Raw genomic sequence first — 45,256 nt, 5'->3', positions numbered from 1 at the left:
GCTCGGCCGAGACGATGGTGATCCGCTCGGCCATCGCCGTCATCGCGGCGACCACCTCGGGTGCCGGGTCGAAGTCCAGCTGGGCGGCGAAGCGGCCCCGCTGCCGGTGCCCCGCTGCCGGTGCCCCGCTGCCGGGGGCCGGCGGACGCCGGGACACCAGGGGTACCGGGGCGCCAGGGGCACGGGGCATCAGGGACGCCGGGGCGTCAGGGCGCGGGGTATCGGGGCACCGGGGTGCCGGGGAATCAGGGCATCAGCCAGGGCTGCTGCGGCAGCGGGTGGCCGGTCTCCAGGTAGGTCTTGAGGTTGGACAGCACCGCCGACCAGCCCTGTTCGGCGTCCGCCCGCTCCGTCTCGTCCGCGAGGTCCTCGTGGGTGACGGTGAGCCGGGTGAGGTCCTGCCAGCGCTGGATGACGAAGCTGACCCTGGAGGGGCCGCCCGGGCGCTGCTCCTGCGGTCCCGCCCAGCTGGTGACCAGGTGGTACGGGCGCACGGCGACCTCGACGACGCCGATCACGTCGGCGATGCCGGAGCCGTCGGCCCGCTGGTGCTCCCAGGGGGCGCCGGGCAGCCAGGTCGAGACGTTGCGGTGGCCCCAGTAGACGCCGGACTCGTCGGCGTTGGTGAGCGCGTGCCAGACGCGTTCGGGGTCGGCGCGCAGGTAGAGGATGCTGCGGTGCGTGAAGGCGGTCACCGTGTCAGCCCCCGGCCGCGTCGAGCAGCGGCTGGATCTCGATCTTCCCCATCCGCAGCATGGTCGCCATCACGCGGTCGGCCTTGGCCCGGTCGGTGTCGGCGATCAGGTCGAGCAGGATGCGCGGAGTGATCTGCCAGGAGAGCCCGTAGCGGTCCTTGAGCCAGCCGCACGGGCCCTCCTGACCGCCGTCGGCGGTGAGCCCGGCCCAGAGTTCGTCGATCTCCTGCTGGTCCTCGCACTCCACCTGGAGCGAGACGGCCTCGGTGAACCTGAACTCGGGGCCGCCGTTGAGGGCGGTGTACTCCCGGCCGGCGAGCCGGAAGTCGACGGTCATCACCGAACCGGCCGCGCCGGGGCCGGCCTCGCCGTAGCGGGTGACCCTGGTGATCCCGGAGTCGGGGAACAGCGAGGTGTAGAAGCCGGCGGCCTCTTCGGCCTGGTCGTCGAACCAGAGGAAGGTGGTGATCTTCTGCATGCGCCCGACGGTAACGGCGGGCTCCGCCACGGCGGGCCAGCCACGGCCGGGGGTCACCGGATCGGCGCCCCCGGCCGGGCCGACCGGCCGGGCCGACCGGCCGGCCGCGTACCGCGTCCCGCGTCAGTGCACCCAGCCCGCGTAGCGCTGCACGAAGCGCCGGCCGGTGTGGGCGGTGACGACGACGTCGTAGCGGCCCTGGGCGTCCAGCGGCCAGGCGAGGTCGACCTGCTGGCCGGGCCTGACCCAGACCGTCCGCGCGGTGCCCGCGAAGTCGTTGGGCGCGGCGGTGAAGCCCACGTCGGTCATGCCGTCGTTGGCCACCTGGAGGGTCAGCTTCAGGTTGCCGTGCAGGTCGGCGGTGACGATCGGGACGCCGACGTCGTTCTGCCCGTCCTGCCCGTCCCGCACCACCGTGCCGGCGAAGCGGCGCACGAAGCCGTCCGGGCCGTGCACGGTGAAGTCGTACCGGCCGTTGGTGGCGGCCGCGTCCCAGACGTACGTGGCGCTCGCACCGGGGGCGACGGTGTAGGGGGTGCCCGCGAACGGGAGCAGGATGTTCGGGTAGACGGTGTACGGGAACGCCACCGAGCCGTCGTTGCTCATCACGCAGGTGACCTTGCCGCTCACGCGGTCCACCGAGACGTCGGCCCACGGCTGGTACGGCAGCGGGCGGTGCGGGCGCTCGCCGCGCTCCTGGACGGGCATCGACTGGGTGCCGACCGCCGGGAGGGCGACGCCGGGCAGCTTGGCGCCCGCGTCGGCCTTGGCCATCAGGGCGTTGGTGTCCGGCAGCTTCGGCAGCGAGTGGTCCGGGGCGGCGAAGTCGAAGCAACTGGTGAGGTCGCCGCAGACCGCCCGCCGCCAGGGCGAGATGTTGGGCTCGGCGACGCCGGTGACCAGCTCCATGAAGCGCAGCACCGAGGTGTGGTCGAACACCTGGGAGTTGACCCAGCCGCCGCGCGACCAGGGCGAGACCACCCAGAGCGGCACGCGGTTGCCGAGGCCGATGGCGCGCCCCTGGGCGAACTCCTCGGGGGTGCCCGGCTCGGGGGTGGGCGGGACCATGTGGTCGAAGTAGCCGTCGTTCTCGTCGTACATGACCAGGAAGACGGTGTGCCGCCAGACGTCCGGGTTGGACATCAGCGACTGCAGCGCCTGGTCGACCCAGTGCGCGCCGTAGGCCGGGCCGGCCTCCGGGTGCTCGGAGAACAGGTACGGCGCGACCAGCCACGAGATGGTCGGCAGGGTGCCGTCCTTGCAGTGCCGGTCGAAGTCGCTCGGGTCGAACTTGGTCATCGCGTTGACGTACCGCGGGTCGTCGTGCGGGAAGGCGTGGAACTGCTTGAAGTAGGAGAGGGCGTTGTCGTCGTAGTCGCCGGTCCGGTCGTCCTTGCTCGGGTTGTGGTAGACCCGCCAGCTGACGCCGGCCGCCTCCAGCCGCTCGGCGTAGGTCGTCCAGTCGGCGACGGGGTTGTCGGTGACCGGGGTGTTGTCGATCCAGGGGCCGGTGGTGCCGTCGCGGCCGGGGCCGGCGGTGCCGGTCCACAGGTAGAGCCTGTTGGGGTCGGTGGGGCCGGCCAGCGACGTGAAGTAGGCGTCGCAGAGGGTGAACGCGTCGGCCAGGGCGTACTGGTAGGGGATGTCGTCCCGGGTGAAGTAGCCCATGGTGCGCTCGCCCTTGGCGGCGATCCACTTGTTCATCGCGCCGTTGTTGATGGCCTGGTGGCCGGTCGCCCAGTCGTGGGCGAGGCCGCCGGCGTTCTGCGCGTTGTACTTGGCGGTGTCCATCCGGTACGGCAGCATCACCCCGCCGTCGCTGCGGCGGCTGTCGGGCTGGCGGAACACGTCGGTCCCGTCCGGGAACTGGAGCGCCTGCTTGTCCCCGAAGCCCCGCACGCCGCTCAGCGTGCCGAAGTAGTGGTCGAAGCTGCGGTTCTCCTGCATCAGGACGACGACGTGCTTGACGTCCTTGATCGTCCCGGTGAGGGCGGTGCCGCCGGCGGGGGCGGCTGCGGCCTGGGTGGCGGACAGACCGGTCAGGGCGGTGGCGCCGACGGCCGCGGTGGCGCCGACGAAGGTGCGGCGGGAGAGCTCGGGCATCACGGACTGGCCTCTCAGAGCTGGAAGGTGGCGACGGCGGCGGCGGTGTCCGAGGGCCACTCGTTGACCGCGGAGTTCGGTTCGGGCTGCGGCCAGTCGGCGACCAGGGTGTGCGCCTCGACCAGCTTCAGGGGGCCGGCGTACTGGACGTAGTCGATGCGGTCCTGCGGCTCCGGCCGGTCACCGCGCCGCTTGCGGGTGGGTGACCAGGTGGTGCCCGGGTGCTTGACCGGGTCGCGGTTCTCCTCGCGGAAGCTGTCGGTCAGCCCGGCGGCCTGCAGGGCCGCGGTGACCGGCCAGTTGACGGCCCCGACGCCGTTGTGGGCGGCGGTGGCGGCCGTCCAGTCCAGGTGGGAGGGCGAGGAGAGCGCGCCACCGAGGACCACCGGGAGGTGCCGGGCCAGGTCCGCGCGCACCGCGTCGGCGAGCGCCTCAGCCTGCTTCAGCCGGGTCGAGGTGTTCTCGGCGGCGGTGACCCGGTCGGCGCTGCTGCCGTCCTGCACGGCGTACGGGCCGTAGCCCGTCTCGTCGAGGTGCGCGGCCCAGAAGCGGACGCTGCGTCCCCCGGGGAGTTGGACGGTGGCGGCGACGGCGGGCAGCTCGGCGGTGGCCGGGGTGAGGTCGGTCAGCGGGTGGCGGCTGAGGATGCCGACACTGCCCGCGCTCTGGTGGGCGTACCAGCCGAGCGCGTTGGCCAGCGTCCTGGCCCGCTCGCCGGCCGTCTCCTGGAGCGCGACCACGTCCAGCCCCTGGGCGAGCACGACGCGCAGCTGCTTCTCCAGCGCGTCGCCGTAGGCGGCGCCCGCGTCGTGCAGGTTCCAGCTGGCGGCCTTGAGCCGGGGCGGGGCCGCCGGATCCGTGACCGGGACGAGGACGGTGAGGGTGTCGGTGGCGCCGGTGCTGTCCTTGACGCCGACCACGACCACCTCGGGGTTCCGGCCCGGGGTGGCGGGGGCGGTGCCGGTGAGCGTGCCGGCGGCGTCGACGGACGCCCAGGCCGCGCCGCCGATCTTGCGGTAGCTCGCGGAGCCGGCGGCGTTCCCGGCCGGGCGGCACCAGAGGCCGCCCAGCTTGATCCGCACGGCCGCGCCCGGGGCGACGGGGGTGGCGGTGAAGGAGTCGACGGCGGCGTGCGGGCGGACGACCGCGGGCTTGGGGCGGAAGCTGAACGGGGCCGACTGGGCCAGGACGCCGTAGCCGTCCTTGGCGAGCAGGTAGGCGGTGTACGGGCCGCCGGTCAGCGCGGAGGTGTCGAGCTGGACGTCGCCGGAGGTGCCGGGGGTGTACTTCCACAGCAGTGAGGAACCGGTGCCGGGCCGGCGGCTGCCGTCGTAGATGCCGACCCAGTTCTTGGCGTCGGGGGTGTCGGTGGTCCAGTGGAAGCTGAGCCGGTCGCCTTCGGCGGGGCTGCTGGACGAGGTCAGGGTCAGGGCGCTGCCTGCGGCCACGGTAGTCCTGTCCGCCGCCGGGGCACGGTCCGCCGGGGGACGGGTACCGGGGCCACGCGCGGCTGGTCACGGAGGCTGGGAGGGGAGAGTGCCCATAGTTGGCTGTACAACTGTGGGCGCCCCTCATTCATCCGAAGACCAGCGACCGGGACGTGAACGCCGCGTGACGGAGCATCGGGCGGTTCGGGAACACCGTGGCGGAAGCGCCGTCAGACCACCGGGGCAGGCCGAAGGGCCGCGACGGACGATCCGTCGCGGCCCCGCCCGCCGCGAATCAGCGCCGGGCCAGCCGGCGCTCTCCCGAGGCACCGGGCGCGTAGGGCAGTTCGTAGTAGGCGAAGACCTCGGGTTCGTCGGTGGCCGGCAGGATGTCGTCGGTGCCGATCGCAGGGGCCTTGCTGACCTTGCTCTTCGGGTACGCCACCCGCACGTAGTCCGGGCCGACCACCGCTCCCTCCAACGGGACGAAGGCCAGGCGACGTCGGCCCATCACCCCGACCGTCACGGTGGCGAAGAACGGCTCGTCGGTGGACGTCTCGACGTAGACCGACTCCAGCGTGCCGATGCGGTGGCCCTTCTCGTCGACCACATGGTGGCCGCGCCACTCTCGGATGTCTGCCATAGCGATCCCCACGGCCTCGAACCTCCCGTGTCGCGTCTGCCGCGGCTGCACAGCCCGGAGCTTCCATCCTGCTCCGGTACGGGCCCGGTGGCGCGACGAACGGGACATCCGGGGCCACCCCGGCCTCGGCGGCCGGGACTCCCCGGGCCGACGGAAGGCAGCGGATTGGGGGGTTATTACCACCGACCGGGCCGGTGCCTCCCGGCTACCGTCGTGGGGACGGCTCGGGACAGGGCCGGTCATACGGGGCCATCACGCGACGAACGCGCATGACATGGGGGGAACACCATGCTCCACTTCCGCCGCTACGCCGGGGCCGTCGTGGTCGCCGGGCTCGCCGCCGGGGCGCTCACCGCCTGCAACCCGGTGGGCACCAAGTTCAGCGACGACGCGACCGTCACCGACAGGATCACCGCCGTGAAGCTCGACAACTCCTCCGGGGACGTGACCGTCCGCGGCAAGCCGGGCGCCGGCGGCGTTTCCGTGCACCGCAGCATCGAGTACCGCAGCGACAAGCCGGGCGCGACCACCCGGGTCGAGGGCGGGGTGCTGGTGCTCGGCGGCTGCGGGCGCAACTGCTCGGTGGACTACACCGTCGAGGTGCCGCCGGGCCTGCCGGTCAGCGGCGGCACCTCCTCCGGCGGGGTCCACCTCTCCCAGGTCGGCGAGGTGTCGGTACACACCGACTCCGGTGACATCTCGGTCGACCAGGCCTCCGGGGGCGTCGACGTGCGCACCAACAACGGCGAGATCAAGGGCACTTCGCTCAAGGGCGACCGGATCCAGGCCAAGACCGACAACGGCGGGATCACCCTCACCCCGGGCAAGGCCCAGGACGTCAAGGCCAGGACCTCCAACGGCGAGATCCACCTCACCGTGCCGGCCGGCTCCTACCACGTCAGCGCCGGGACGGACATCGGCGAGAAGCACATCGGCGTGCAGAACGACCCCAACGGCGCTTACAAGCTGGACCTGGGAACGGACATCGGCGACATCACCGTGAAGGCCGGCTGACCGAGCCCTCGCCAACGGCCTGGCCCGGCCTGGCCCGCGCCGCCGACCGCCTCGCCTTGCCTCGCCGGGCGGGCGGAGCGGCCGGGCGGGCGGCCGGGACGGACCGGGCCGGGCCGGTTCGGCGGGACAGCCGGCTCACAGGCCGGTCTGGATCTCCGCGCGGTGGCGGAGGTACTCGTCCGGGTGCGACCGGGCGATCGAGACGGCCACCTCGACCAGGGGGTGCAGCTCCGCCGGGTAGGCGCGCGGCACCAGCGGGAGCCCGGGAAGGATGCAGCGGCGGACGTCGAGGTCCTCGTTGGCGACGAACTCCCGCAGCGCGGCCGCGTTCCAGCTGTCCCGGACCGCCGCGCCCTCGTCGGCGGTCGCGTTGCGGCCGCCGGCGACCGACAGGGCCGTCCAGTACCAGGCCCGAGCGGCGCCGGCGCGCTCCGGATCGGTGCCCGTCCGCAGGCGCTCGAGCAGGGCCTGGCGGACCCGGCGCTGGCCGAAGGCGATCAGGGCGGGTTCGACGAAGCGGCGGTTGAAGCTCGGATTGGGGTCGTGGACCGCGGCTTCGATGAGCGCCTCGAAGTACTCCTCGGGCAGCTCGGAACGCCCGGCGAGCGCCTTGTGGACCTCCCACCGGGCCGCGCCCTGGTAGTCCGCGCCCGGTGCCACCTCGACCCCCAGCAGGAGGAGCAGTCGCGCGAGCCGCAGCTCGAAGGCCTGCGACCCGTCCTCCGTACGCCCGGGCAACGGCTGGAGAACCCGCACCTCGCCGGCCGTGTCCTTGGTTTCCACGAACACCCTCCTCATTCTGAGTCACCGGCAGACTACTGGCTGACACATCAGTTCGGAGGTCGTTTCGGGCAGGCCGGTCCCCAGAGCGGTCGGCCCGCCGGCGATGTGACGGACGCTCAGCGCGCCCGGTCTGTCGCGGGCTTCGGACTGCGGGCTTCGGGCTGCGGGCTGTGGGCGCGATCGCGCTCAGGCCGGACGGCCGGGCGGCACCAGCCCGGACTGGTAGGCGATGGCGACCAGTTGGGCCCGGTCGCGGGCGTCGAGCTTGGCCATCGCGCGGTGCACATGGGTGCGGACGGTGAACGGGCTGACGAACATCCGCTCGGCGATCTCCTCGTTGGTGAGCCCGGTGGCGGCCATCGACATCACCTCGCGCTCGCGGGCGGTCAGCACGGCGAGCCGTGCGGAGGCCTCGGCGGCGGCCGGCCCGGGCTGGGCGAGGAACCGGTCGATCACCGCGCGGGTCGCGGCGGGCGAGAGCAGGGCGTCGCCCGCCGCGACGGTCCGCACGGCGGCGAGCAGTTCCGTGGGGTCGGCGCCCTTGCCGAGGAAGCCCCCGGCGCCCGCGCGCAACGCCTGGGCCACGTACTCGTCGATCTCGAAGGTGGTGAGGATCAGGACCCGGGTGCCGGACAGCTCCGCGTCGCCGCAGATCTCGGCGGTCGCGCCGAGGCCGTCGGCGCCGGGCATCCGGATGTCCATCAGGACGATGTCCGGCTTGGTGGCCCGGGCGAGTTCCACCGCCTCGCGGCCGTCGGCGGCCTCACCGACCACCTCCATGTCCTCCTCCGCGTCGATGAGCATGCGGAAGGCTCCGCGCAGCAGGGCCTGGTCGTCGGCGAGCAACACGCGGATGGTCATGCGGGGTCCTGGTTCTTCGGGGCGGTGCGGTCGGGCGGAAGGGGGAGGTCGGTCCCGGTGGAGCGCGTCGAGCCGGCGGTGTGGTCGGCGCGATCGCTCCGGGCAACGCGATCGGCCTGGGCGGCGCGGTCAGTCCGGGCGGCGCCGCGGTCGGGCCGCAGCGGGCAGTCCCGCCGGGTGGCGCGGGCGGGGCGCGCCGGGCCGCCGGGCTCGGGCCGAGGCCCGGGACGGGTGGCCCGGTCGGGTTGCCCGGCGGTGCCATCCGCACCGGCGCCGTCGTCACGAGCGCCGTCGTCACGGGCGCCGGTGCGCAGCGGCAGTTCGGCCAGGACGAGGAAGCTGCCGTCGGGGCGCCGGTCGACGGTGAGCCGGCCGCCGACCGCGGCGGCCCGCTCACGCATGCCGATCAGGCCGAAGCCGCTCTCACCGGGGGCGGGCCGGGGCAGCAGGACGGTGCGGACGCGGTCGGCGGCGGGCGGGCGGCCGTTGGCGACGCTGACGGCGACCCGGCTCCCGCTGTAGGAGAGGGCGACCTCGGCGTCGGCGCCGTGGGCGTGCTTGGCGACGTTGGTCAGCGACTCCTGGAGGATCCGGAAGGCGGTGAGGTCGACGCCGGGCGACAGCGGGCGGGGCTCGCCCTCCACGGTGAGCCGGACCCGCAGGCCGGCCCGCTCGAAGGTGTTGACCAGCTCGGGCAGCCGGTCCAGCCCGGGGGTGGGCTCCAGCGGGGCCGGCTCCTCGGCCCGGCGCAGCAGGCCGACGGTGGCCCGCAGCTCCTGGAGGGCGGAGCCGGTGGCGTCGGTGATGTGGCTGAGCACCTCGCGGGCCTGGACGGGGTGGCTGTCCATGAGGTGGACGGCGATGCCGGCCTGGGCGTTGGCGAGGGCGATGTGGTGGGCGACGACGTCGTGGAGGTCCCGGGCGATCCGGATGCGCTCGTCGGCGACCCGGCGGCGTGCCTCCTCCTCGCGGGTGCGCTCGGCGTGTTCGGCGCGCTGCCGGATCTCGGCGAGCTGGGCGCGGCGGTTACGGATGGAGTCCCCGAGTGCGCCGGGCAGCAGGGCCCAGGCGAGGACGCCGATCCGCTCGCCGATCGCGCCGCCGTGGCCGAAGAGCAGCGTCGTCCCGGTGAGCAGGACGGCGGTGACGATCGAGGCGCGCAGGGCAGTGGCGCGGTCGGTGCGGACGGCGAGGAAGTAGAGCGCGAGCAGGAGGGGGGTGGCCAGCATCGGGGTGAGCCGGGGGCTGCTCAGGGTGAGCAGCATGGTGCAGAGCAGCGTGACGGCGACCACCGCGCGGGGGTGGCGGCGGTGGAGGAAGACGGCGCCGGCGGCGATCAGCGCGAGGGCGCCGGTGGCCGGGTCGAGTCGGGTGAGGTGCCCACCGGTCTGGTCGACCGTGGCGCCGAGGGCGGTCACCGCGATCAGCGCCGCGCCGCCGACGGCGTCGAGCAGCCGGGGGTGGTCGCGGCGCAGGCGCTGCCAGGTGTCGCTCATGGTCGTGCTCTCCGGTCGGGGGCCTCCGGTCGGGGCCCTGGCCGCACCCTCGGCCGAGCTCCGCCAGTTCTCGTGCCGCGCCGCGCCCGGGCGGGGCGCGGCGGGCCGCTGGGGGCCGCCGCCGAGCGGCGGCCCGAACAGCAACGGTAACGGTTGGGGTCGAACCGGTGTCCGGGCCGGCCGCCGCCGGGCCGCTCCCCTAGCGGGGGCAGGGCCCGGCCCGAACGGCTTCGGGCAGCGGCCCGCAGAGCCGCGTCGCCGCCCGCTCCGCCCGGCGGCCGGGCGAGCCGGACGGAGCGGGCGATCCGGCGGAGCTGGCGATCCGGCGGAGCTGGCGGAGCCGGAGGCGCCGGGCTGCAACCGGGATCAGACGGTCACGGCCTCCCGGACCGGAGCAGGTTCAGCGGCGACGGTGTGCAGCTTGCTGCCCTCGACGTCGACGTCCGGTATCAGGCGGTCGAGCCGGCGCGGCAGCCACCAGGTGCGGCGGCCGAGCAGGGCGAGGACAGCCGGGACGAGGGTCATCCGGACCACGAAGGCGTCGAAGGCGACGGCCGCCGCGAGCCCGAGGCCCATCATCTTGATCATCGGCTCGCTCATCCCGATGAACCCCGCGAAGACGGCGATCATGATGAAGGCGGCGGCCGTGACCACCCGGGCGTTGTGCCGGAAGCCGGTGACGATGGCCTCACCGGGCTGCTCGCCGTGCACGAAGGCCTCCCGGATGCGGGTGACCAGGAACACCTCGTAGTCCATGGCGAGCCCGAAGACCACACCGATCATGAAGATCGGCATCATGCTCATCACCGGACCGGTCTGTTCCACGCCGATGAGGTCGGCCAGCCAGCCCCACTGGAACACCGCGACCACGGCACCGAGCGCGGCTGCCACCGAGAGCAGGAAGCCCAGCGCGGCCTTGAGCGGCACGAGGACGGAGCGGAAGACCACCAGCAGCAGCAGGACGGCGAGGCCGACGACCACCGCGAGGTAGGGCAGCAGAGCGTCGGTGAGCTTCTGCGAGACGTCGATGTTCATCGCCGTCGTACCGCTGACCAGCACGGTCGCCCCGGTGGAGGCCTTCAGACCGGCCGCGTGGCCGCGGATGGCGTGGACCAGGTCCTTGGTCGCGGCCTCGGCCGGGCCGGTGGCCGGTACGGCGTTCACCAGGGCGGTGTCCCCCGCCTTGTCGAACATCGGCGGCGTCACCGCGACCACGCCGGGCAGCCCGGAGACGGCCCTGGCGACCTCGGCCGCGGCGGCCTTGGGATCGGCGGTGCCCTTGGCGTCCACCAGCACGGTCAGCGGGCCGTTGAAGCCGGGGCCGAAGCCCTCGGAGAGCCGGTCGTAGGCACGGCGCTGGGTGGTGGAGGTCGGCTTGGCCTCGTCGCCGGGCAGGCCGAGCCGCAGGTCGAGCGCGGGAGCGGCGAGCGCGCCGAGGCCGATCACGCCGAGCACCAGCACGGCGAGCGGGCGGCGGAGCACGAAACGGGCCCAGCGGGCGCCGCCGTTCTCCTTGGCCCCGGCCAACCGGAGCCTGCCCTCGGCCTTGCGGACCTTGCGGGGCAGCACTCTGCGGCCGATGAAGCCGAGCAGCGCCGGCACCAGGGTCAGCGCGACCAGCACGGCGATGACGACGGTGCCGGCGGCGGCCATGCCCATCTTGGCGAGGATAGGGATGCCGACCACGGAGAGCCCGGCGAGGGCGATCACCACGGTGAGCCCGGCGAACACCACCGCGGAGCCGGCGGTGCCGACGGCCCGCCCGGCCGCCTCCTGCGGGCTGCGGCCCTCGGCGAGCTCGGCCCGGTAGCGGGAGACGATGAAGACCGCGTAGTCGATGCCGACCGCAAGGCCGAGCATCATCGCCAGGGTGCCCGTGGTCGAGGAGAGGCCGAGCGTGCTGCCGAGCGCGGTGATCAGGGCCATCCCGAGGCCGACGCCGATCACGGCGGTGAGCAGCGGCAGGCCGGCGGCGACCAGCGAACCGAAGGTGATCACCAGCACGACGGCGGACAGCGCCATGCCGATCGCCTCGCTGCTGCCGCCCGTCTCGGGCTTGGCCATCAGGGCGTTGCCGCCGACCTCGACCGTGAGCCCGGCCGCCCGCCCGTGCTGGGCGGCCTGCTGGAGCGCGTCGGTGGCGCCCTCGGACAGATGGCCCGCCTTGACGGCGTAGTTGACCGTCGCGTAGGCGGTGGTGCCGTCCTTGGAGACGGCGCCCTGGGTCCTGAACGGGTCCACCGCGCCGGTGACGTGCTCGGCGTGGGCGAGCTCGGCGACCGTCTTCTCCACGGCCTGCTGGTTGCCCTGGGCGGTGATCTTCTGACCGGAGGGCGCGACGAACACCAGGCGCGCCGAGGCCCCGTCGGCGTGGCCACCGGGGAAGCGCTCGTTCATCAGGTCGAAGGCCTTCTGCGCTTCCGTGCCCGGCATCGAGAAGCCGTCGTCGGGGGCGGCGGGCGCCTTGGCCGCGAGGACTCCGCACAGCGCCAGCACGGCGACCCAGAGCAAGGTCACCAGCCGGCGCCGGACGAAGGCCCATCGGCCCAGGCGGTAGAGGAACGTGGCCACGGGAGAGCGGACTCCTTCGGTGGATCGGGGTTCGGAGACGGTTCGGAGACGGTTCGGGGACGGGTTCGGGCACGGGTTCGCGGGAGGCGGACCTGGTCCGCCCGCAGCATGGCCAATCCTTGATCGCGGCCCCCTGCTCCGTCGTCGTCCCAGCGCAGGCCGTTTGCGTACTGCGGACGCAGTACGGCGCTCCCCCGTACGGAGGAGCGCACGCCCTGCGCCGGGAGCAGTCGGCACTCCTTCCGGCGGCGGACGGGACGGGGCGGTGGTCCGCGGCGGGAGCAGCCGGGAGCGGCCGGGCATCACCCGTGCGGGGGCGACGACGGGCCGGGGCCGCCCGGGCGCAGTAGCGTGATGTGCCTGGCCCGACCGTTTCCGTACGGTTCGGGAGGATCCGTCCCGATCGGTGCTGACCCCAGCCCGCCGCCGGAGGTGCCACATGGGCGTTCCAGCCGCCCGCATCGTGTTCGACGAGAACGACCGCGCGGCCGTCGCCGACGCCGTGACCGAGATGCTCACCACCGGTGCGCTCACCCTCGGGCCGTGGACCGAGCGCTTCGAGCAGGCCTTCGCCGCCGAGCACGGCGCCTCGCACGCCGTGGCGATGAGCAGCGGAACGGCGGCGCTGGAGGTGATCCTGCGCACCGTCGACGTCCGCGGCCGCGACGTGGTCGTCCCCGCCGTCACCTTCTACGCCACCGGCGGTGCGGTGGTGCACGCGGGCGGCCGTCCGGTCTTCGCCGACGTCGACCCGGCCACCCTCGCGCTCTCCCCCGAGACGCTGGCGGCGGCCCTCACCCCGGACACCGCGGCCGTCGTCCTGGTCCACATCGGCGGGCTGGTCACCCCGCGGGTGGACGCCCTGCGCGCGCTCTGCGACCAGCGCGGCGTCCCGCTGATCGAGGACGCCGCGCACGCCCACGGCAGCAGCCACGACGGCCGCGCCGCCGGCACCTTCGGCCTGGCCGGGGCCTTCTCCTTCTACCCGACCAAGGTCACCACCAGCGGCGAGGGCGGGATGATCCTGACCGAGTCGCCGGAGCTGCGGGACGAGGCCAGGATCTACCGCGACCAGGGCAAAGGCTCCTTCGGCGCCAACCACCACGTCCGGCTCGGCTACTCCTGGCGGATGAGCGAGCCGCACGCGGCCATCGGTGCGGTGCACCTGCGCCGGCTCAAGGAGTTCATCGAGACCCGCCGCGCCGTCGCCCGCCGGTACGACGCCGCGCTGACCGCCGTGGACGGACTGGAGCCGGTGCTCGAACCGCCTGGCTGCCGCGGCAACTACTACAAGTACGTGGCGCTGCTGGCGCCCGGCGTCGACCGCGCCGCGTTCAAGCGGGCGGTGGCCGAGGAGTACGGGGTGCGGCTGTCCGGCGAGGTGTACGACCTGCCGCTGCACCTGCAGCCGGTGTTCGCCCCGTACCGGAACGGTCCCCTTCCGGTGGCCGAGGACGTGTGCGCCCGGCAGGTCTGCCTGCCGGTGCACTCCGACATGACCGAGGACGAGGCGGAGCTGGTGATCGAGGCCGTCTCGGCGGTGCACCGGCGGATGGCCGGGTAGCCGGAGCGAAGGGAGCAAGACCGTGCGGATAGCCGTCACCGGTGGCTGCGGGTTCATCGGCTCACACGTCGTGGACCACCTGATCGCGGCCGGCCACGAGGTCCTCGCCGTGGACACCACCGACCAGTACCTCAACCCGGACGCCGAACACGCCCGGATCGACGTCCTCGACCTCCCGGCGCTGACCTCCGCGCTGGCCGGCAGCGAGGTGGTCTACCACCTCGCCGCGATGGCCGACGTCGAACAGGTCAGCGCCGACCCCGTCCGGGCCGTGCGCGTCAACATCGACGGCACCGAGGCCGTCCTGGAGGCCGCCCGGCGCAGCGGCCTGAGCCGGACCGTCCTGGCGAGCACCGTGTGGGTCTACGGAGCCGCCCTCGCCGACGACCAACTCGACGGCGGGGAGCAGGAGCTGGACGAGCACGTGCCGATCGAGCTGGAGCACAGCGGGCACCTGTACGTGGCCACCAAGCTCGCCGCCGAGATGCTGGTGCACAGCTACCGCGAGCTGTACGGGCAGCACTTCACCATCCTGCGCTACGGCATCCCCTACGGGCCGAGGATGCGCGACGAGCTGGTGGTCGCCCGGTTCGTGCAGGCGGCGCTGGCCGGCCGGCCGATCACCATCGCCGGGGACGGGCGGCAGAGCCGCAACTTCGTGTACGTCGAGGACCTCGCCGACGCCCACGTCCGGGCCCTCTCCCCCGCCGCCGAGGACCAGACCTTCGCGTTGGAGGGTTCCACGGCCGTCTCGGTGCGCGACATCGCCGACACCGTCGACCGCTTGCTGGGGCCGGTCACCATCGAGCACATCGACGGCCGCAAGGCCGACTACGCCGGACGGCGGATCTCCTCGGCCCAGGCGAAGCGGCTGCTCGGCTGGTCCCCCCGGACCAACTTCGCCGACGGCGTGCGCCGGTACGCCGACTGGTACCGCGCCTGGGCCGCCACGCCCGCCGCCGGCTGACCGGGGCCGCCCCGATGCCGCACGCCCTGCTGGTCTCCGGCTCGCTCGGCCAGGGCCACGACGTGATGGCCCAGGCCTGCGCGGACACCCTGCGGGAACGCGGCTGGACCACCCGCACCGTGGACGCGATGGGCCTGCTCGGAGAACGCTCGGGCGCGGCCGGGGAGGCCGTCTTCCGCCGCCTGCTCGACCTGCCCGGTGTCTACGACGCCTTCCACTTCTCCGCGCTGCGCCCGGGGGCGCGGCTCGCCCTGCTCGCCGACGCGGCGGCCCGCGCCCGGCTCGTCCCGGCGCTGCGAGAGCTGATCACCGCTCAGCGCCCCCAGCTGGTGGTGTCGGTGTTCGCCACCGCCACCTCGGCGGTCAACCAACTGCACGACCGCGGCTTCCGGCACTTCGTGTTCTGCACGGACGTGACGCCGCACCGGCTGTGGGTGCAGGAGGGCACCGACCTGTTCCTCGTCACCTCCGAGGTCGCCGCCTGCGCGGTGCGCCGCTACCGCCCGGACGCGGAGATCCTGGTGGTGCCCGCGCCGCTGCGCCGGCCGTTCTACCGGCCGCCCGACCGGGCCGCGGCACGCGCCGAGTTGGGCGTGCCGCCGGAGGCCGACTGCGTGTTGCTGATGTCCGGCTCCTGGGGGCTCGGGCCGATCGCCCGCACCGCCGCCTCGCTCGCCGCGGCCGGGCCGCACGTGCTCGCGGTGGCGGGGCGCAACGGCGAACTGGAACGGCGGCTGCGGGCGGCCGCCCGCAACCGGCCCCGGCTGCACCCGTTCGGCTACACCGACCGGATCCCCGCGCTGATGGCGGCCGCGGACCTGGTGGTCACCAGCTCCGGCGACACCTGCAGCGAGGCCCGGGCGCTCGGGCGGCGGCTGCTGCTGCTCGACGTCGTCCAGGGCCACGGTCGGGACAACCTCCAGCACGAGCTGGAACTCGGCCACGCCGACGTCGCCACCGCCCGGCCGGCCGAGGTGGTCCGCAACGCGCTCGCCGCGCTGGGCCGGCCGGAGCCCCAGCCGTCGGCCGGGGCCTCGCCGGAGGGGTGGCGCAAGGGTTTCGGGGCGGCGCTGGAGCGGGCGGGGCTCGGCTAGCGAGCCCCGGTTCCCCGCCGCCTACCGCCCGTCCGCCCAGGTCCTGTCCGACGGATCATGTGACGATCCACGGCACTGTCACCGTGGCCCCCTCCGCCTGTGGCCCAGCCTGTGATCGGGCGGATAAAACGGTGGTCGCCTGATGGGCGTCCCTGCCACGATCTGGGTGTGACCACGTTGTTCCTGATGGTCGGCCTGCCAGGGGCCGGAAAGACCACGCGGGCTCGGCAGCTCGCCGCGGAGCACGGCGCGCTGCGTTTGACGCCCGACGACTGGATGATTCCCCTGTTCGGCGCGGCGGAGGCGGACGGGAAGCGCGACGTGCTGGAGGGGCGCATGCTCTGGCTCGCCTTGGAGGCGGTCAAACTGGGCACCAACGTCGTCGTGGACTACGGCTGCTGGTCACGGGACGAACGGTCTGCGATCTGCTGGCTGGTGGAGGCCGAGGAGGCGTGCTTCCGCATGGTCTACCTGCCGGTGGACGAGGAGACCCAACGCGCCCGTATCGCCCACCGCTGGGCGACCACCCCCGAGGAGACGTTGCCGATGTCCGAGGCCGACATTCTGCACGGGCGGGCGCATTTTGAGGAGCCCGACGCGGCGGAGCTGGAGGGCCGCAGGGTCGCCGGCCCGCCGCCCGGCTGGGTCGACTGGCGGGAGTGGGCCGCCGACCGGTGGCCGTCGTTCGCGTGACTGCTGCGGCCCACGCTCCTTAGGGCCCGTCTTCAAACCCCCGCCTGCGGGGGTTTGAAGAGCCCGCTCGCCTACTGACCGCTCGACGCGCCCGGGAGGAGGAGCGCGCCGTCGTCCGGCTCCGCGCCGGTGGTGACGTGCTTCGGGTTGTCCTGGGCGACCGCGCTCGCCCCGGCGGACGGGCTGCTCCCGTCGTGCGCGGCCGTCGCCCCGGCCAGGGCCGCGGCGGCGAGACCGGTGGCCGCGATCGCGTGGGCCAGTCCGCCGGTCCAATCAGGCATGGTCGTCTCCCCCGTCGTCGGCGCGCCCGCCCCCGCGGGGGGCGCGGCGTACCGATCGTCCCAGCCGGACCGGCCGGAGGGCAACGGGCGGGACGGCGTGGTCCCGCAGCGGGCCGAGGGTGAGGGCGTGGGCGCGGCAGTGGGCGGCGATGAGCGGGAGGGCCGCGAGGGTGGCGCGCCAGGAGCCGGGGGCGGAGGTGCAGTCGGAGTCGTGCAGCAGCAGCGTCGCCCCGCCGGTGAGTCCGGGGCGGGCGGTGGCGTAGACCGACTCGCCGGTGGCCTCGGCCGTCCAGTCGCGGCCCCAGGCCGTCCACAGCACGCTGCGCAGGCCGAGCCGGCGGGCGGCGAGGGCCGGGCCGGCGGTCAGCACGCCGTAGGGCGGGCGGTACCAGACCGGGCGGGCGCCGCAGAGAGCGGCCACCGCCTCGGTGGCGCGGCGCAGTTCGCGCAGGTCCCGGGCGGGCGCCGGGTACCACTGCTGCCGGTGGTGCCAGCCGTGCACGGCGACCTCGTGGCCGCGCAGCACCAGCTCGCGGCCGAGGGCCGGGGCGCGTTCCAGCATCGTGCCGAGCAGGAAGAAGGTGGCGCGGACGCCGAGTTCGTCCAGCGCGTCGAGGACGTACGGAGTGCTGCGCGGGTCCGGGCCGTCGTCGAAGGTCAGCGCGAGGTGGCGCGGGTCGGTGCCGTACCCGGCGGTGCGGCGGGCCAGGGTGCGGCGCACCGGGGGGAGGCGGACGGCCGCCGGGGCGAGGTGCAGGAACTGGGCGCCGGCCGCGGCGGCCAGCGCCGTGGCCGCCCGGGCGGTCATCCGAAGCGGGAGGCCATCCGCCGGAACACGCCGGGTGCGACGCCGTGGATCCGGGCCGGGAGGCCGAGCCAGTGCGGGACGTAGAGGCGGTCGCGCCCGGTGGTGATGGTGGCGAGGACGGTGTCGGCGACCCGCTCCACCGGGACGGGGCGCGGCCGGGCGCGCTGGTACGGGGTGCCGCGACGGTCGAAGAACGGGGTGTCCACCGCGCCGGGCAGTACCAGGCGCACGCCGACCCCGGTGCCGCGCAGTTCGTACCAGAGGCTTTCGGCGAACATCGCCAGCCCGCCCTTGGTGGCCGAGTAGCCCGACTCGTCGCGCACGCCGACCTGTCCGGCCATCGAGCCGAGCAGCACGATCCGGCCGTGGCGGCGCTCCAGCATGCCGGGCAGCAGGTGGCGGACCAGCCGCAGCGGGGCGGCGAGGTTGACCTCGATCATCCGGTCGAGGGTGTCGGAGGGGGTCTCGGCGAAGGGGCCGCGCCAGCCGAGGCCGGCGCTGGCGATCAGCGCGTCCACCCGCCCCGTCTCGGCGAGCGCGGCCTCGGCGAGCCGGGCGGGGCCGTCGGGTTTGCTGAGGTCCTCGGGCAGGGCGCTGCCGCCGGTGCGCTCGGCGAGTGCGTCGAGGCGGGCGCGATCGGTGCCGGAGAGCAGGGTGTGCCACCCGGCGTCGGCCAGGCGGGTGGCGGTGGCGAGTCCGATGCCGGAGGAGGCGCCGGTGATCAGCACGACGGGCCGGCCGGTCGTTCCCGGCCGTCGGGTTCCGGGCTGGGCTTCCTCCGCCATCGCGCACCTGCCGCTCCGTAGGCGATCCACCGTCCGTTTTGTCCGGCAAGTCACCTTCGCACGGCAGAGCCGTCCGGGCTACCGGGGTGGTACGACCGGCTGGGTGCGGGCGTCCGCCGGCCTGGCGGACGGCTCCGCGGACTCGCCCTCCAGTTCGCCGAACCGGGACAGCAGGAACGTTCCTCCCACCGCGACGGCGAAGCCCGTCAGCGCGCACCAGGCGTAGCCCGGACGCGCGGCGTCGCCCAGCGACAGCACTCCGACCAGGGCCGGGCCGAAGGTCTCGGCCACCGTCCCGGCGGCGGTCGCGGCCGTCACCGTGCCGCGCTGGAGGGCCAGGGCGTACGCGAGGTAGCCGCCGAGGCCGCCGACGGCCAGGGCGTAGGCGGCGGGGTCGGTGAGGACCCCGGCCAAGCCCGAGGTGTCGAGGACGCGTACCGCCAGACTGGTGATCCCGAAGCCCACGCCCGCCAGCAGCCCGAGCCCGGCCGCCGCCGCGGTGCCGTCCCGGCGGGCCAGGACGAGGGTGGCGAGCAGCATCACGGCGGTGGTGGCCAGCAGCGCCCAGTGGAAGGCCGCCGGGGCGTACTCGCGGCCCTCCTCACCGGAGCCGAGGGCCAGCAGGGAGAGGCCGGCGACCACGGCGAGGATCCCCGCGACGTCGCTGCGGCCCAGCCGGGCGCCCAGCAGCCAGACGGCGGCCAGCGCGGTGACGGCCAGGCTGGCGTTGGTGACGGCCTGGACCAGGAAGAGCGGGAGGCTGCGCAGGGCGACGATGCTCAGCACGAAGCCCAGGATGTCCAGCAGGGTGCCGAGGATGAACTGCCAGGACCGCAGCAGCGCGGCCAGCAGCCCCGCCCGCACCCGGTCCGCCCGCGGCGCCGACCGCGCTCCGCGCGCCTGGGCGACCGCCCCGAAGCCGAAGCAGACGGTGGCGACCAGGGCGGTGGTGAGTCCCAGCAGCATGCCTCTCCCAGCCTCGCCGGCAGCATCGGTCACCCACCAGTCTGAGCCCACGGGTGGCGGGGGCGCACGGGTGGCGCAGACGCGCGGGCGGCGCAGACGCGCGGTCGGCACCGGCGCACGGGCAGGGGCCCACGGGCGGCGGAAGCAGCGGGCAGCCGCCGGACGGGCCGGTGTGGCCGGTGCGGGCAGGCCGGCGGGCCCGCTCGCACCCTGATCGCGAACGCCGCCGCGCCGCTCGGCCGGGCGGCGTGGCGGCCCGCGGCCCGCGGCGCGCGGGTCAGCCGAGCGCGGCGGCCAGCAGCGCGGCGGTCCCGGCGACCAGCGGCTCGTCCATCGGGGCGGCCGGGTCGGAGGGCTTGGTGGTCAGCACCGCCAGGACCACCGGGTCGCCGGCAGGGGTCCAGGCGATCCCGACGTCGTTGGTGGTGCCGTGGCTGCCGGTGCCGGTCTTGTCGGCGAGGGCCCAGTCCTGCGGCAGGCCCTCGCGGAACCGGTGGACGCTGGTCGTGTTGCCGCGCAGCCAGGTCAGCAGGCGTGCGCGCTGCCCGGGCGGCAGGGCGTCGCCGAGGGCCAGTCGGCGGTAGGTCCGGGCGATGGCCTGCGGGGTGGTGGTGTCGGTGATGCGGTCCGGCTCGGCGGTGTTGAGTTCGGGCTCCCAGCGGTCCAGCCGGGTGGTCCGGTCGCCGATCGAACGGCAGAAGCGGGTGACGGCGGTCGGGCCGCCGAGTTCGCGCAGCAGCAGGTTCCCGGCGGTGTTGTCGCTGTGGTCGATCGCGGCCGCGCAGAGCTCTCCGACGGTCATGCCGGCGGCCAGGTTGGCGGGCAGGCCGGTGACGGGCGCGCCCTTGGCACGCTCGATGTCGGCCTGGGTGTAGTGGATGCGCTTGGCGAGGAACTCGCCGTCGCGGTCGAGGTCCCGCAGCACCGCGGCGACGGCGACGGTCTTGAACACCGAGCAGATCGGGAAGAGTTCGCCCGCCCGGTGACGGACCGTCCGGCCGGTGGCGAGGTTGCGGGCGTAGACGCCGAGCCGGGCGGAGTGGCGCTGTTCGAGCGCGGCGAGCGAGCGCTGGATGCCGTCCTCCGCTGCGGCGTGGGCCGTTCCGCCGGTCGACGCCGCGACCGCGACGGCCGCGGCGCCCACGCCGAGGGCCAGGACGGAGCGGCGGCTGCGCCCGGGCTCCGAAGGCTTCGCGTACATGGTTCCCCTCTCCGGATCGCGCGGCTTGCGGCGCCGCGTCCTTCGACGGACAGGACGCGCCGACCGTCCGGAACGGTTCGTCGGCAACTCATCGACCGGACATGAGCGGCGCGGAAGCGGAAGGGAAGCACGAGGAAGTACGAGGAAGCAGGAGGAAGCGGGAGGAAGTGGCGGGCAGGCCCGCCGGCCGGCTCAGGGCCGCAGCGCCACGGCCGCGTACGCGGAGGCGTCGGAGGCCGACACGGCTGCCTCGCCGGGCGCGGGCCGCCAGTGCGGGGTGGGGACGATGCCCGGGGCGAGCAGTGTCCAGCCGTCGAAGAACCGGGCGAACTCCGCCCGGCTGCGGGCCTGGAGGGCGGTGCCGCCCGCCTCGTAGACGCCGACCACCCGGCCGATCTCGGCCGGGGCGAACTCGTCGGTGAGGTGGGTCATCACCAGCGCGCTGCCCGGGGCGAGGACGGACTTGAGGTGCTCGACCAGCTCGTACGCGCCGCGGGCGTCGGGGACGAAGTGGAGCAGCGCGTTGAGCGAGAGCGCGACCGGACGGCCGAAGTCGATGGCCGCGCGCAGCTCCGGGGCGTTCAGCAGGCCCACGGGGTCGGTGACGTCCGCCTCGATGTACGCGGTGCGGCCCTCGGGCGTGCCGGTCAGCAGGGCCTGGGCGTGGGTCAGGACGATGGGGTCGTTGTCGGCGTAGACGACCCGGGCGCGCGGCTCGACGCCCTGGGCGACCTCGTGCAGGTTGGGCGAGGTGGGGATGCCGGTGCCGATGTCGAGGAACTGGTCGATCCCGGCCCGGGCGAGGGCGCGGGTCGAGCGGTGCATGAAGGCGCGGTTGGCGCGGGCGGCGTGGCGCAGCCACGGCGCGACGGCGAGGGCGTGCCCGGCGGCCTCGCGGTCCGCGGCGAAGTTGGTGAAGCCGCCGAGGTAGTAGTCGTACATCCGGGCCGAGTGCGGCACGTTCAGCCGCAGGTCGACCCCGTCGTAGAGGCTCATCGCGCTTCTCCTCGCCAGGACGGACACCGTCCGATTGCTGCCCCGCGGGCCCGGGGGCCAATCGCCCCTCCCGACGGCCCGAACAGCCGTGCCTGCCCCGGCCGAACCGGTGGCCGGATCACATCGGATGACAATCCGTATTCGCAGGACAGCCTCGAGTGACGGGCCCGACGCGATGAGGATGGGCGCAGACAGCCCGACCCTCGGGTGGCGCGGCGAGCAGCCGGCGGCCACGGAAAGCAGGCTCGATGACGATCGACAGGGGCGCTCCCGTGCGCACGCACCGGGGAGGGGAGGCGGTGGGCACCGACGCCGCATGGCCCGGGCAGCCGACCGCGGTGGAGGCTGGTCTGCGCCTGGACCTGACCTATGCCGCCTTCTGCGAGACGCACCAACCGGCCTGGCACGCCCTCGCGTTGACCCGGATAGGCAGTCAGGGCGACGCCGCGCTGGTGGTCGAGGCGGTCAAGGCCGACCTGGCCCGCTGCTGGCCGCAGGTGCTGCGGTTCGAGGAACCGGCCGCGTACGCCTGGCGGTTGGTCACCCGGCACGTCGCGGACTGGGTCGCCGCCGAGGAGCCGGTGGAGGTGGAGGCGGTCACCTTCGCGGCCGTGATCGGCGCGTTCAAGCAGGTCGCCAGCGGGCTGTTGCACAGCGAGGCGGACGAGGTGCGGCTGTACGCGGCGATCCTCGAACTGCCGGACCGCCAGCGGGACGTGGTGATCCTGCGGTACCTGCTGGGTCTGCACAGCAAGGTGATCGCGGCCTACCTGGGGCGGCCGGTGGCGACGGTGCACTCCAACCTCCGGCACGCCCGGGAACGACTGGCGCGCCGCCTCGGCGTGCGCGAACTGCCGGACGACGGAGACGGACTGTGACCGTCGACCGCCAGGACGGGGCATCGGGTGGGGCGTGCGCCGCCGGCGGGGGGCGCACGGCCTTCCACGTGCCCCGGCCCGAACGCGCCAACGCCGAACGGATCGCGGCCCTGCGGCAGGCCAGGCTGACGGCGGCCCCGGCGCACCTGCCCTCCGAGCACGAGCAGGCCTCCTTCGAACTCGGTCTGGTGGTCGCCCTGGTGCTCGGCGCGCCGTGCGCCTCCCGGGGCCTCGACCTGCTGGTCGACGCCCGCCGGATCCAGCCCGAGGGGGCTGAGGTGTTCGGCGCGCTGCTGTACGCCACCGGCAACGAGGAGGGCGCGGAGTTCTGGTGGCGCTTCGCGGCCGGCTCGGGCAGCGGAACGGCCGCGTACTGCCTGCACCTGCACCACCTCAGGCTCGGCGAGACCGACGACGCGGACTACTGGCGGGCCTGGTCGGAGCAACTGGCCGCGGCCGGACACCCGCCAGGGCCGCAGCCGCCGCCGGGGGCCCGGCCGCTGCTGCCGGAGGACGTGCGGCGCGACGTCCTCTCCAGGGTGCACCGGGGCCTGGCACCCCGGCTGCCGCCCGCGCTGGTCGCGGTGATCGACCGGTTGCCGGTCCAGGGCGGGGAGGACGAGGACGAGCAGGAGGTGCCGAGCCCCTGGGGGCTCACCTCGGGCGCGACCGCGGCCTGCTCCTGGGAGCCGCCGCGGGGGCTCGCCGAGGGCACGTCGGGGTGAGACCGTTGATGATCACCGGCGCTCACTCGTCCGGGTGACCCGTCCGGCATGCCGGGCGGCCGGTGCCGCCCCCTCTCAGTGGTCCAGTCCAATCCCCCGGCCCGACAAGGCCGTTCCGCCCGGGCGGCGATAGACTACGCACCATGGGAGAGCGCCCAGGCGCGCCCACCGCGCCGCCCCTCGTGCTGGTCACCGACCGCGACTCCCGGCTCATCGATCCGACCCGGGCCTACCACCTCGGCCGCGACCCGACCAGCGAGATCGTCCTGGACGACCCCCGGGTCTCCTGGCACCACGCGGTGCTGCGCGCCGACGACGGCCACTGGCTGCTCGAGGACGTCGGCAGCACCAACGGCACCTACGACCAGGGCCACCGGATCGTCCGCGAGGACGTCGGCCCCGGCACCCGGTTGCGGTTCGGCGATCCGGCCACCGGCCCGTCCGCCACCTTCGCCGGGCTTCCCGGGGCTGCCCCCGGTGCGGGGCCCGCGGCCCGCCCGGGCGAGCGCACCGTGCTGCTCGCCCCGCAGTCCTCCGCCGTCTTCCGCAGCCCGAGCGCCGTCCTCCCCCTGCCGGGCCGCACCGTGCGGATCGGCCGCGCGGAGGACAACGACCTGGTCCTGGACGACCTGGTGGTCTCCCGGCACCACGCCGAGCTGCGCGAACTCCCGGACGGCGGCCAGGAGATCGTCGACCTGGACAGCCACAACGGCACCTACCTCAACGGCACCCCGGTCAAGCGGGCGCGGGTCGGCCCGGCGGACGTCGTCGGCATCGGCCACTCGGCGCTCTGCCTGGCCGACGGCCGACTGGTCGAGTACACCGACACCGGCGAGATCTCGCTGGACGTCCAGCACCTGGTCGTCCGGGTCGGCCCGGACCACCGGGTGCTGCTGGACGACGTCAGCTTCCCGCTCGCCGAGAAGGCGCTGCTCGCGGTGGCCGGCCCGAGCGGCGCGGGCAAGTCCACCCTGCTCAACGCGCTCACCGGGCTGCGCCCCGCCGACCAGGGCACCGTGCTGTACGACGGCCGGGACCTCTACCGCGACTACGCCGAACTGCGCCGCAGGATCGGCCTCGTCCCGCAGGACGACATCCTGCACACCCAATTGACCGTGCGCCGCGCCCTGTCCTACGCCGCCGAGCTGCGCTTCCCCGGCGACACCGCCGCCCACGAGCGCGAGGCCCGGGTGCTGGAGGTGATCCGGGAACTGGGACTGGAGAGCCGGGCCGACCAGGTGATCGCCAGCCTCTCCGGCGGGCAGCGCAAGCGGGTCAGCGTGGCGCTGGAGCTGCTCACCAAGCCCTCGCTGCTGTTCCTGGACGAGCCGACCTCGGGCCTGGACCCGGGCATGGAGCGCTCGGTGATGCACATGCTGCGCGGACTGGCCGACGACGGGCGGACGGTCGTCGTGGTGACCCACAGCGTGCTGAGCCTGAGCGTGTGCGACCGCCTGCTGGTGCTCGCCCCGGGTGGCCGCACGGCGTACTACGGGCCACCGGGCGAGGCGCTCGGGTTCTTCGGCTTCGACGAGTGGCCGGAGGCCTTCGAGGCCTTCGAGAACGAGGACCACGCCGCCTGGCAGCAGCGCTTCCGGGCCTCCCCGCTGTACGCCCGCTACGTCGCCTCGGAGTCCGTGCCCGCGGCGCAGCTGCCCGCCCCCGCGCCGCCGGACCAGGGGCGGGCCGAGCCCGGGATCGGGCCGGAGAAGCCCCAGGGCTGGTTGTCCCAACTCGGCACCCTGGTGCGCCGGTACACCGCCGTGCTCGCCGCCGACCGGCTGTTCCTCACCGTGATGATCGCGCTGCCCTTCATCATCGGCCTGATGTGCCGGGTGATCGCGGGCACCCGGATCAGCCAGGACAACGCGATCAACTGCCTGCTCACCCTCTGCATCGGCGGCCTGCTGACCGGCTCGGCGAACTCGGTGCGCGAGCTGGTCAAGGAACGGGCCATCTACCGGCGGGAGCGGGTGGTGGGCCTGTCCAGATCGGCCTACCTGGTGTCCAAGGTGGTGGTGCTGGGCGCGATCACGGTCGCTCAGGCGGCGGTGCTCACCGTCGTCGGACTGGCCGGGGTGCGGATCGAACCGCGGCTGCCGCCCGGCAGCCCGCCGGCGCTGACCACCGGGGTGGTGATGCCCCGGCTGCCGGAGCTGATCATCGCGGTCGGCCTGCTCGCCTTCTCGGCGATGATGCTCGGGCTGCTGGTCTCGGCGCTGGTGGCCAAGGAGGAGGCCACCATGCCGCTGCTGGTGCTGCTCTCCGTGGTGCAGATCGTCTTCAGCGGCCTGATGCTCAAACTCCACGGTGTGCCCGGTCTGGAACAGGTCGCCTGGCTGGTGCCGTCCCGCTGGGGTCTGTCGGCGATGGCCCGCACCGTCGACCTGCGCGCGCTCTCCTTCCCGACCCCGCTCACCGCGGACCCGATGTTCCGCCCCGAGCGGGCCGGCTGGCTGCAGGACATCGCGGTGCTGCCCGCGCTCTCGGCCGCCTACGGACTGCTGGTGCTGTTCCTGCTGCGGCGGCACGAGCCCGCCGTGATGCGGAAGTGAGCCCGCCGTGACGCGGAAGGAGCGGCGGGCGGGAGGCGCTCCGGACGGGGCGGCGGGAGCGCGCCGGGTGGCGCCCGGCACCCGCCGGTAGAGTGGAAATCGACCTGTGCAGTCGTGCCGCGCACGGCGGGGGTCCGGCCGTCCGACGGCCGGGTCGCGCGGCGGAGGAAGTGCCGCCCATGGACGAGTTCGCGTTCCGCCCCACCCACGTCGCCCCGCCGACCGGGATGGCGACCTGGGCGGCCCCGGATCCGGCACGGCCCTCCGCCCGGCTCGACCCGCTGCTCCCGCTGCGGCTCATCGCCGGCCAGGGCGACTGGGCCCAGGTGCTCTGCTCCAACGGCTGGACCACCTGGGTGGACGCCCGCCTGCTGGTCGCCCTCCCCCAGCCGCCGCCCGCGGCCGGCGCCCCGCCCGCCCGGACGGCCGACCCGCGCCCGGCCCTCGCCGAGGCGGAGACGGCGCTGGCCCGCTACCGCGCCCTGCTGGAGGACCTCGCGGCGGGCAGCCTGGATCTGGAGTCCTTCCGGGAGCGGACGCGCGGTCTGCGGCTCGGCCTGGTGGCGGACGGCGAGGCGCTCTGGGTGTTCGACCCCGTGCACGACCGCTGGTGCTACTGCGACGGGCTGCAGCTCCAGACGTACGCCTCCACCGACCGGCCGAGCCCGCGACCGGCCACCGCACCTTCTCCCTCGCCCTCGCGCTCGCCCTCGCCCGCCCCGGCGTACGGCCCGTACGCCCCCACCCGGACCGGCGACCCGTGACCGCCTCCCGGAGCACCGCAGCCGCCCTGCCCGCCGGACTGGTCGGACGCAAGGTCGCCGGCTACCGGCTGGAGAGCGAGATCGGACGCGGCGGGATGGCCGTGGTCTACCGGGCCAAGGACCTGCGGCTCGGCCGGACCGTCGCGGTCAAGCTGCTGGCCCCCGAGCTGGCCCGCAACGAGGTCTTCCGCCGGCGCTTCATGCACGAGTCGGAGGCGGCCGCGGCGATCGACCACCCGCACATCATCCCGGTGTTCGAGGCGGGCGAGCACGAGGGCATCCTCTACCTCGCGATGCGCTACGTCGAGGGCGGTGACCTGCGCACACTGATGAACCGGGACGGCCCGCTCCCCGTCGAACGCGCCGCCCGGCTGGCCCTGCAGATCGCCTCCGCACTGGACGCGGCGCACGGCCACGGCCTGGTGCACCGGGACGTCAAGCCGGGCAACGTGCTGGTCGCCGCCGGAACGGACAGCGAGCACCCCGAGCACCTGTACCTGGCGGACTTCGGCCTCACCAAGAAGTCGCTGTCGCTCAGCGGGCTGACCAGCGTCGGCCAGATCGTGGGGACGCTCGACTACGCGGCTCCCGAGCAGATCTCCGGCAGAGCGCTGGACGGGCGCTGCGACCAGTACGGCCTCGGCTGCGTGGTCTTCGAGATGCTCGCCGGCACCCCGCCGTTCCGCCGGGAGAGTGACCTCGCCCTGCTCTGGGCGCACCTCAACGAACAGCCGCCCGTCCTGCGCGAGCACCGGCCGGACCTCTCGCCGGCGGTCGAGGCGGTCGTCGCCCGGGCCCTCGCCAAGACGCCCGACGAGCGGTACGCCGACTGCCTGCAGTTCGTCGCCGAGCTGCGGGCTTCGGCCATCCCCGCTCCCTGGGCCGGGGCCGGGCCGCCGACCCAGGTCGTCCCGGTGCCCGACCGGGGCATCGCGCCGGTGCCCGAGCCGCCCGCCTGGGCCGCACCGGTGGTCCACCCGGCACCCCGGGACTGAACCCGGAGCCGCACCGCGACCGAGAGGGAGCCCTGACGATGAACGCCGTGAGCCAGGTCTTCGCCATGCTCGCCGCCGCGATCCACCTGGTGGTCTGGCCGCTGGAGAGCTACCTGTACGGCCACCCGCGGGTGCGCTACCTGCTGACCGGCAGCACGGCGGACGCCCCGGAGGTCCGGCTGTGGCGCTTCAACGTCGGCTTCTACAACCTGTTCCTGGCCCTCGGCCTGGTAGCCGGCCTGGTGCTGCTGCACACCGGCCACGCCGGGTCGGGGCGGGCGATCATCGTCTACGTCGGCGCGTTCATGGTGGCCGGCGGGATCACCCTGTTCGTCTCGAAGCCGAAGCTGTGGCGCGGCGCCCTCGGCCAGGCCCTCCCGGCGGCGGTCATCCTGATCGCCGAGGCCGTCTGACCGCCCCCGGCGAACCGTACAGCGGACGGCCTCCGCACCGCCGAGGCCGTCCGACCGCCCCCGGTGCGCCGTTCAGCGGCCGGCCTCCGCACCGGTCCCCGCACCGGCCTCCGGCACCTCGCCGAGGTGCCGGAACCGGGCCGCCAGCAGCGCGCCCAGTGCGCCGGTGACCAGCCCCCAGCCCGCCGCGAGCGGGACGGCCGTCCACAGCACCGGGCGCAGCGTCAGACTGCCGCTGCCCAGCCCGGCCAGCGGATTGCTGCCGCCGAGCACCGTACCGAGCAGGTCGGCCAGACCGCCCTGGCCGAGGCCGACGCCCAGGACGGAGAGCCCGTAGTCGGCGTCGACCCTGGTCCACAGGCCGACCAGCAGCACGGTGACGGCCGTGGCCAGGGCGAAGCGGACCGCGTGCTGCCAGAGCCGGACGGTGCGCGGGGAGCGGTGGGCGGCGAGGAACGCGGCGGCGAGCAGCAGGACGGCGGCCACCGGCAGCAGCCACCAGCTCCTCGGGTCGTGGTCGGCGAGGGTGCCGAGGTCGACGGTCGCCTGCTGCCCGTTCGGGGCGCGCAGCACCGAACTGAGCGGGCGCGGGACGGGCAGGCCCAGCGCGCCGGTCAGTCGGCCCTGCCACTGGGCCCCGAGTCCGAGCCCGAAGGCCAGCCAGGCCAGGTCGGGCAGCGCGAGCAGCACCACGGCCAGGGTCTGCCGGGCGTTGCCGTGCACGATCGCGGTGACCACGCCGACCACCGCGCCGATCGCCAGGTACGCCAGCAGCACCGCCCAGAGCGCGAAGGCGGGCGGACGGACGGCGAGTTGGTAGCGCAGCAGGGCACCGGGCAGCGGCGCCCGCCGGGACACCGCGAAGACGGCGGCGAGCACCAGCAGCAGCCAGGCCAGTCCGATGCCGATGGTGGTCGCGGCCTCCGCGTGGAAGCCGACCTGCGGGGTGAGTCCGAGCGCGTTGCCGATGGTCTGGGCGAGGCTGCCGCCGAGCGGCACCGTGAAGGTGTGCTTCGCGACGACGGTGATCAGCACCAGGGCGAGCAACCACAGCAGCACCGTCCGGGCGATCCGGCCCAGCAGTTCGCCTCCCCCGGCCACCGCCCGGAAGCGCAGTTGGCGCAGGAACACCTCGGCCATCGCCACCGCGCCGACCACCGACACGGTGAGTGGCATCGCGGTGACCCCGGCGTCCACGGCGGCGAAACCGCCCGCCGCGCCGTCGAGTTGGACGGAACCGCCGACGGCGAGCGCCATGGTGGCGGCGAGGACGGGCGGGAAGCCGCCCTCGGGGAGGTCGTCGGCGCCGGCCAGCCAGAGGCCGAGCGCGGCGACCGCCGCCATCGCGACCAGGCCGGCCAGCACGACGGCGAGCGCGTCCAGCCAGCCGCGGACGGCGCCGGACGGGCCGGCGGCCCGGGGTGTGGGCTGCTGCATGTCGCCTCCTCTGGCCGAGCGGGTCCGTTCGGCCCCGGGGTGCCGGTTCGTGGGTGCCGGTGCCGGGTGCCGGTTCCCAGCCTGACCGACGGCCGGTGGGCACGCTCGGCGACCGCGCGCGCACCTGCTGTTGCGGCGGACGGGGCTCCGGGGGAGAAAGGAAAGCCCATGGCAGGAGCTTCCCGTGCCGGCCGTTCCGCCGGCCGCCTGCGAAACGGAGCCTCGATGAGTTCCCAACCGCCTCCCTCCGGTCCGCCGAGCGAGCCGCCGTTCGGGCCGCCCTCCGGTCCCCCGTCCGGCCCCCTGGCCGGGCCCCCTTCGGGTGGCGGTGCGGCCGGACCGCCGTCCGTACCCCCACCGCCCTCCGGCCCCTCGGGGCCGGCCGGGCCGCCCTCGGGCGGCGGGGACGGCAGCACCGGCGGTGGTGGTCCGCGCAGGCCGTGGTGGCGCTCCGGCAGGGGCCTGGCGGCGGCCGCGGCCACGCTGGCGGCCGCGGTGGTGGCGACCGTGCTGATCGTCAGCAACCAGGGCGGCGGGAGCAAGACCGAGACGGTGCCGACCGCCAACGAGGTGGCGCTGCAGACTCCGGCCGACCCCGGGCCGGACCCGTTCACCCCTTCGGTGGAAACCACCCCGGTGACCGCTTCGCCCGCGGCCCCGACGAGCTCCCGGACGCAGCAGACCGGACAGGGCGGCCAGAGCACGTCCCCCGCCGCTCTGCACAGCGTCAAGGGCACCTCCGAGGGGCTCTACGCGGGAACGATGTCCAAGCCGAGCTGCGACACCGAGCGACTGATCACCATGGTCTCCGCGGGCGACAAGGGCCGGGCCTGGGCCTCCGCCGCGGGCATCGAGCAGTCCGCGATCCCGTCCTACCTGCGCTCGCTGACCTCGGCGTACCTGCGGGTGGACACCCGGGTGACCAACCACAGCTACAAGAGCGGCATGGTGACGGAGTACCAGTCGGCGCTCCAGGCCGGCACGGCCGTGCTGGTGGACGCCCAGGGCGTGCCGCGGGTGCGCTGCTCCTGCGGCAACCCGCTGAAGCCGCCGGCGCTGGTGTCCGGCGCCAAGTACGTCGGGAAGCCGTGGCCGGGCTTCCAGCCGGCCTCGCTGATCGTCGTCGTCCCGGCGCCGCAGCCGGTGACCGAGCTCGTCCTGGTCGACGTCCAGACCGGCGGCTGGTTCGCCCGGCTGACCGGGCGGGCCGAGGTGGTGGACAAGGGCGTGGCGCCGCCCAAGGGCCCCCTGGTGCCGGGGATCCCGCCGCCGGCTCCGTGGCAGATGGGCACGCCGTCGGCGGGTGCCTCGACGTCGGGCGCCACGTCCGGATCCGGCTCGGCGAGCACCTCGGGTGCGACCTCCTCCGGCGCGACGTCCTCGGGCGCGACGTCCTCCGGCGCGACGTCCTCGGGCGCGACGTCCTCGGGCGCCTCGACGGGGACCGGGTCGGCCTCGGCCTCGACCGGTTCGACCAAGCCGTCGGGGACGACCGCGACGACGGGCGCCTCCTCCGCCTCCGGCTCGACGACCACCAAGTCACCGACCGGGCAGACCACCACCACGGCTGCCGGAACGACGACCGCCACCGCGCCGAAGACGCCGACCGCGACCTGCGCGACCACGCAGCCGCCGACACCGTCGACCCTGCCGCCGTGCCCGTCGACGGCCACCGCGACCTCCTGACCGCGCCCGACGACCCCGCTGCCACCGTCCGCCCGCGGCCAGTGGCAGCGGCGCGCCTCAGCGCCGCCGCATCCCGGCGCCCTTCGGCCCGAGCGCCCGGACGTCCGCGGGAACCGGTGTCCCGCCCCGTCTCCGGCCACGCGCCCGGTCCCGTGTGCCGGGACGCCGCCCCCGCCCGTGCCGCGCCGCGCAGTCGAGGCCGACCGCGGCGTCCGGCGCGGCGCCGTCGTCGACGTGGCCGATGCTCCACCTGCTCATGCCGCCCCCGTTCCTGTCGGTGTGCCAGGGATGCTCGCACACCCCACTGACACCCGACCGGCCGCCGGCCGCAGCGGCCACCCGCGTTATTCGCTGGCCGACGGCGCGTCGGACGGGCAGAGTGCCGTCATGATCACGAGGGGACTGGACCAGGACGGGTACATCGCACGGGAGGGCTCCCTGGAGCGGGTGTCCGCGGCGTTCGCGCCGGTGGTCGACACCGCCCGGGAGCGGATCGCCGCCGCGTTCGACCCGGCACGGCTGCACAGCGCCTACCTGTACGGCAGCGTCCCGCGCGGCACCGCGGTCCCCGGCGTCTCCGACCTCGACCTGCTGCTCGCCCTGCACCACGAGCCCACCGCCGCCGACCGCGCCGAGGCCGACGCGCTGGAGGCCGGTCTGGACGCCACCTTCCCCCAGGTCGACGGCGTCGGAGTGCTCCTGTTCTCCACCGGCACGCTGCTGAGCGACCTGGAGCGCCACGACCTGGGCTGGTTCGTCGCCTGCCTGTGCACGCCGCTGCTCGGCCCGGACCTCGCCGGGCGGCTCCCCCGCTACCGGCCGGGCTCCCTGCTCGCCCGGGAGACCAACGGCGACCTCGCGCTCGCGCTCCCCGGCTGGCGCGATCGGCTGGCGGCCGCCGGCTCCGACGCCGAACTCCGGCTCCTCGGCCGCGCCGTCTCCCGTCGGCTGGTCCGGACCGGCTTCACCCTGGTGATGCCCCGCTGGGGCGGCTGGACCAGCGATCTGGCGGCCTCCGCCGAGGTGTTCGCCGGCTACTACCCCGGCCGCGCCGCCCAGATGCGCCTCGCCGCCGCGATCGCCCGCACGCCGACCACCGACCGGGCGGCCCTCGCCGCGCTCGTCGACGACCTCGGGCCCTGGCTGGCCGCCGAGTACCGCGCCGTCCACGGTGCGAAGGCCCCCCGCCCGTGACCGACCGGCCCCCTCGCCAGAAGCCGTGACGTGACCCCGCGTCGTGGACGAGGTGATCGCCCTGCCAGGACGGACGGACGGGCACCCCGGGCACGTTCCCTCGGCCAGGCCGGGGCGCGTGCCCGGGGTGCCCGCCCTCAGTCCACGCAGGGGATCCCGCCCGCCTTCACGGCCGGCCCCTGCATCGGCAGCCCCGCGGTCGGGTCGGTGGAGCCGTCGGGCGCCGTGCCCGCGGTGGGCGCCGCCGGAGCGGACGTCGGGGTCCGGGGAGCGGCGAGGGTGACCACGACGTGCCCGGCGGGGACGGCGGAGGACGGGACGGCGGTGACCGCGTAGCGGGCGGCGATCTGCTGGGCGTCGGCCTTGGCCCCGCTGCCGTACGCCACCGTCGTGGCCCGGGTCCGCGCCGGGGCGTCACCGATCCTCCCCGCCTGGAAGCCGAGGTCGGCGAGCGCCTTGGACTCGGTGGAGGCCGCACCCGCGCCCGCCGCCGCGTTGACGTCGACCACGGACCTGGGGGCGGCGGTCTGCTCCCCCGGGGCCGCGCTCGGCGTCGCGCTGGGCGCTGCGGCCGGGGCCGCCGGCACCGGTTCGCGGTTGAACAGCTGCTGGACGATCTTCTTGATCAGGTCCGGGTTGACGGTGTTGACCTCCTGCCCGCCGACGGTCTTGAACCCGGTGATCGGGAGGGTGTTGAACTCGACGTTGCCGCCGGTGAGGTTGGGCGCCTGTTGGGCGAAGTCGAGGATGTTCCACTCGTCGTCGATGACGACGTCCTTCTTCACCACCCCGAACAGCCGCTGCATCTGCCCGAAGTCGTTGAGGATGCCCTGCTGTTTGAGCTTGTACTCGACGGAGGAGATGAACGCCTGCTGCCGGTGGGTGCGGTCGAGGTCGCCGTTGGTGAGGTGGTGGCGCTGGCGGACGAAGGACAGGGCCTGGGCCGCCGAGAGCGAGCTGATCCCGGCGGGCAGCTTGAGGCCGGTGCCGCCGCCCTCGTGGGTGGCGGTGCGGGCGACGATCGGATCGTCGACCGGGTGGTTGAGGCAGACCTGGATCGGCTCGACCGCCTTGGCGATGTCGTAGAAGCCGATCAGGTTGACCTCCGCGAAGTGGTCGATCGGGACGTCCAGGAAGCTCTGCACGGTCTGGATGGTGGCCGAGCGGCCGGCCTCGCGGCTCTGCCGCTCCAGTTCCGCCTTGGACAGGCCCTTGCCCGCGAGCTTCGCCTCGGCGGCCTCCTTGGCGATGCCGTAGGCCTCCTTGATCTTGTGCATCCTGCCGTCGGCGCCGACGGTCTGCACGTAGTCGTCGCGCGGGACGGACAGGGCGGCGACCTTCCCGCCGTTGGCGGGGATGTGCAGCACGATCAGGGCGTTGGTGTTGTAGCCGCCGATCTCGCTCGATCCGGCGTGCAGTTCGTCCTCCACGAACTGCTTGGGCAGGTCGTTGCCGTCCATGTCCTTGCGGCTGTCGAGGCCGATCAGCAGCAGGTTGACGGACTTGTCCAGGTGGCGCGGTGCGTTCTTCTTGGCCTCGCTCAGCGCGGTGGACTTGATCATGCCGTCGTCCAGGCTCCGGTACTCGTACCAGGTGAACCCGCTGGCGCCGAGCACGGCGATCGACACGGTGCAGGCGAGGGTGCGGCCGGCCACGGTCAGCGGGGCGGGGCCGCGCGGCGTCCGGCCGCGGGCGCGCGGGCGCGGGTGGGGCCGGGGGCGGGGATGGTGGCCGCGATCAGCCACGGCGGCTCCTTCCGCTGGGGGCGGCGGCCCTGCCGGGTCGGCGCCGGTCGAGCACGGTCCGCACCACGATGACCAGCAGCGCGGCGGTCAACGCCTCCGCCATCACCGGGAACGCCCCGACCACCCAGCGCACCGCGCCGGTGCCGACGGCCTTCCCCCGGTACCGGTCGGGATTCGACAGGTACTCGACGCCCGAGGCCGTGAGCAGCACCACGATCGGGGCGCCGGTGAGGACCCACCACCGCCCGGCCGGGCCGCACAGCGCGGCCGCGGCGGCCGTGCCGAGCACCGCGCCGACCGCGAAGAGCATGCCGACGCCGGGGCCGCCCAGCTCGTCCGCGACCGCGCCGAGCAGGGGCAGCCCGACGGCCGACAGGGCCGCGAGCCGTCCGCCGAGTCGGCGGCCCTGCGGCCGCCGGCGCGAGGCCGCGCCGCGCTGGGCGCGGGCACCCCCGGCCCGGTCGGGCGTGCCGCCGCCGGCCGCCGGGGAGCGCTGGGCGGGAACGGCGGGTTCCTCGGAGCGGGTCCCCGCGTCCTGGTACGGCGTTCTCGCCCGCTGGCCGGCCATGCGCACTTCCCTCGATCGTTTCGGCTGCGGCGGCGCGACCACGCCACCGCACGTGCCGGGACGCCTTCCGTCCTGCGGCGGTCCCGACTTCTCCGGGCCGGCGGAAGCCGGGCCGGAGCACACGGAACCCATTCCAGCAAAGTCACCCACCGTCATCCTGCAGGAGCGCACGGCCCGGTGGGCCGTCGTCGGGATGACCATGATCCGCTGTGTCGGCACATCAACAGGAACGCGCCAGGGGAGCAGTGCGTCACCGTCTTCGGGCGTTCGAGGAACCTCGCTGACACGGCGACCGGCTGCGCCTCCGGGCACGGCGACGGGCCGGGGCGGCGTCCGGCGGGCCGGCGGGGCCGCGGACGGGCGCCCGGACGCAGGTGACGGCGGGCGGATCGGCACCGGTGCCGAGGAGGCGGAGGACGTTCTGTGCGACCCTGACGAGGACCGGAAGAGCGCCGAGCGGGCTCCACGGGGCAGGATCGGCTGTACGACGGACGAACGACGGTGCGGGCGGACGGGGAGGAGCCGGAAGCGGTGAGCGAGGAACAGAAGGGGTCGCGCTGGGGGCGCTGGCTCGTCATCGGCGTCCTGGTCGCGGTCGGCTGGGGCCTCGTCCGCGGCGGCGGCCACGACACCGCGGCCTCCTCGGCGCCGTCCCCCTCCGCCCCGGGTGGCACGGCGCCGTCCGGGGCGCAGTCCGGAGCGCCCGCCGCCGACGCTCCCTCGGCCGCGCCGTCCAAGCCCTCCGGCCGCTACGACCCGGCCGACTACGCCGCGCCGGTGCGCAGGTACGCCGCCGAGGCCGGGATCGACCCGCAGCTGCTGATGGCGATCCTCTACAACGAGTCGTACAAGCCGCACGATCCGGACCTCGAACGGGCCTGGCAGCGCGGCAAGCCCGACGCCTCCTTCGGCATCGCCAACATGCACCGGGCCGCCTTCGACGACACCAAGGCGGGCCGCCCGTTCGCTTCCCGCCAGTGGGAGGAGCTGCCGGACGACCGCGACCTGGCCATCCGGGCGGCCGCCTGGCACCTCCACGACCTCGCCGGGCAGGTGCCCGCCCGGCCGAGCGCGCCGCTGAACAAGGACGAGCTGCTGGCCCTCGGCTACAACGCGGGCGCGGGCAACATGCTGGCCTTCGCACGGGGCGTCAAGATCGGCCCGCAGGCGCAGTCGTACCTCGACCGGCTGCACGACAACTGGGCGAAGTCCGGCGAGGCCGTGAAGTAGGTCCCTCGCCGTCAGCCGCGGGTGCGGCGGCGCAGCCGGAAGCCGGCGGCGACCAGCAGGACGGCGGCGGCGGCCGTGCCGACGGCGGCCCAGGTGGTGGCGTCGTCGCTGCTGTCGTCGCCGGGGGTGGCGGTGGCCGGCGTGGCCGGCGTGGCCGACGTGGCCGCCACCGTCGCGAGGGCGGGCCCGGTGGTCGCGGCGGTGGCCGCCGTCGGCGCGGTCGGCCCGGCGGTCGCGGGGGTGGGTCCGGCGGGGGTGGGCCCGGCGGTCGGGCTCGCGCCGGGCGGTACGGGATCGGTGATCACGGCCGCCTCGACGTCGAGTTCGCGCTCGCCGTGGCCGAGGGAGGGGAACGCGCAGTCGACGCTCACCCGCCAGTGGCCGGCGGGGAGCAGTTCGCGGGTGGTGTACGTGCCCGGGTGGCCGGGAACGGCGACCAGGCGCCAAGGGCCGACGCTGCGGCCGTCGGCGGCGGTCGCGGAGAGCGTCCCGGCGAACTCCTCGGTGACCGGGTCGTGGTCGTTCTCCCAGGTGGCTTCGGTGCTGACGTGCCCGTTCTGCTGGCCGGTCACCTCCAGGTGGACGGAGTCGCCGTGGGCGGCGGCGGGTGCGGCGGTGGGCAGGACGGCCGCGGCGGAGAGGGCGACGGCGGCGAGGAGCTGGCGGGTTCGCATGGCGGGCATTCCTCGGGCGGTGAGGTGCGGGTACGGGGAGCAGTGGCGCCGGGTGCGGCCGCCGTCGAGTGGTGACGGCGGCCGCACCCGGGCCGGTGGACGTGCGCGCTTACGCGGTCTTCAGCAGTGACCAGCTCTGGTACGGCCGGCCGTTCGGCTGCTGCAACTCCAGCAGCCAACCGCCGTAGTACCAGCGGTCGCTGAGCCCGAGGACGAGGGCGGAGCCGGCGGCCGTGACGGTGAAGCCGCCGTCACCGGCGTTCAGCCGCCAGTTCTGGGCGGCGGTGTCGGTGCACGGCTGCTGCGCGACGTACTGGCCCGCGACGGCGGTGCCGCCGAGTTGCAAGCACTTGCCGGAGCGGACGGACTTGATCCGCACGGCGCCGTTCCCGGCGTCCTCGAAGGTCCACTTCTGGTTGGCGTAGCCGGTGCGCTGGTAGGCGATGGCCACGGTGCCGTCGTTCATCGAGCTGCCCCACAGGTCGGCGGCCTGGCCGGTGAGTCCGTTGACCATGGTGTAGTGGGTGCCGGGCTGCGGGCGGCCCGCGTCGCCGAGGGTGCGGAAGGTGGCGGCGCGGCCGGGCTTGCCGACGGCTCCGGCGGCGTCGCGGACCGCGACGGCCACGGTGTAGGAGGTGTCGGGCGCCAGCCGGACGACGCCCACCACGGTGGAGCGGACGGTGCCGATGGTCTGGCCGTTCAGCTGGATGTCGTAGCCGGTCGCGCCGGGGACGGCGGTCCAGCTGAGCATCACGGAGTTCTGGGTGATCTGACTGGCCGCCACCTCGGGGGCGTTGCCGCCGCCGGTGGTCGGGGTCGCGGTCGGCGAGGGCGTCCCGGTCGGCGTGGCGGTGGGGCTGCCGGTGGGCGTCGGGGACGGCGAGGGCGTGCGGGTGGGCGATCCGGTCGGAGTCGGGGTCGGCGTCGGGGTGGGCGTGGGGTTCGGGCCGGTGCCGTTGCCCGCGATGAGGAAGCGGTTGTTGGCGACGTTCCAGTGCGTGGTGAGGTAACTCCCGGGAGCCGGGTTGGTGTTGTAGTAGTCGTCGTGGTTGCAGTCCAGCCGGTCGTCATGGGCGCGATCCGGGCAGACGGTGCGCATCTGGGGGTAGTACGGGGCGTCCGAGTAGCACATGATGTCCCACTCGTCCGTGCAGTGTCCGGCCTTGCTGGAGTTGGGCGCGCTGTTGTTCACGGCGCCCAGGTTGTGGCCGAGTTCGTGGGCGGCGGTGGAGCCGCTCCAGCAGCCGGCGTCGGTGCGGCCGTACGAGGGGCCGAAGTTGCTGAGGTTGTCCTGGCCCGGGCGCTCGTCCCCGGCGAAGGTGCCGATGCCGCAGTACACCTTGGCGTCGGTGAACATCATGTACTTGCGGTCCTTGCGGTTGAACCCCTGCGCGGCGAGGGCCCGGTTGCTCGCGTTGAAGTCCTGGATCTCGGCGTCGGAGATCTGCACGTTCAACACCGAGGCGGTGCAGTCGGACTCGGTGACGAAGCGGACGTGGCGCACGCCGCCGGTCTCCTGGGCGCTGGCGTTGTAGATGACGTCGACGTCGGCGGCCCACTTCTTGAACGAGGAGAGGTACTGGGCGAAGCGGTCGTTGCCCGGGGTGTGCACGTACACCACCTGGACGCGGTTGCCGCTGCTGCCGTCACCCTCGCAGACCAGCCCCGAGCCGGCGGCCGGGGCCTGGGCCGGCGAGCCCTGCGGGGCTCCCGCGCTGCCGGAGTCGCTCAGCAGCGCCTTCTGGGTGGCGTCCAGGACGGGCGCGCCGCCCTTCAGCAGCTCGGCGGCGGACGGCGGTTGGGCGTTGGGAGCCGGGGTGAGCGCGGGTGCCTGGGCGGCCGGCGCGGCGACCGGCGGGACGTCCTTGTGGATGTCCGTGTCCTTGGGCGGGACGTCCGGGCCGTGGCTGCACTGGGTGCTGCCGGTGACCTCCAGCATGTTGCCGCAGCGATCGCCGGTGGGCAGGCTCAGTCCCGCGTAGACCAGGCCGCGGTCGGGCTGGTCCTTGGGTATCGCCTTGGGTGCGGCGGCCTTCTCGTCCCGCTTGGGGGCGGGCGCCCTGGTGGCGCCCTCGGCGGTGCCGGTCTCCCCGGGGCCGCCGTCCTCGCCGCCGTCCGTGCCCGCGTCGGCCCGGTCCGCCTGGGCGTCCGCCGCCGCGACCGCGCCGTGCACGGCCGCCGGCTCGAACGCCGTCCGCAGGCCCAGGGTGCCCGCGACCAGTCCGGCCGCCACCGCCACGGCGACCAGGGTGCTCCTGCGGGTGAGCCGACGGCGCCTTCGCCGACGGAGCTCGCTGCTCCGGTGTCCCATCGCGTTCCTTTCCTCGTGCGACGGCCCGCGCGCGCCCGTGGTGAGGGGCGCCCGGACCTTCCGACACTCCGGAGAGCGGACGGGACGGACGGCAATAACAGAAACCTCTTGCGGAATTCTTCAACGCGTTCGAAGTGCCGGGCCGCCGGGCATTGGAGGGCGGGAGGCACCCGAGGAGGGACCCGACCGGGACGGGGTGGGTCCTGTCCGGCGGTGGGTGTACGGAGGGTGAGTGATGGTCAGCGCTGCGACCGGCTCCGGGTCACGCCGCGACGGTGATCCCGACCCGTCCGGCCGCCGGCGTTCCGGCGCCGCAGCCGCCGTGCAGGCGGGCCAGCCCGGCGGCGAGCACCGCGCGGTCCCCGGCGAGCCAGAGCCGCAGCGCGGCGGAGAGGGCGGCGCTGGCCGGCCGGGCGGCCGGACCGGCGGTGCGTACCAGCCGCTCGCCCAGCAGCGGCAGCAGGTCCGCGACCGGGGCGGGCAGCCAGAGCGTCAGCGCGCAGGGTGCGGGTCGGGCGAGGACGCGCCGCAGCGGCAGGGCGGAGGCGTCGTCGTACAGGGCGGGGACGACCTCCAGCAGACCGTCGACCGCCACGTCGGAGAGGTCGCCGCCGTGGCCGCGCGCCAGGGCCCGCAGCAAGGCCCGTTCGGCGGCGGTGATCCGGACGGTCAGCATGACCTCGTCGTCGCAGTCCATGGTCCCGGTCCCCTGTCGTGGCGTTGGTGGCGTGCCGAGTCGGTGGATTCCTTCTGATCAGTCCTGTGCCAGGTGGGTTCCTGCCCCGTCGGGGCCGTCCGACACGGCGGTATCAGGCCGTCGTGGCCGTCACGGGCGACGGGCGGCGATGACGGGGGACGGCGACGGGGCGGACGGGCCATCAGATCCCTCCTCTTCCGCACACCATGCTGGCCCTCGCACACCCGCGCGGCGAGGGCCGAAAGGCCCTGCCCGCGGACCCCGCGCGTCCGCCGGTGCGGCGACATCCGCGCAGGTCGGCGCGGCGTGTCGGAGGCAGGCCCGATGCTCGCACCGATCGGCCGTTGGAGTGATCCGCCCGCGCTCGGCGCAACGCCCGTGAGACCGGCGCGTTTGCCATGACGTGCGCCCTCCCACAGCGGCGCACGCGGGGTCCGCGCGCGCCGGTCCCCCACCTCCCGGCCGGCCCGCCCGGTGCCCTTCCCCGGTACCGTCCGCACCGGTCCCCCCTCTGGTGAGAGGTAGTGTCATGAACCTGCTGACCGATGCCCTGCTGGCAGAGACACGGAAACGGATCGTCCCGCCGAGAACCACGCCACCCCCCGCCCCGACGAGCCGCCCGGCCGTCCCCCCGCTCGCCCCCGGCGCGCTCCCCGGCCTCGGCCACGCTGCCGCCCTGCTGCGTGACCCGCTCGGCTTCCTCGGCTCGCTGTCCCGCTACGGCGGCGTGGTCCGCATCCGGCTCGGGCCGCGCACCGTCTGCGTGGTCACCGACGCCCGGCTGGTCCACACCCTGCTGGTCGCGCGCGCCCACGACTGTCCGCGCGGCGCCGTCCAGGACACCCTGAAGACGGCCTTCGGCGACGGCCTGCTGATGTCCGAGGGCCAGGCCCACCGCGACCGCCGCCGGATCATCCAACCCGCCTTCGGACCGGACCGGATGGCCGAGTACCTGGCCGTGATGCACCACGTCACCGAGGAGCGTGCCGGGCGCTGGCGGCCCGGCCAAGTGCTCGACGTGGCCAAGGAGATGAACCACCTGGCGCTGGAGATCGTCACCCGCTCGCTGTTCGGCGCCCGGCTCAGCGAGGACGCCACCCTCGCCTTCCACCGGGCGCTGCCGGACCTGGTGAAGGGCCAGATCGTCCAGTCCCTCTACCCCCACCCGGCGTTCGCCCGGCTGCCGCTGCCCGTCAACCGCCGCTTCGACGCCGCCGTGCGGGTGCTCAACCGGGTCGTCGACCAGGCCGTCAACCGCCGTAGCGGGCCGCCCGGTCCGCAGACACCGACCGAGCGCGGGGGCACTCTGCCGGCCCTGCTGCGCGCCGCCACCGACCCGGCCACCGGCCGTCCGCTCACCGAGGCCGACGTCCGCTCCGAGGCGATCACCATGTTCGGCGCCGGCACGGAGACCGTCTCCACGACCCTGACCTGGCTGCTGGACGAACTCCTGCGCCACCCCGAGGTGGAGGCGCGCCTCCTCGCCGAACTGGACGAACACCTGCCCGCCGGCACCGTCCCCACCCCGGAGGCGCTCGCGCGGCTCACGTACACCCGCAGCGTCACCCAGGAGGTGGTGCGGCTGCACGCGCCCAACGCCTTCCTCATGCGCACCGCCCGGGTGCCGGTCGAGCTCGGCCCGTACCGCGTCCCGGCCGGTACGGAGCTGCTCTACAGCCTCACCGCCCTGCACCGCGACCCGGTGCGCCACCCCGAGCCGCTCGCCTTCCGGCCCGAACGCTGGCAGGACGCCGGGGGCGTCGGACGGCCGTCCTTCCTGCCGTTCGGGGCGGGCAAGCACAAGTGCATCGGGGAGGCGTTCGCCTGGGCGGAGTTGACCGTCGCGGCGGCGGCGATCCTGCGCCGCTGGCGGCCGGTCGCGCTACCGGGGTCGCGGGCCCGGGAGGTGGTGTGGACCACCGTCCAGGCGCAGGGCCTGCGGGTACGGCTGGCGCCGCGCACGGCCGTGCCGGCGGAGGTCCCCGCGGCCACCCCGGCGGCCCGGCGGGCGACGGCGGTCGACGGGGCGCGGGCGACGGCCGCGCGCTGTCCGTTCACCGCCGCCCCAACCGCCGCCGCTCCTGCCTCCTCCCCAACTGCCCCAACCGCCCCAACCGCCGCTCCCGCCGCACCGGCCCGGCACCGCGCTCCCGCCGAGTTGCACGCCTCCGCCGAGCGGCACGCCGACTGGGCGGTCCGCCACGGCCTGCTCACCCCCGACGAGCTGCCCGGCTACCGGGCCTACGCGCTGCACGAGCTGATCGGCCAGGCCTTCCCCGCGGTCCGGGGCGCGGAACTCGACCTGCTGATCGACATGCTCGGCTGGTTCACCATCCTGGACGACCGCTTCGACGGGCCGCCCGGGCGCCACCCCGCCGAAGCCCGCGCCCTGGTGGACCGGCTGACCGCCGCGCTCGACGGCGGCGACACCGCCGGCCCGGCCGACGACCGGCTGCTCACCGCCTGGCGGGAGCTCTGGGCCCGCCAGAGCGACTCGATGCCGGCCACCTGGCGCACCCGGGCCGCCCAGGAGTGGCGGGCCTGCCTGGCCACCTTCCCCGCCGAGGCCGAGCACCGCGCCCGCGGCACCGTCCCCGCGCTCGCCCTGGGCCTCGCGGACACCATGCGGCTGCGCCGCCACGGCAGTTGCGTCTATCCGTTCATGAACATACTGGAACGGGTCCACGGCGCCGAGATCCCCGCCGCCCTGTACGCGGAGCCCGCGCTGCACCGCCTGCGGGCCAACACCGCCGACGCGGCCACGCTGATCAACGACCTCTACTCCCTGGAGCGGGAGGAACGGCAGAGCGCGGCCGCCTTCAACACCGTCCTCACCCTGCAGCGGATCCGCGGCTGCACCCGCGGCCGGGCCGTCCGCGCGGTGCGCACCCGGGTCTCCCGGCTCCGGCAGGAGAACGAGGCGCTGCGCCGCGAGCTGGGCCGCCGTCACCCGGCGGGGCGGTGGTACCTGGACGGCACCCGGGAGCTGGTCGCGGGCGTCCACCTCTGGACCAGCACCAGCGACCGCTACCTGGTGCCGGACCCGCGGCCGCGGTGACCGCTCCGGCGCGGGGCGAGCGGTGGCGCCTCCCGTGCCGCCGCTACCTGCCGCCGCTACCTGCGGCCGCTACTGGCGGCCGCCGACCGCGAAGAGCAGCAGGACGAAGCCGGCGAACAGGTGGGTGGCGAAGATGTAGATGCCCGCGCGGATCAGCATCGCCTTGCGGCGGCTCTTCTCCTCGTCGGTGCTGTCACCGGCACGGTCGCTCATGGTGGGGTTCTCCTGGGTTCTGCGGGTCGGGGCGGCCGTGCGGCCCCCGGGGCTCGCCGGCCGCTGCGGCTCCGGGGCGCCGCTGGTCTGCGGCTCTGTCGGGGCGGCGGGCTCAGCGGGGTGACCGACCGCCGATCGCGCGGAGCTCGGGGAGCAGCGCGCCCTGGTCGGTGATCAGCTCGGTGAGGATCCGGCGCGCGGCGCGCAGCAGTTCGGCGACGTCCGGGGTGCTGAGCGCGTACACCACCGTGTTGCCCTCGCGGCTGGCGGTGACCAGCTTGGTGCGGCGCAGCACGGCGAGCTGCTGGGAGAGGTTGGACGGCTCGATCTCGATCTCCGCCAGCAGCTCGCGCACCGGTCGGGGGCCGTCCTGGAGCAGTTCCAGCACGCGGATCCGGACGGGGTGGCCGAGGGTGCGGAAGAACTCCGCCTTGGCCTGGTACAGCGGGACCGGCATGGTCCGCCCCTCTCTCGGGTCCGGCTCGGCGGTCGTCCGACCGGGCCGGGCGGACGGCGGCGCGGCCGCTAGGCATCATCGCGACAGATGAAGATTTCTTCAAGTCGTCACAGCCGGAGGTGACCCGTCCCACACCGCCGACGCCGCCGTGCGGGCCGGGCACGCCTGGACGGGTGCCCGGCCGTGGCGTCCCGGCCCGCCGCCGCGTTGAACCGGGGTGAACCGCCTCCGCGCCGCCCTCGCGGCCCTGCTCGCCCTCGCCGCCCTCACCGCGCTCACGGGCTTCGCCCCGGCTCCCCCGGCCCTGCTCGGCGGCGAGCTCCGCCGGATCCCCACCGAGGAGCGCGTCGTCGCCCTCACCTTCAACGCCGCCTGGAACGAGACCGGGCTGGACACCGTGCTCGGCGTGCTGCGCGACCGCGCCGCCCCGGCCGTCTTCTTCCCCACCGGTGATTTCGCCGACCGGCACCCCGGGGCCCTGCGCGCCGTCGCGGCCGCGGGCCACGGCCTCGGCAACCACTCGTACGGCCACCCGGACTTCACCACCCTCACCCCCGACCAGGCCCGCGCCGAGGTCCGCCGGGCCGACACCGCCATCCGCCGCGCCGTCGGCGGCGGCGCCGACCCGCTGCCCTTCTTCCGCTTCCCGTACAGCGCGACCACCCCGCAGACCGTCGCCGCCGTCAACGGGCTCGGCTACGCGGACCTGGAGTTCACCGCCGACACCAACGGCTACCTCGGCCCCGGACACGGCATGACCGCCGACCGCGCCGTCGAACGGGCCCTCGCCGCCCTGACCCCCGGCGCCGTGCTCCAGCTCCACGTGGGCGCCACCGACGAGGGCGGGCCGACCACCTGCCTGGACGCCGAGGCCCTGCCCCGGATCATCGGCGGCGTCCGCGCCCGCGGCTACTGGATCGTCGACCTGCGCACCCTGCTCCGCCCCTAGGCGGATTCGCTTGGATCGTGCGCGCACACCAGCATGCGGCCGGGGCCCGCACAAGGGGGCCCCGGCCGGAGAACCGGACGACCACGCGATCGGGCGCTCCCGCGGCGGGCTGACCACGAAGGTCCACCTGGCAGCGGACGGCCGGTGCCGCCCGCCGGCGTTCGTCCTCACCGCGGGCCCTAGCCGCCGGGCTGGGCGCCTGGCACGCCTGGGCCGCCGGCTCCGCCGACCCGGCCGTCGGCATCCAGCTGCACGTGGGGGTCGGCCACCCGCTTCGGGTCGGCGAGACCGTCGCCGAGCTCCACCTGGGCACCGCCCGCGGCGGGCGGCGCTGCTGCAGCGCGCTGGGGCGGGGGCGGGACCGTGCGGCTGATCACCCAGCGGCTGTCCAGCGTGGCCTCCGCCGACCGGCCCCGGCGGCCCGGGTGAAAGTCGTCCGCAGTTGCGGAACCCGCCCGACGTTCCCCACAGTTGCTCCGATCCCTTGAGGAAGGACCACAGATGACCGACCTCTCGACGCACGCCCCCTTCACCTGCGAGGACACGCTGTTCGGAGCGATCACCGTCAGCCTGGAAGGCCAGGAGCGGGTGACCGTCTCGGGGGAGCGCATCCCCACCGTCGTGCTGGCCCGCGACCCGGACTGCGAACCGGACCCGCAGATCGCCATCGGCACCCGCGACGCCACCCACCTCACCCTGACCGTGGACGGCGACCCGGTACCGCTGCGCCCGGGCAGAGGCAGACTCCTCCGAGGTTCCTACCGGGTCGAGACCACCTACGACGGCGCGGCGTACGTCCTGGTCCCGGACTCGATCCCGAGCAGCCGGCTCACCCGCGACGGCAAGCGCCTCGGCGACTTCTCCTGCGACGGCGACCAGATCGTCCTCGCACGGTGGCGGGACGACGCCCCCACCCGTCCCGCGGACGCCGCCATCGGCTACGCCCTCGCCTCGGCCTTCGGCACCGGCGGGCACCCGACCTGGATGCTCCTCGTCGAAGCGGTCGCCGCGCTCATCCCCTCCTGATCCACAGGCCTCGACCCCGCCCTCAACCCCGTTGGAGCTTGAAGGCGATCGCGTCGATCACCTCACGGTGGTCACGCCACTGGCCAGCAGGCCTCGGCGTCCGGTCCGGCAGCAACGGCTCGATCCGCGCCCACTGCGCGTCAGTCAACGGCACACCGGACCAACGAGCAGACGAATCCGGACGAAACCGCCTAAGGCCCGTCCGACCCCCGGGTGCCGGAGCGGTCCCGGTGAGCGCCCGCAGCCGGTTGCGGG

Annotated in this window: 41 protein-coding genes and 2 pseudogenes; 18 read left to right on the top strand and 25 right to left on the bottom strand. The window is 74.9% G+C overall.

Annotation, left to right across the window (positions count from 1 at the left end):
• Positions 1-245: 245 nt before the first annotated feature.
• The 5 genes from ABT247_RS05900 to ABT247_RS05880 all read right to left on the bottom strand — a co-directional run bounded on the left by ABT247_RS05900 (position 246) and on the right by ABT247_RS05880 (position 5,346).
• Complete coding sequence (locus tag ABT247_RS05900) at positions 246-695, bottom strand: SRPBCC domain-containing protein (RefSeq protein ID WP_350738559.1); 450 nt, start codon at positions 693-695, stop codon at positions 246-248.
• A 4-nt stretch (positions 696-699) separates the two neighbouring features.
• A complete protein-coding gene (locus ABT247_RS05895) occupies positions 700-1,173 on the bottom strand; it encodes a VOC family protein (protein ID WP_350738556.1) in 474 nt (157 codons plus the stop codon).
• Between the two features lie 123 nt (positions 1,174-1,296).
• Positions 1,297-3,276 (bottom strand): phosphocholine-specific phospholipase C, encoded by a 1,980-nt coding sequence (locus tag ABT247_RS05890; protein ID WP_350738553.1) that lies wholly within the window; start codon positions 3,274-3,276, stop codon positions 1,297-1,299.
• A gap of 14 nt (positions 3,277-3,290) precedes the next feature.
• Positions 3,291-4,724, bottom strand: a complete 1,434-nt coding sequence (locus tag ABT247_RS05885; RefSeq protein ID WP_350738550.1) for an endonuclease/exonuclease/phosphatase family protein — start codon at positions 4,722-4,724, stop codon at positions 3,291-3,293.
• A gap of 274 nt (positions 4,725-4,998) precedes the next feature.
• Positions 4,999-5,346, bottom strand: a complete 348-nt coding sequence (locus ABT247_RS05880) for a PRC-barrel domain-containing protein (RefSeq protein WP_350738547.1) — start codon at positions 5,344-5,346, stop codon at positions 4,999-5,001.
• 288 nt (positions 5,347-5,634) lie between these two features.
• On the opposite strand from ABT247_RS05880, the gene ABT247_RS05875 reads away from it, so the two are divergent.
• A complete protein-coding gene (locus ABT247_RS05875) occupies positions 5,635-6,360 on the top strand; it encodes a DUF4097 family beta strand repeat-containing protein (RefSeq protein WP_350738544.1) in 726 nt (241 codons plus the stop codon).
• Positions 6,361-6,495: 135 nt separating this feature from the next.
• Here ABT247_RS05875 and ABT247_RS05870 read toward each other — a convergent pair whose 3' ends face one another.
• The 4 genes from ABT247_RS05870 to ABT247_RS05855 all read right to left on the bottom strand — a co-directional run bounded on the left by ABT247_RS05870 (position 6,496) and on the right by ABT247_RS05855 (position 12,071).
• Positions 6,496-7,143: a hypothetical protein gene (locus ABT247_RS05870; RefSeq protein ID WP_350738541.1), complete on the bottom strand. Its 648-nt coding sequence runs from the start codon at positions 7,141-7,143 to the stop codon at positions 6,496-6,498.
• Between the two features lie 186 nt (positions 7,144-7,329).
• Entirely contained in the window at positions 7,330-8,004 is a 675-nt protein-coding gene (locus ABT247_RS05865) for a response regulator transcription factor (RefSeq protein ID WP_350738538.1), read from the bottom strand.
• Positions 8,001-9,500: a sensor histidine kinase gene (locus ABT247_RS05860; RefSeq protein WP_350738535.1), complete on the bottom strand. Its 1,500-nt coding sequence runs from the start codon at positions 9,498-9,500 to the stop codon at positions 8,001-8,003. The genes ABT247_RS05865 and ABT247_RS05860 overlap by 4 nt, the downstream gene beginning before the upstream one ends.
• 366 nt (positions 9,501-9,866) lie before the next feature.
• Positions 9,867-12,071, bottom strand: a complete 2,205-nt coding sequence (locus ABT247_RS05855; RefSeq protein ID WP_350738532.1) for an MMPL family transporter — start codon at positions 12,069-12,071, stop codon at positions 9,867-9,869.
• A gap of 439 nt (positions 12,072-12,510) precedes the next feature.
• Here ABT247_RS05855 and ABT247_RS05850 point away from each other — a divergent pair, with 439 nt between their 5' ends.
• The 4 genes from ABT247_RS05850 to ABT247_RS05835 all read left to right on the top strand — a co-directional run bounded on the left by ABT247_RS05850 (position 12,511) and on the right by ABT247_RS05835 (position 16,389).
• Complete coding sequence (locus ABT247_RS05850) at positions 12,511-13,635, top strand: DegT/DnrJ/EryC1/StrS family aminotransferase (protein WP_350738529.1); 1,125 nt, start codon at positions 12,511-12,513, stop codon at positions 13,633-13,635.
• A gap of 22 nt (positions 13,636-13,657) precedes the next feature.
• Complete coding sequence (locus ABT247_RS05845) at positions 13,658-14,602, top strand: NAD-dependent epimerase/dehydratase family protein (protein ID WP_350738526.1); 945 nt, start codon at positions 13,658-13,660, stop codon at positions 14,600-14,602.
• Positions 14,603-14,616: 14 nt separating this feature from the next.
• Positions 14,617-15,696 carry an MGDG synthase family glycosyltransferase gene (locus ABT247_RS05840; RefSeq protein ID WP_350738523.1) on the top strand — a complete coding sequence of 360 codons (1,080 nt, stop codon included), beginning with the start codon at positions 14,617-14,619 and terminating at the stop codon, positions 15,694-15,696.
• A 168-nt stretch (positions 15,697-15,864) separates the two neighbouring features.
• A complete protein-coding gene (locus tag ABT247_RS05835; protein WP_350738520.1) occupies positions 15,865-16,389 on the top strand; it encodes a P-loop nucleotide/nucleoside kinase family protein in 525 nt (174 codons plus the stop codon).
• A 71-nt stretch (positions 16,390-16,460) separates the two neighbouring features.
• Here ABT247_RS05835 and ABT247_RS05830 read toward each other — a convergent pair whose 3' ends face one another.
• The 6 genes from ABT247_RS05830 to ABT247_RS05805 form a co-directional block, all read right to left on the bottom strand.
• The gene (locus ABT247_RS05830) at positions 16,461-16,670 is read right to left on the bottom strand and encodes a hypothetical protein (RefSeq protein WP_350738517.1); all 210 of its coding nucleotides are present in this window, start codon (positions 16,668-16,670) and stop codon (positions 16,461-16,463) included.
• Positions 16,663-17,478 (bottom strand): polysaccharide deacetylase family protein, encoded by an 816-nt coding sequence (locus ABT247_RS05825; protein WP_350738514.1) that lies wholly within the window; start codon positions 17,476-17,478, stop codon positions 16,663-16,665. Before ABT247_RS05825 ends, ABT247_RS05830 begins: the two co-directional genes overlap by 8 nt.
• A complete protein-coding gene (locus ABT247_RS05820; protein ID WP_350738511.1) occupies positions 17,475-18,263 on the bottom strand; it encodes an SDR family NAD(P)-dependent oxidoreductase in 789 nt (262 codons plus the stop codon). Before ABT247_RS05820 ends, ABT247_RS05825 begins: the two co-directional genes overlap by 4 nt.
• 78 nt (positions 18,264-18,341) lie before the next feature.
• Entirely contained in the window at positions 18,342-19,229 is an 888-nt protein-coding gene (locus ABT247_RS05815) for a hypothetical protein (RefSeq protein WP_350738508.1), read from the bottom strand.
• A 277-nt stretch (positions 19,230-19,506) separates the two neighbouring features.
• Entirely contained in the window at positions 19,507-20,430 is a 924-nt protein-coding gene (gene bla / locus ABT247_RS05810; protein ID WP_350738504.1) for a class A beta-lactamase, read from the bottom strand.
• A gap of 192 nt (positions 20,431-20,622) precedes the next feature.
• A complete protein-coding gene (locus tag ABT247_RS05805) occupies positions 20,623-21,426 on the bottom strand; it encodes an SAM-dependent methyltransferase (protein WP_350738502.1) in 804 nt (267 codons plus the stop codon).
• A gap of 248 nt (positions 21,427-21,674) precedes the next feature.
• Here ABT247_RS05805 and ABT247_RS05800 point away from each other — a divergent pair, with 248 nt between their 5' ends.
• The 6 genes from ABT247_RS05800 to ABT247_RS05775 all read left to right on the top strand — a co-directional run bounded on the left by ABT247_RS05800 (position 21,675) and on the right by ABT247_RS05775 (position 27,756).
• On the top strand, positions 21,675-22,304 hold the full coding sequence (locus tag ABT247_RS05800; RefSeq protein WP_350738499.1) for an RNA polymerase sigma factor: 630 nt from the start codon (positions 21,675-21,677) through the stop codon (positions 22,302-22,304).
• Positions 22,301-23,029, top strand: a complete 729-nt coding sequence (locus ABT247_RS05795; protein WP_350738497.1) for a hypothetical protein — start codon at positions 22,301-22,303, stop codon at positions 23,027-23,029. Before ABT247_RS05800 ends, ABT247_RS05795 begins: the two co-directional genes overlap by 4 nt.
• Positions 23,030-23,172: 143 nt before the next feature.
• Positions 23,173-25,584, top strand: coding sequence for an ABC transporter ATP-binding protein/permease (locus tag ABT247_RS05790; RefSeq protein ID WP_350738494.1), 2,412 nt, complete (start codon positions 23,173-23,175; stop codon positions 25,582-25,584).
• A gap of 179 nt (positions 25,585-25,763) precedes the next feature.
• Positions 25,764-26,348, top strand: coding sequence for a hypothetical protein (locus ABT247_RS05785; RefSeq protein WP_350738491.1), 585 nt, complete (start codon positions 25,764-25,766; stop codon positions 26,346-26,348).
• Entirely contained in the window at positions 26,345-27,343 is a 999-nt protein-coding gene (locus ABT247_RS05780; protein ID WP_350738488.1) for a serine/threonine-protein kinase, read from the top strand. Before ABT247_RS05785 ends, ABT247_RS05780 begins: the two co-directional genes overlap by 4 nt.
• Positions 27,344-27,381: 38 nt before the next feature.
• Positions 27,382-27,756, top strand: a complete 375-nt coding sequence (locus tag ABT247_RS05775) for a DUF1304 domain-containing protein (protein ID WP_350738485.1) — start codon at positions 27,382-27,384, stop codon at positions 27,754-27,756.
• A gap of 72 nt (positions 27,757-27,828) precedes the next feature.
• Here ABT247_RS05775 and ABT247_RS05770 read toward each other — a convergent pair whose 3' ends face one another.
• The gene (locus ABT247_RS05770) at positions 27,829-29,193 is read right to left on the bottom strand and encodes a streptophobe family protein (protein ID WP_350738482.1); all 1,365 of its coding nucleotides are present in this window, start codon (positions 29,191-29,193) and stop codon (positions 27,829-27,831) included.
• 495 nt (positions 29,194-29,688) lie between these two features.
• Here ABT247_RS05770 and ABT247_RS05765 point away from each other — a divergent pair, with 495 nt between their 5' ends.
• Together ABT247_RS05765 and ABT247_RS05760 are read left to right on the top strand one after the other, a co-directional pair.
• Positions 29,689-30,879, top strand: a complete 1,191-nt coding sequence (locus tag ABT247_RS05765) for a DUF6777 domain-containing protein (RefSeq protein ID WP_350738479.1) — start codon at positions 29,689-29,691, stop codon at positions 30,877-30,879.
• Positions 30,880-31,266: 387 nt separating this feature from the next.
• Positions 31,267-32,073: a nucleotidyltransferase gene (locus ABT247_RS05760; RefSeq protein ID WP_350738476.1), complete on the top strand. Its 807-nt coding sequence runs from the start codon at positions 31,267-31,269 to the stop codon at positions 32,071-32,073.
• A 137-nt stretch (positions 32,074-32,210) separates the two neighbouring features.
• On the opposite strand, the gene ABT247_RS05755 is transcribed toward ABT247_RS05760, so the two are convergent.
• Positions 32,211-33,818 carry an LCP family protein gene (locus ABT247_RS05755; RefSeq protein ID WP_350738473.1) on the bottom strand — a complete coding sequence of 536 codons (1,608 nt, stop codon included), beginning with the start codon at positions 33,816-33,818 and terminating at the stop codon, positions 32,211-32,213.
• Positions 33,811-34,386 carry a DUF6542 domain-containing protein gene (locus ABT247_RS05750; RefSeq protein ID WP_350738470.1) on the bottom strand — a complete coding sequence of 192 codons (576 nt, stop codon included), beginning with the start codon at positions 34,384-34,386 and terminating at the stop codon, positions 33,811-33,813. Before ABT247_RS05750 ends, ABT247_RS05755 begins: the two co-directional genes overlap by 8 nt.
• A 531-nt stretch (positions 34,387-34,917) precedes the next feature.
• On the opposite strand from ABT247_RS05750, the gene ABT247_RS05745 reads away from it, so the two are divergent.
• Entirely contained in the window at positions 34,918-35,616 is a 699-nt protein-coding gene (locus ABT247_RS05745; RefSeq protein ID WP_350738467.1) for a transglycosylase SLT domain-containing protein, read from the top strand.
• 11 nt (positions 35,617-35,627) lie between these two features.
• Here ABT247_RS05745 and ABT247_RS05740 read toward each other — a convergent pair whose 3' ends face one another.
• From ABT247_RS05740 to ABT247_RS05730, 3 genes are all read right to left on the bottom strand, one after another.
• The gene (locus tag ABT247_RS05740; RefSeq protein WP_350738465.1) at positions 35,628-36,290 is read right to left on the bottom strand and encodes a hypothetical protein; all 663 of its coding nucleotides are present in this window, start codon (positions 36,288-36,290) and stop codon (positions 35,628-35,630) included.
• 109 nt (positions 36,291-36,399) lie between these two features.
• Positions 36,400-38,601, bottom strand: a complete 2,202-nt coding sequence (locus ABT247_RS05735) for an RICIN domain-containing protein (RefSeq protein ID WP_350738462.1) — start codon at positions 38,599-38,601, stop codon at positions 36,400-36,402.
• Between the two features lie 262 nt (positions 38,602-38,863).
• The gene (locus ABT247_RS05730; protein WP_350738459.1) at positions 38,864-39,298 is read right to left on the bottom strand and encodes a hypothetical protein; all 435 of its coding nucleotides are present in this window, start codon (positions 39,296-39,298) and stop codon (positions 38,864-38,866) included.
• A gap of 529 nt (positions 39,299-39,827) precedes the next feature.
• On the opposite strand from ABT247_RS05730, the gene ABT247_RS05725 reads away from it, so the two are divergent.
• Positions 39,828-42,356: a cytochrome P450 gene (locus ABT247_RS05725; RefSeq protein WP_350738457.1), complete on the top strand. Its 2,529-nt coding sequence runs from the start codon at positions 39,828-39,830 to the stop codon at positions 42,354-42,356.
• A 69-nt stretch (positions 42,357-42,425) separates the two neighbouring features.
• Here the strand turns inward: ABT247_RS05725 and ABT247_RS05720 are convergent, their stop codons facing one another.
• Positions 42,426-42,569 carry a DUF6126 family protein gene (locus ABT247_RS05720; protein WP_350738454.1) on the bottom strand — a complete coding sequence of 48 codons (144 nt, stop codon included), beginning with the start codon at positions 42,567-42,569 and terminating at the stop codon, positions 42,426-42,428.
• Between the two features lie 112 nt (positions 42,570-42,681).
• Positions 42,682-43,026 (bottom strand): ArsR/SmtB family transcription factor, encoded by a 345-nt coding sequence (locus tag ABT247_RS05715; RefSeq protein ID WP_350738451.1) that lies wholly within the window; start codon positions 43,024-43,026, stop codon positions 42,682-42,684.
• Between the two features lie 217 nt (positions 43,027-43,243).
• On the opposite strand from ABT247_RS05715, the gene ABT247_RS05710 reads away from it, so the two are divergent.
• Positions 43,244-43,975 carry a polysaccharide deacetylase family protein gene (locus ABT247_RS05710; protein ID WP_350738449.1) on the top strand — a complete coding sequence of 244 codons (732 nt, stop codon included), beginning with the start codon at positions 43,244-43,246 and terminating at the stop codon, positions 43,973-43,975.
• Between the two features lie 88 nt (positions 43,976-44,063).
• Positions 44,064-44,153: pseudogene (locus ABT247_RS33605) on the top strand (IS5/IS1182 family transposase); the annotation flags it as partial.
• Position 44,154: 1 nt separating this feature from the next.
• Here ABT247_RS33605 and ABT247_RS05700 read toward each other — a convergent pair.
• Positions 44,155-44,352: a hypothetical protein gene (locus tag ABT247_RS05700; protein ID WP_350738562.1), complete on the bottom strand. Its 198-nt coding sequence runs from the start codon at positions 44,350-44,352 to the stop codon at positions 44,155-44,157.
• Positions 44,353-44,476: 124 nt separating this feature from the next.
• Between ABT247_RS05700 and ABT247_RS05695 the strand changes: the two genes are divergently transcribed.
• Positions 44,477-45,001: a hypothetical protein gene (locus tag ABT247_RS05695; RefSeq protein ID WP_350738446.1), complete on the top strand. Its 525-nt coding sequence runs from the start codon at positions 44,477-44,479 to the stop codon at positions 44,999-45,001.
• A 25-nt stretch (positions 45,002-45,026) separates the two neighbouring features.
• Here ABT247_RS05695 and ABT247_RS05690 read toward each other — a convergent pair.
• A pseudogene (locus ABT247_RS05690) lies at positions 45,027-45,155 on the bottom strand (transposase); the annotation flags it as partial.
• Positions 45,156-45,256 lie beyond the last annotated feature (101 nt).

Origin of the sequence: Kitasatospora sp. NPDC001539, from assembly GCF_040298565.1 — a bacterium.
In the GTDB taxonomy this organism is placed as follows: domain Bacteria; phylum Actinomycetota; class Actinomycetes; order Streptomycetales; family Streptomycetaceae; genus Kitasatospora.
The sequence above is the reverse complement of the archived record's forward strand: the minus strand, read 5'-3'. Positions and strand labels throughout refer to the sequence as shown.

Bases quoted from the DNA above. Each gene is read 5' to 3' on its own strand.
- ABT247_RS05890 (WP_350738553.1), bottom strand. From the start codon at position 3,276: ATGCCCGAGCTCTCCCGCCGCACCTTCGTCGGCGCCACCGCGGCCGTC.
- ABT247_RS05820 (WP_350738511.1), bottom strand. From the start codon at position 18,263: ATGGCGGAGGAAGCCCAGCCCGGAACCCGACGGCCGGGAACGACCGGC.
- ABT247_RS05840 (WP_350738523.1), top strand. From the start codon at position 14,617: ATGCCGCACGCCCTGCTGGTCTCCGGCTCGCTCGGCCAGGGCCACGAC.
- ABT247_RS05805 (WP_350738502.1), bottom strand. From the start codon at position 21,426: ATGAGCCTCTACGACGGGGTCGACCTGCGGCTGAACGTGCCGCACTCG.
- ABT247_RS05760 (WP_350738476.1), top strand. From the start codon at position 31,267: ATGATCACGAGGGGACTGGACCAGGACGGGTACATCGCACGGGAGGGC.
- ABT247_RS05825 (WP_350738514.1), bottom strand. From the start codon at position 17,478: ATGACCGCCCGGGCGGCCACGGCGCTGGCCGCCGCGGCCGGCGCCCAG.
- ABT247_RS05695 (WP_350738446.1), top strand. From the start codon at position 44,477: ATGACCGACCTCTCGACGCACGCCCCCTTCACCTGCGAGGACACGCTG.
- ABT247_RS05815 (WP_350738508.1), bottom strand. From the start codon at position 19,229: ATGCTGCTGGGACTCACCACCGCCCTGGTCGCCACCGTCTGCTTCGGC.
- bla (WP_350738504.1), bottom strand. From the start codon at position 20,430: ATGTACGCGAAGCCTTCGGAGCCCGGGCGCAGCCGCCGCTCCGTCCTG.
- ABT247_RS05800 (WP_350738499.1), top strand. From the start codon at position 21,675: ATGACGATCGACAGGGGCGCTCCCGTGCGCACGCACCGGGGAGGGGAG.
- ABT247_RS05860 (WP_350738535.1), bottom strand. From the start codon at position 9,500: ATGAGCGACACCTGGCAGCGCCTGCGCCGCGACCACCCCCGGCTGCTC.
- ABT247_RS05850 (WP_350738529.1), top strand. From the start codon at position 12,511: ATGGGCGTTCCAGCCGCCCGCATCGTGTTCGACGAGAACGACCGCGCG.
- ABT247_RS05750 (WP_350738470.1), bottom strand. From the start codon at position 34,386: ATGGCCGGCCAGCGGGCGAGAACGCCGTACCAGGACGCGGGGACCCGC.
- ABT247_RS05875 (WP_350738544.1), top strand. From the start codon at position 5,635: ATGCTCCACTTCCGCCGCTACGCCGGGGCCGTCGTGGTCGCCGGGCTC.
- ABT247_RS05725 (WP_350738457.1), top strand. From the start codon at position 39,828: ATGAACCTGCTGACCGATGCCCTGCTGGCAGAGACACGGAAACGGATC.
- ABT247_RS05865 (WP_350738538.1), bottom strand. From the start codon at position 8,004: ATGACCATCCGCGTGTTGCTCGCCGACGACCAGGCCCTGCTGCGCGGA.
- ABT247_RS05830 (WP_350738517.1), bottom strand. From the start codon at position 16,670: ATGCCTGATTGGACCGGCGGACTGGCCCACGCGATCGCGGCCACCGGT.
- ABT247_RS05720 (WP_350738454.1), bottom strand. From the start codon at position 42,569: ATGAGCGACCGTGCCGGTGACAGCACCGACGAGGAGAAGAGCCGCCGC.
- ABT247_RS05740 (WP_350738465.1), bottom strand. From the start codon at position 36,290: ATGCGAACCCGCCAGCTCCTCGCCGCCGTCGCCCTCTCCGCCGCGGCC.
- ABT247_RS05715 (WP_350738451.1), bottom strand. From the start codon at position 43,026: ATGCCGGTCCCGCTGTACCAGGCCAAGGCGGAGTTCTTCCGCACCCTC.
- ABT247_RS05790 (WP_350738494.1), top strand. From the start codon at position 23,173: ATGGGAGAGCGCCCAGGCGCGCCCACCGCGCCGCCCCTCGTGCTGGTC.
- ABT247_RS05785 (WP_350738491.1), top strand. From the start codon at position 25,764: ATGGACGAGTTCGCGTTCCGCCCCACCCACGTCGCCCCGCCGACCGGG.
- ABT247_RS05895 (WP_350738556.1), bottom strand. From the start codon at position 1,173: ATGCAGAAGATCACCACCTTCCTCTGGTTCGACGACCAGGCCGAAGAG.
- ABT247_RS05775 (WP_350738485.1), top strand. From the start codon at position 27,382: ATGAACGCCGTGAGCCAGGTCTTCGCCATGCTCGCCGCCGCGATCCAC.
- ABT247_RS05735 (WP_350738462.1), bottom strand. From the start codon at position 38,601: ATGGGACACCGGAGCAGCGAGCTCCGTCGGCGAAGGCGCCGTCGGCTC.
- ABT247_RS05730 (WP_350738459.1), bottom strand. From the start codon at position 39,298: ATGGACTGCGACGACGAGGTCATGCTGACCGTCCGGATCACCGCCGCC.
- ABT247_RS05770 (WP_350738482.1), bottom strand. From the start codon at position 29,193: ATGCAGCAGCCCACACCCCGGGCCGCCGGCCCGTCCGGCGCCGTCCGC.
- ABT247_RS05880 (WP_350738547.1), bottom strand. From the start codon at position 5,346: ATGGCAGACATCCGAGAGTGGCGCGGCCACCATGTGGTCGACGAGAAG.